The following is a 49,331-nucleotide window of genomic DNA, read 5'->3' as shown; positions in this document are numbered from 1 at the left end:
CCGCTTGGCGATACCCCAACACTAATTTTTGTTAATCGATAAATGGTGCGGGACGAGGGACTTGAACCCACACACCTCGCGGCGCCAGAACCTAAATCTGGTGCGTCTACCAATTTCGCCAGTCCCGCAAATGGTGGCTACAGCGAGATTCGAACTTGCGACCCCAACATTATGAGTGTTGTGCTCTAACCAGCTGAGCTATGTAGCCCTTTGCGTTCACCATATCGGCTAACGGAGTGCATTATGCTGATTTTAAGGCTCTCCGTCAAATACTTTTTTTTGAATTTTTTGATTTTTTGGTTTGCTTGTATAGATATTCGTCGTTTTGTCGGAAATATACCGTTTTTTGTTTATAAAATAATAGGTTATCTTTTACTATTATGCAGATTGCATCTCTTGCTTTAATTGTTTTAGTACGAATTCAATATCAGGAAACTTATCTTCCCACAATGCAAAAGCAAAAGCAGCTTGTCCAACCAACATTCCTAAACCATCTTGATATTCGATAGCACCACAATCTCTCGCATAATTGAGAAATGGAGTTTGCATATTAACGGCATATTGCATATCATAAATTTTGGCTGAAGCCATTAAAGATGTTGGTAGTTCAACATATTTTCCCTGTAAGCCTAAAGAAGTGGCATTAATGATTAGATCAAACTGCTGTTCGGTAAGCTCCTCTAAGCAAGCGGTCTGAATTTTGCCAAATTTTGCAAATTTTTCCGCTAAAATGACCGCTTTATCTATAGTACGGTTATAAATCGTAATCTCTAGCCCAGACTTAAGTAACGGAAGCAATACGCCTTTGGTTGCTCCTCCTGCCCCTAAAATTAAGGTCTTTTGCCCTGTTGTTAGCCAACCAAGCCGTTCTAAATCAGCCGCTAAACCTTTACCGTCGGTATTATCGGCATATAAACGACCGTCATCTAATCGTTTTAAAGTGTTACAAGCCTCTGCTAATAAGCAACTTTCACTATATTCATCAGCAACAGCAAATGCCCGTTCTTTAAAGGGAGCTGTGATATTACACCCTTTCGCCCCTGAATTAAAAAACTCCTCTAATTGTTGCTCAAAGGCAATTTCATCACCTAATTTCGCAACATATTCAATCTCTCGTTGAGCCTGCAAGCCAAAAAGTTGATGAATACGAGGTGATTTACTTTGTGCAATTGGATTGCCCCAAACAGCATATTTGTTCATTATCTATCCTTGTCTAAAAATCTGTTGCGTGAAAATATCTCGAATTTCAGAAGGATTTTCTCTGCCTAAAGTTTCTGCATTTAATGCAGGAAAATCGTCTCCAAATTGAATTCGTACTTCCTCTGAATTTCTGCAAGGCGACTCGCCTGTTAAATTGGCACTGGTTGAAGTAAGAGCAAAACCGGTTGCCTCGCAGAGTGCTGCTACAGCAGGTACTTTGCATAAACGCACGGCAATAGAATCAAATCTGCCTGTGAGGTAACTCGGCACACTATTTTTTACAGGCACAATCCAAGTAATAGCTTGCTCACCAATTTGGTTTAGCTGGTGCCAAGCCTGCTCTGTCATTCTGTTGTCATCAATATAAGGAAGAAGATATTTTAAATCGGAAGCCAGTAAAATTAAGCCTTTCTCTTCAGGGCGTTGCTTTAATGCGAGTAATTTCCTCACTGCTTTTCCACTTTGCGGATTGCAACCTAAGCCAAAAACCGCTTCGGTTGGATAAGCCACAACTTCTTCTTGCTTTAATTGATTAACTATTTCTAAAAAATTATTCATTCGCTTTTACTTCAGTTTGGTGTTGGCAGCTTTTGTTAGCACAGATACTGTATTGTCTACCCTTCACTTTTTTGATGGTAGCAAGTTCGCAACCACATCTTTCACACTGTTGCTTCATCGGTCGAGTTGCTAAGGTAAATTTACAATCAGGGAAGCCTGCACAGCCATAAAATGTTTTTCCCGACCGTCCTTTCCTAGCAACCAGTTTATGTTGCTTGCATTCAGGGCAATCAAATTCTTCTTCTACCTCAGCTTCTTCGTGAACAATAAAATGGCATTCAGGATAGTTACTGCAACCAATAAAAATGCCATAGCTGCCTTGCTTTAATTGGAGATGATGTCCGCACTCAGGGCAACATTCTTCCAACGCTTTAATAATATGATTTTCTTGGTGCAATGGCTTGATGTAATCACACTTAGGATAAGCCGAACACCCCAAAAACAAGCCTTTCTTCCCTTGTTTAAGTTGTAAGGGAGAATGACATTTGGGGCATAATTCGACTTGTTTGGTGGATTTAAAAAGTACCATAGCATTAACTTAAATCAGCTTGAAATCAATCACAAAAAAGGAATCGTCATTCGGATAAATCTCTCGGATGACTTTTTTCAATTCAGCTAAGCTCATATTCTCTTGTTGAGCGTGTTGATCATTTAGCTCATCATATTGAATCGGAGTAACAGAAAGTACTTTGATGTTAGCAAAAAATCGATCCGTTTCGTTGGTAAAAACGGCTAATTCTTGGTTAGGGTGAAAGTAAGATTCTGATTTATCCCGAATGGTAATAGTTTTTTTACCACTTACAATATCCGCTTCAAATCGGCTAAAAAAGGTAATTTTCTCTCTATTCATATTCATCATTGTTATAATCTATACCCATTAAATGGCTAAAATGATCATTGTAAAAACCACGGCTGACCATAAACCGCCACATTTTTTGTTTGGCTTTAAGATCCCATACAAGCGGTCGTTTTTTCTCAAAAATTTGCTCGGCTAATTCAAACCAATCTACTTCTGCATTTTCGAGTTCTTGGTTAATTAGCCAATCTTTAATTCCTTTGAGCTTTAATTCTTGCTTTAGTCGGCGAGGACCTACACCTTGCATTGAGCGGTAACGAATAAAAGTTACACAAAAACGTTCATCACTTTGCCAATTATTGACTTGTGCCTTTTCTATTGCTTCATCAATTTCATCAAAATCATATTCTTTTTGCTTCAATTTTTGGCGAAGCTCTTGCTCACTGTAATCACGCTTTGAGAGTAAATATAGCAGATAATTAACCGCAGTGTATTTATTTGTTTTAGTTGTAGAAATGGTTGTCATAAGTTGAAATAAAAATGCGATTTTCACATTGAGCGAAAATCGCATAAACTTAGTTAATTATAGTTCTTCTTCATTAAACTCTTCGCTGTCATCATCTGAATTGTTGGAATCTTTAGTAGAAACCAAATTTGGATTAGCAATGAGTAAATCTCTCACATCTTTCTCAATTTTCTCTGCGATTTCAGGGTGTTCTTTTAACCATTTAATCGCATTGTTTTTACCCTGACCGATTTTTTCGCCTTCATAAGAGAACCAAGCTCCCGCTTTTTTGATAAAGCCATTTGCTTCTGCCAGAATGAGTAATTCATTAGTGCGAGCAATCCCTTCGCCATACATAATATCGAATTGAACTTCACGGAATGGCGGAGCAACTTTGTTTTTTACCACTTTTACTTTCGTTTCACTACCGATAACTTCATCACCATCTTTTACCACACCTGAACGGCGAATGTCTAAACGCACAGAAGCATAGAATTTTAACGCGTTACCACCTGTTGTAGTTTCCGGATTACCAAACATTACACCAATCTTCATACGGATTTGGTTAATGAAAATAACCAGGCAGTTTGTTGCTTTAATGTTTGCGGTTAACTTACGCAATGCTTGCGACATTAAACGAGCTTGTAAACCCATATGGGAATCACCCATATCCCCTTCAATTTCTGCTTTTGGCGTAAGTGCGGCTACAGAGTCTACAATAATTACATCCACCGCACCGGAACGTACTAGGGCATCACAAATTTCTAATGCTTGTTCACCGTTATCCGGCTGTGAAATTAATAATTCGTCTGTATCTACACCTAATTTACGGGCATAAACAGGGTCAAGTGCGTGTTCTGCATCAATAAAGGCACAAGTTTTACCTGTTTTTTGTGCCTGAGCCACAACAGATAAAGTTAAGGTTGTTTTACCTGAAGATTCCGGACCATAGATTTCAACAATACGCCCCATTGGTAAACCACCAATCCCTAATGCGGAATCTAACCCTAAAGAACCGGTTGAAACTGCTTCAATATCTAATGTTTGCGTATCGCCCAATTTCATAATTGAACCTTTACCGAACTGTTTCTCAATTTGAGCTAATGCGGCAGCAAGTGCCTTCTCTTTTTGTTCCGGTTCAACCTGTTTTACAGGTGTATTTTTTTGACTTTTCTTCTCAGCCATATTTTATCCTTTGTCAATTTTAATAAACGCTTATTGCGTAAAATAACTGTATATTATTATAGTATATACTTATCCAGTTGCAAGTGTTTTTTTAAACTTTTCGATCCAGATCACAAAAATAGATTTGTGAACAAGGTAAAGCTCTTGATTCATCAAATGGGTTAAGTGCATTAATTAACATTATTTTTTCATATTGCCCTAAATCAGCTTGAGTGATTTTCGTTAAATTCACTTTATTCTGTTCTAGTAATTGAGTTAATTGAGTGCCTTTCAACAAATAATCTTTCGGACTACACCAAACTCCATCTTTTAGAAAGAGTAAGTTACCAATGGAGCAATCACTCACATTGCCATTATTGATAATCACCACTTCTTCATTTTGCAAAATATTGAGTAAATCAAACCGCTTGCGATCGCTAAATTTTAAGTGATAATCCCAATTTTCCACCTCCACACAACGAAAACGTTCGACTTGTTTTGGCGAGTATGCAAAAAATTTTATCTCAAATTCGGAAGCATTATAATCAATTCGGCAACGTATTTTGCCTTGTTGATAAGCCTCTGGCACAACTAAAATCTGTGCCAGTGTAAACGTTGGCTCACAGTCAAAATATTTTTGCACAGCTTGTTCAAAACGCTTCTGATGATAGTCCAAATTCTGAACTTTTCCATCAATAATTGAGAGAGTTTCAAAGAGTGGAAATTGGCACATAGACTTTCTCTAAAATTTCGTTATATTCATCTTCTAACACACTTTGTGAAGTAATTCCGCCGCCGCTGCGGAATAATAATCCATTTGCAGTTTGCTCGATGTAGCGAATTGCTACCGCACTTTCTAAACTTTCGCCATCGAAATAGCCAAAAATGCCCGTGTAGTAACCACGTTTGCCTCGTTCTGCCTGCTGAATAATGGAAACCGTTTTCTCTTTTGGAGCTCCACTAATTGAGCCAGCTGGTAATAAAGCAGCTAAAATAGATCCAATATTTTCTTGCCAATTTTCAGCTAATTCACCGCAGATCTCAGAACTTGTCTGCAAAATCGCCCCGCGATGGGTGTGTACCTTCTCCGCATAACGATATTTTGTAACCTCAATATTTTTAGCAACTAAGGCGAGATCGTTTCGGATCAAATCTACAATAGTATTATGTTCGGTAAACTCTTTTTCAGAAGCCATTAATTTCTGCTCAGCATTTTCTTCGCTCGCATTAATCGTGCCTTTCATCGGGTAAGAAAAAATGCGGTTCTGCTCAATTCGCACAAAGCATTCGGGCGAAAAGCAGACAAATTGATCTTGCAGATAACATTTATATTTTGCCTTACTACTTGCAAAAATCTCCGCTAATGAATAATTGGTTTCAATGGCTGTTGGATAGCTTAAATTCAGCAAATAGCTATTACCGGCTTGAATTTCTTTCTTCACCAATTCAAAACCAGCTTGATATTCAGCAAAAGTAATTGGATTTGCTGAAAATTCAAAAGATTTAGCCACTTTTTCAAAGGTTTTTTCTGCATTCGATTTGCAAAAAAACTCAAAAAAAAGACCGCTTGTATGAGCCTCTTCGAGCGGAAAAATAAGCGGCTTTTCCTGCTCAAAATCAATTAAAAAGAAAAAAGGACGTTTGGCTCGCCCATATTGATTGGCTTTGTCTATAAAATCTTGCATAAAACTGAAATGCTTAATATTGGAAAGCTCTGTTATAATGCAAAGTAATAGTTTTGAAAAGCATTTTTTGAAAAAGGTTTTACCGATGAACACATCACTTAATATTGATGAAATTTGGATTTATATCGCTCTTGCAATTTGCGTGATAATGGGGATTTATCTGTTTTTCTTGAAATCACGTTATCAGCGAGATGCTTATGAATTAAGCCAAGATCTCGATATAATCACCACAAAATTCGAGCAAATTCAACAAAAGTATGAGGTTTTAGCCCAAGAAAAACATCAGCTGGAACAGTGGGCGGTGCAACAACAAACGAAATATGAAGCCGTAAGCGAACGCTTGAGTGAACGAGATGCTCAGCTACAACGTTTTCAACAAAAAATCGAGCTTGCTGAGCAGCAAGAAAATCAGCTGGAACGGTATATTAATGAGTTGAAAGAAAGAATAGGTTCTTCACACGCTAAAGCCGAGAGCTTGGAAGAACAGTTGCAATTTAGCCAGAGTTCCCTTTCGCAAAAAGAGCGAGAAAATCAATCGCTTTTTAGCCGCTTAAATGAGGTGCAAAATGAACTGACAGAACTACGCACTACGCTTTCAGAAAAACAGGCGAATTTTGAGCAGCAGCAACGCAATTTTGTGGAAGTAAAACAACAGCTTAATATGGAATTCCAACATTTGGCTCAACAAATTTTGGAAGAGAAAAGTAAACGTTTTAGCGAAACCAATCAAAGTTCACTTGAGGCGTTGCTCAAACCGTTTAAAGAGCAAATTGAAGGCTTTCAAAAACGGGTGAATGAGGTGCATAGCGAATCGCTTAAAGGCTCGGCGAATTTAGAGGCGGAAATTAAGCGGGTGCTGCAAATTGGTGTATCAATGTCGGAAGAGGCACAAAACCTCGCCACCGCATTAAAAGGCAACAATAAAATTGCCGGCAACTGGGGAGAAGTGCAGTTAGAAAGTGCATTGCAATCGGCTGGCTTATTGGCGGGCGAGCATTATCAGGCACAAGAGAGTTTTCGAGATGAAGAAGGGCGACGCTTCGCCCCCGATTTTGTCGTACATCTGCCCGACCAAAAACATCTGATTATTGACAGCAAAGTGTCGTTAGTGGCGTACGATCAAGCGGTCAGATCCGAAGAAAATTTTGCAATTTCCCAAGCGTTAGACGAACATTGCCGTTCATTGAGAAATCATATCGAGGGACTTTCCAAGAAAAATTATAGTGCCCTGTTAGGGGTGAAAAGCCCTGATTTTGTACTGATGTTTGTGCCGATTGAGCCGGCATATATTGAGGCGATGAAACACGATCCGCAGCTCTTTAATTTTGGCTACGAACGCAACGTGATTTTAGTTTCTTACACCACGCTAATGCCGATTTTACGCACCGTGGCGAACTTATGGCGAATTGAACGTGGTAACACAGAGGCACGAGAAATCAGCGAAAAAGCCGGTGAAATTTATAACCAAGTATGTGCCGTGGCGGATCGTTTAGCCAAATTAGGCAATACGCTGAACACCGCAAATAATCAATATAATCAAACCGTTACCTCACTCGTTGGGCGACAAGGCTTAATCGGTAAAGTGGAACGTTTTCAACATCTTTCCAGCAAAGCCAGCCAAATAATGCCGCAGGTGGAATTGCTGGAAAATGAGGCAGACACGATAAAATTGGAAATGGTGTCTAGGGAATTATTGGAAGAATAGTCAAATCTCCCCTAACCCCTCTTTGTCTAAAGAGGGGTGATCCATCATCTAGTAAATTACCTTCATCTGACTATTTAGTGATAGAAGAAAGATGGATTAAATATTTATGGCGATCTAGTCCCCCTATTTAGACAAAGAGGGGCTAGGGGAGATTTGAAAAATTACATAAAACAACAAAATGAATAAAAAATTACTTATCATCGACAACCACGACTCTTTCACATTCAACTTGGTAGATTTACTTCGCAAAATTAAAGTGCCTGCCAAAGTGGTATTAGTGGAAGAGCTCAACTTAGACGAAGTGGAACAATTCAGCCATATTTTGATTTCCCCCGGTCCTGATGTGCCGAGGGCTTACCCACAAACCTTTGCGATGTTGGAACACTATCATCAAAGCAAATCTATTTTGGGTGTGTGCTTAGGGCATCAAACAATTTGCGAATTTTTTGGTGGCACTTTGTATAATTTGAAAGATGTCCGCCACGGTCAGCAACGCACGTTAAGCCAAATTCAGCCTAGCCCAATTTTTAATGGTTTGCCGAATACCTTTCAAGTGGGCTTGTACCACTCTTGGGGCATTTTGCAAAATTCTTTGGAAAATACACCGCTTGTTGCAAGTGCTGTTTGCGACCAAAACGTGTTAATGGCATTTAAACACCAAAATTTACCGATTTACGGCGTGCAATTTCATCCTGAATCCTTTATTACCGAATATGGACTTCAAATTTTACAAAATTGGCTCGATATCTAGTCTTAGAGCAAGCTTTTTAACCGAAAATCCGCTATAATCTGTCAGTTATTTACCTCCTTTTTAAATTTCCTTTTTTTAATTTATAGAGGCGAAACATTTTTCGCCCTAATACTCAAGAGATAGTTTAAATGAAAGACTCCATCATTAATAAATTAGAAAGTTTAAGTGAACGCCACGAAGAGTTACAGGCGTTATTGGGCGATGCCTCTGTCATCTCCGACCAAGACAAATTCCGTGCGTATTCCAAAGAATATTCCCAATTAGAAGAAGTGGTTGGCACGTTTAACCGCTGGAAAAAGCTCAACAGCGACATTGAAGATGCTCAATTACTGCTTGATGATCCAGATATGAAAGATATGGCAGCGGAAGAAATTGCTGAAAACAAAGCTGAAATTGAGAACCTTGAACAACATTTACAAATTTTATTGCTGCCGAAAGATCCGAACGATGAATACAACGCCTTCTTAGAAATCCGTGCCGGCACAGGTGGCGATGAAGCAGGGATTTTCGCCGGCGATTTATACCGTATGTACAGTCGCTATGCTGAAAGTAAACGTTGGAGAATTGAAGAAATGTCGGCAAACGAAAGCGAACAAGGCGGATATAAAGAAATCATCGTTAAAATCAGCGGCGAAGGCGTGTACGGACAACTGAAATTTGAATCAGGCGGTCATCGTGTACAACGTGTGCCGAAAACTGAATCACAAGGGCGTATTCACACCTCAGCCTGTACGGTTGCGGTAATGCCGGAACTGCCGGAAAGCGAAATGCCGGAAATTAATCCGTCTGATTTACGTATTGATACCTACCGTTCATCAGGTGCAGGCGGTCAGCACGTTAATACCACCGACTCTGCGGTGCGTATTACCCACATTCCAACCGGCATTGTGGTGGAGTGTCAAGACGAGCGTTCACAACACAAAAACAAAGCTAAAGCGATGGCTGTGCTTGCCTCTCGTATCGTGCAAGTGGAACAAGAACGCCAAGCGGCAGAACAAGCTGATACACGCCGTAACTTACTCGGATCAGGCGACCGTTCGGATAAAATCCGTACCTACAACTACCCACAAGGGCGTGTAACCGACCACCGTATCAACTTGACGGTTTACCGCTTAGATGAAGTGATGAACGGTAAAATTGATGAATTAATTCAGCCGATTATTACCGAATACCAAGCGGATCAGTTAGCGGCGTTGTCGGATCAAAATTAAATTACAAGCGGTCAGATTTTGCATAATTTTTGTAAAATTTGACCGCTTGTGAACTAAAGAAAGAGGAATTTCAATATGAAAAAAATATTATTAGCCATAGCAACTACTCTACTTGCTGCTTGTAACAGCTTTATTAACTCAAGTCCTGCGGTAAAAAACGAAGTTATTACACCAACTACCGAGCATTTTGTTGGAGAGTGGGAGTGTGCGATGAATGGTGTTGCAGCAACAACCAATAAAGTGAAATTAGCCAAAGATGGCAAAGCAAACTATCTTGGAAATGTAACGCTCCCTGCTGAAAACCCAATCTTTAACTATGCTCTTGAGCGTTCAGGCAGCTGGAAATTTGCAGATAACGCCTTAACTTATAACTTTACCCAGAGCAAAGTTTCTCGTGCTCACGCTGATGAAGTACAAGCAAATTTACAAGCAAACCAAGAGTTACAAAGTTTAGATCAACAATATTTTGATGCATTAAACCAACAAACAAAAAAAGCAGGAAAAACCAAAGTAAGCCTTGCCGTAAGTAACTTTACAACCAAAGCATTTAGCATCGAACAGAAAGTTGCTGAAACTGTACGTTCGGGGAATTGTGTAAGGGTTTTATAATTTACATTGAGAATAGATCGATTTTTTAGCATATATTAATATGGAACCTAACTTCTCTTATCAATGGCAATTTGGCATAAAACCTAATACCTTAGCCAATCTCGTGGTTGCGGGTAGAAAGACTGCAACTTGTTCTGGTTATTGCTTTTATGCGTTAGAAAATCAACCGCTTCCACAAAAAGGTGAAAAACACATTGTATTAGACAGCCAAAATCAAGCTGTTGTGTGTATTCAGCTAAGGGAAGTCTTCATTGAACGCTTTAATGAAATCACAGAAGAGTTTGCCCTTGCCGAAGGAGAAGGCGACTATCAATCTTGGAAAATTGCCCACCGCGATTTTTTTGAAGGGGAACTTGACAAGGAGATTGATGAACACTTTGAAGTAGTTTGTGAACGGTTTTATGCAGTAAATATTTTCCCCAAAACTTACGCAGAATGGCTCACCTTTGCTGAACAAACATTGCTTGAAAATGCCGAAAACAACCCTTTTTTAGATGCCAAATTCGATGCAAATTTGCTCCTACAAGCGGTTACAAAACGCACAAAATCAGCAATTTTTGCGTTTAGCGAAACAATCTTAACCGAAAATGAGCTAAAACAACTTGCCGAATACTTAGCAAGACGTGCAAACGGTGAACCGATGGCGTATATTTTAGGCGAGAAAGAGTTTTGGTCGTTGCCGTTAAAGGTTTCAACCGCAACGTTAATTCCCCGCCCTGATACAGAACGGTTAGTTGAGCTGGCATTAGATTTTGCTCACAAGCGGTTAAAAAATCAAAAAAATTTGCAAATTTTGGATTTAGGCACCGGTACTGGGGCAATTGCATTGGCAATGGCGAGTGAGTTAGGCGATAAAGCTGATATTATCGGGGTGGATTTTCAGCCTGAGGCGGTCAAACTTGCGGAAGAAAATCGCCAAAATCTTGGCTTTGATAATGTCCGATTTTTACAGAGTGATTGGTTTAAATCACTTGAAAATCAGCAGTTTGACTTGATTTTATCCAACCCGCCCTATATTGATGCAGAAGATGAAAATTTAACCGTAGGCGATGTACGTTTTGAACCTTTAACCGCTTTAGTTGCCGATCACAATGGGTTGAGCGATTTGCAAAAAATTATTGAAAATGCACCGCTTTACTTAAAGCCTCAAGGTACATTAATGCTGGAGCACGGCTGGCAGCAAGGCGAGCAGGTAAGAAATTTATTTGATCCAAATTTGTGGGAAAACATCACAACCGTTGAAGATTACGGTGGTAATGATAGAGTTACCCAAGCAATCCTAAAGTAAAGGCAGGAAATGGACGATATTATTGAAGAATTATTGAAAGAGTTGGCAGAGCCGAAAATTAAGATAAGCGATACCGAGTTGAAAAAGTTTCTCTATCGTGAAATCTTACGGCTTACCACGCTAATTGACGATACGGTAAATGAGCAACAAGTATTTGGGCAGATGTCTGCATTAACTAAAAAAGCTCGCTACAACGTCAATGGTGAAGGCGATGAAGAACGAATTAATCAACTGATCCATTTAGTTTATAAAGAATGGGGATTTCATTGCTACTATGAAGACTATTTCCACACGGAAAATTTATTGCTGAATCAAGTCATCAAAAAACGTCGTGGAATGCCGGTTTCATTAGGAGCGGTGGTGCTTTATTTAGCCTCTGTGCTAGATTTACCGCTTTACCCTGTAAACTTCCCAACTCAATTAGTCTTAAGAGCGGAAATGAAACAGCCGAATGGGGCAATCAAAGTCCGCTTTATTAACCCGTGGAATGGCGAATTTATCAGCATTGAAATGCTCAATAAATGGCTGGAAGGTGAAATAGGCTTCGGTATGGAAGTTACTCCTGTTCTTCTAAGAAGAGCCGAGCCACAAGAACTCCTTGAGCGGATTGAAACAGTGTTTAAAATGGCTCTTACCCGTGAAGGGAAATATGAGGAAACATTGCGTTTAATTGAGTACCGCTTAGCAATGAGCCCTGAAGATCCGTATGAAATTCGTGATCGTGGAATGGTATTAGCAAGTATGGATTGTTACCAAGCTGCTTTGGAAGATATCAATTATTTCATCGACCAATGTCCTGAAGACCCTTCCGCTGAAATTCTAAAAATGGAAGTCAAAGGCTTAGAGCAAAAAAGCCAAGGAAGTGTGGTACATTAAAATGAAATTAACTGAACAAGAACGTGAATTCCGTATAAGAACAGTGCAAGCAGCGGTTGATAATAATCGGCTTGAAGGATTAAATATTGATAATGAAACAATGACTTTATTCAATGCTTGGATCGATAATCAAATAAGTTTTGATGAAGTAAAGCGGAGCATATATGAAATATGCGGAATTCGACCTCTACACGGATAAAAATGGTGTATTACGTAATAAACTTGGGGCTAAGTCTGACGAAGAATTAGGTACATTAGAAAGTCGATTGGTCGCAATGAATACGCTTAGTTTAAGGATAAATCCTGTAAAAGGTAATTTTGACTTAGTTCACTTACAAAAAATACACCATCGGCTATTTTCTGAAATTTATGAATGGGCTGGTGAACTGCGTGAAATTGGGATCACAAAAGGTAAAACCGTTTTTGCGGCTCCAAATCGCATTCAACCTGAATTTCATAAACTACATCAAAGACTGATAAGGGAAGAGTTTGAAAAGTATAACAAAGCTACTTTTGCCAAGAAATTAGCTTATTATCTCGGTGAAATAAACATTCTACACCCATTTAGAGAAGGAAATGGACGTAGCCAGCGAGAATTCATTATTCAATTAGCGTTAAAATTTAGTTATCGCCTACATTTTCAAAATGTAACCCCACAAGAAATGATTGATGCCTCAGAGTGTTCAGCTCTTTATGTGGATAATATATTATTTGAACAAATTATTTTTGACAGATTAGAATTTATAAACAAGGAAACCCTATGACAGATAAAATCGTAAAAATTGGTAACATTGAAGTAGCGAACAACAAGCCATTTACCCTATTTGGTGGTATGAACGTGCTGGAAAGCCGTGATATGGCACTTAAAGTGTGTGAGCAGTATGTCGAAGTAACCCAAAAATTAAACGTCCCTTATGTATTTAAAGCCTCATTCGATAAAGCAAACCGTTCGTCAATCCACTCTTATCGTGGACCGGGTATGGAAGAGGGGTTAAAAATTTTCCAAGAGCTAAAACAGACTTTTGGGGTGAATATCATCACTGATGTCCACGAAATTTATCAGTGCAAGCCTGTAGCGGAAGTAGTGGATGTAATTCAACTTCCTGCATTCTTAGCCCGACAAACCGATTTAGTGGAAGCAATGGCTCGTACCGGTGCCGTGATTAATGTGAAAAAACCACAATTTTTAAGCCCGGGGCAAATGGGTAATATCGTGGAAAAAATTGCTGAATGCGGTAATGAAAACGTGATTCTTTGCGATCGTGGCACTAACTTTGGTTACGATAATCTAATTGTGGATATGCTTGGCTTCGGTATTATGAAAAAAGTGTCGAAAGGTTGCCCTGTGATTTTTGATGTAACCCATTCTTTACAATGTCGCGATCCGTTCGGTGCGGCTTCAGGCGGTCGTCGTGATCAGGTAACCGAACTTGCTCGTTCAGGAATGGCGATTGGTTTAGCAGGGCTTTTCTTGGAAGCACATCCGGATCCAAACTCTGCAAAATGTGATGGTCCGTCAGCATTGCCGCTTTCTAAATTAGAAGCCTTTGTTTCACAAATGAAAGCGATTGATGATTTAGTGAAATCCTTTGCTGAAATCGATACTTCAAATTAACACCGTAGGGGCAAATTACAGTTTGCCCCTATAATTCACATTCCTACTCTGCGATTCTCCATTAATAAGGAAGAAGCTATGCTCAATATTGTTTTTCTTGACCGTACAGGTATTCCTGCCACTCACGAAATCCCTCGTCCTCACTTTGCTCACACTTGGACAGAATATGATTCCACCACAGCCGAGCAAACCTTTGAGCGAGTGAAAGATGCCGATATTATTGTTACCAGCAAAGTGTTACTACAGCGAGAGTTATTGGCTAAATTACCCAAGTTAAAATTAATTGCGATCACGGCAACAGGTACAAATAATGTAGATTTAGAGGCAGCGAAAGCGTTTGGCATTGCCGTTAAGAATGTAACAGGCTATTCAACCGTTACTGTGCCAGAACACGTGATTGGTATGATCTATTCCCTTAAACATCGCTTAACCGATTATTACCGTGATTTGATTACTTCAGACCGCTGGGCAACTTGTGGACAATTCTGCTATGTCGATTATCCAATTCAGGATATTCAAGGCTCAACCTTAGGGATTTTCGGCAAAGGGAATATCGGTGCGGAAGTCGCTCGCCTTGCACAAGCGGTCGGAATGAAGGTGATTTTTGCAGAACATCAAGGAGCAACGGAAATTCGTGAAGGCTATACCGCTTTTGAAGAGGTATTTAAACAGGCGGATATTATTTCCCTACATTGCCCTTTAACCGATAAAACGAAAAATTTGATTAACGCTGAAACTTTAGCCTTAATGAAACCAACGGCTTATATTATCAACACAGGACGAGGTCCGTTAATTGATGAACAGGCACTTTTGAACGCTCTTGAGCAAGGTAAAATTGCAGGTGCAGCACTTGATGTATTGGTAAAAGAGCCGCCAGAGAAAGATAATCCGCTAATACTTGCAGCAAGACGTTTACCGAATTTACTGATTACGCCCCACGTTGCGTGGGCGAGTGATTCAGCAGTTGCTACACTTGTGAATAAAGTAACGCAAAATATGGAAGAATTTGTGGCAACAGGTAAGTAGCAAGCGGTCATTTTTTCAAGAAAATTTGCAAATTTCATAACAAACGCTTGCATTTGAACCTTGACTTTGCCAACGGCTACGAAGAAGCGAACGTAGAGAATAAAAGCGACCGCTTGTATCTATTATTTTTAGAAGAAACAGATGAATTTAACCCCTTTTTTTATTGCTTTTCGTTATTTTAGATCGAAAAGTGCAGACCGTTTCGGGCGGCTTGTAACCAACCTTGCCAGTCTTGGTATTGTGCTAGGTGTGATGGCGTTGGTCATTGTGCTATCGATTATGAACGGATTGGAAAATATGCAGAAAAATAATCTGCTTTCTACCTTACCACACGCCATTATTACGCCACAGGAAGGATATTTTTCCAAACAAGAAAAACTCACTTTACCTGCATTTGCCACGCAAAGTGTGGTGATTAACCGTGCGAACGTGGTCATTCAAAGCTCGGAAGGCATTAATGCCGGGCAACTGATTGGTGTTGAAAATGCTACAGACGATCCTCTATTAGTTGATCAAAATGTGCCTCAATTATTGCCAACTGGTGAATTTAAGGTGCTAGTTGGCTCTCGTTTGGCTAATAAACTTAATTTAAACGTGGGTGATAAATTGCGGTTAATGATTACCGAAAACAGCCAATACACCCCAATGGGACGTGTACCGGTACAGCGTTTATTTGAAATTTCAGGCATTTACCACTCTAACCGTGAAGCGAGCGAATTTACGCTATTTGCCAATTTAGCTGATGTCGGCAGATTACTGAGAATTACCGAAGATCAAGTACAAGGCGTACGTTTGTATCTGCAAGATCCCTTCCAAGTTACCGAACTTGGCAACCATTTTGATGCAGAACGTTACAAAATCAGCGATTGGCGTGAACAAAAAGGCGAATTTTTCCAAGCGGTAAAAATGGAAAAAAATATGATGGGCTTGTTGATTAGTTTGATTATTGTGGTTGCTATTTCAAACATTGTTACCTCATTGAGCCTAATGGTGGTAGATAAACAGGGCGAGATTGCAATTTTGCAAACACAAGGCTTAACTAAAAAACAAGTAATGCAGATTTTTGTGTTTCAAGGGGCGATTGTGGGCGTGATTGGCTCAATTATCGGTGGTTTGCTAGGGGTGCTGGTAGTGTCTAATTTGGATCAGATTATTCTCTTACTCAACCCGACAATTCATTTACCAACCTTGATTTCAGGTACACAAATTGCGGTGATTGTAGGCATTTCGATTTTACTTTCGCTACTTTGCACCATTTACCCGGCATATCGAGCCGCAAAAATTGAGCCGGCTCAGGCATTAAGATACGAATAAATAACGGAAATAAAATGACAGAATTACTTCGCTGTGAAAATATCAGCAAATTTTATGATGAAGGTGAACAAAAAGTTCAAGTGCTAAAAGATGTTTCGTTTTCGATGAATGAAGGTGAGTTAGTGGCGATTGTCGGTAGCTCCGGCTCAGGTAAAAGTACCTTATTGCATACGCTTGGTGGGCTAGATCAACCCAGTTCAGGCGAAGTGTGGCTGCGTGGACAGTCGTTACAACATTTAAGCTCTGATAAATTAGCCTTATTGCGTAACCAAAACTTGGGATTTGTTTATCAGTTTCATCACTTAATGGCAGATTTTTCCGCTCTTGAAAACGTGATGATGCCAATGTTAATTGGCAAGCAGAATAAAACCGAAGCGGCAAATCGAGCGGAAAAAATGCTACAAGCGGTCGGATTAGCTCATCGCATTACACATCGTCCGTCAGCACTTTCAGGCGGTGAACGCCAACGTGTGGCGATTGCTCGAGCGTTGGTAAACAACCCTGCTTTAGTGCTTGCTGATGAGCCAACCGGCAACCTCGACCAAAAAACGACCGAAAGCATTTTTGAGCTGATTCAGCAGCTCAACCAAGAGCAAAACATTGCCTTTTTATTGGTTACGCACGATTTAAACCTTGCGAATAAACTTTCACGCAACCTTGTAATGCGAGATGGGGTACTAAGCGAGGGAAGCTTATGAGTACACCCTTTTTTATTAGCTGGCGTTACCAAAGGGGCAAACAGAAAAACCGGCTGGTTTCGCTGATTTCTTGGTTTTCAAGTATCGGTATTGCACTCGGTGTAGCGGTGTTGATTATCGGGCTAAGTGCGATGAACGGTTTTGAGCGTGAGCTGAATAACCGTGTACTTTCAGTTGTGCCACACGCAGAGCTGGTTTCGTTTCGAGGTAATCAAGCCCAACCCATTGCAGATAGCCAAAAACTAGAAGCATTGGTAAAAAAATCGGAAAATATCACCGCTAGCTCCCCTTTTGTGAGCTTCACTGCCTTAATTGAAAACGGTTCACAGCTTAAAATTGCACAGGTGCGAGGGGTAGATCCACACAAGCAAGATCAGGTAAGCAAACTCAGCCAATTTATTCCGGCGGAACAATGGCAAGCTTTTACTGCTCAGTTTAAAGCTGATGAAGATGGCTTAATTCTCGGAACAGGCATTGCAAAAGCCCTCGAAGTGGAAGCTGGCGATGAGGTAACATTACTGATTCCCCAACCGACGGAAGACGGCAAATTAGCTCAACCTCTGCGTTTTAATATGCCTGTTACGGGTGTATTACGTTTAGATGGTCAGTTAGATCATAGCTATGCGTTAATTCCGCTCAATAAAGCCCAAGAGCTGATGGAATATCAGCCAAATCAAGTTTCAGGTATTGAAATGAGTTTAAGCAATCCATTTACGGTGCAAAGTCTTGCTATGCCCCAGCTTAATGGTTATCCGCAGCCACTTTATTTAAATACTTGGATCGAAAAATTCGGCTATATGTATAACGATATTCAGCTGGTTCGTACGGTAATGTATATCGCAATGGTGCTCGTCATTGGTGTTGCGTGTTTCAACATTATCTCTACGCTGATTATGGCAGTAAAAGATAAGCAAGGCGATATTGCAATTATGCGAACACTTGGGGCAAATAATGGTTTTATCCGCCGTATTTTCTTATGGTATGGTTTACTTTCGGGTATGAAAGGGGCTGTATTCGGTATTATTTTAGGCGTAATTTTATCGCTAAATTTGACCGCTATCATTAAAGCAATTGAAGGCTTCTTCGGCGTAAAATTACTTTCAGACGGCGTTTATTTTGTTGATTTCCTACCGAGTGAATTACATTGGCAAGATGTCGGCTATGTACTCATTGCAACTATTGTATTAAGTTTGTTTGCCAGCCTTTACCCGGCTAATCGAGCAACGAAACTAGAACCAGCGAAAGTGTTAAGCGGACACTAAAAAGAAAACAAAAAAGTGGCTAAATAATTAGCCACTTTTTTTCGTTTATTATGGATTAAACGGGAAGAACATAGGAATAAAAATCACGCCTAAAATCCAGAAAATAATATTGAGCGGTAAGCCAATCTTGATAAAATCACTAAATTTATAGCCACCTGCCCCATAAACCATCGTATTAGTTTGATAACCAACCGGTGTCATAAAGCTGGTTGCCGCTGCAAACATTACTGCAATAATAAATGGCGAGGCATCAACACCTAAAACTTGAGCCGTTGAAATTGCAATTGGTGTTAGTAATACGGCAGTGCCGGCATTACTCATAAATTCCGTTAATACCGAAGTAAGTAGGTAAAGCACCGCAAGCACCACTAACGGACCAAAATGCCCTACTTTGCCAAGCGTATTATCTACAATAAATTGAGCAGCTCCACTATTTGCCATAGCCTCTCCAAGTGGAAGTAAACCGGCAATTACTAAAATAATTTTCCAGTCAATGGATTGGTAAGCTTCATCCGCCGTTAAACAACCCGCTAAACACATTGCAACCGCACCAACTAGAGAACTTATCGCAATAGGTACAATGCCGATTGCAGCTGTACCAACTACACCAACCATTACCCATAAGGCAAATTTGGCACGCCAAGATTCTTCTGTTTTCACTAAATCAGAAGAGAGTACGATAAAATCTTTATCTTTGCGTAAATCGTCCATATCTTCTTTTGGTAACGTTAATAACAGGATATCCCCCATTTTGAAGCTGATACCACGCAAACGCTCCCTAATGACTCGGCTACGACGCTGCAATCCTAATACTGTAGCATCTTTATTCCAACGTTGTTGCAAAATCGGAATTGTGCCCCCCACCCAACGTGAAGTTGGGGAAATCATCACTTCTGCTATCATTAAATCATCAAAATCATCTTCATCAAGATCTCGGCGACCATAAACAACGTGATGTAAGCCATATTTTTCACGTGCACCTGATAAATCTGCCGATTCTCCACGCAGTAATATAATGTCGTGTTTCTGTAATATTTGATGGCTTGGAGTAGATAAACGTTCCCCATTTCGTAGTAAACCTACAGCAAACAAACTAAATTCTTCAATTAAACCAGATTCGGCTAAACTCTTACCAATTAAAACAGAATTTTTATTTACTTTTAATTCAGAGACATATTTACCAAATCCTACCCCTTCTTCAAGTTGCAAGCGTGATTCAGGTAATAAGAAGCGACTGGTCAATAATAAATAAACCGTACCAACTAAGAAGAAAATAATCCCTAAAGGAGCAAATTCAAACATTCCGAAGCCTGAATGCCCTTGATTTTGTGCAATGGAGTTTACCAATAAATTAGTTGATGTCCCAATCAGAGTACAAACCCCAGCCATTTGGGAAGCAAAGGATAAAGGAATTAAGGATTTAGACGGTGCGAGATTAATATTTTGTGATGCCGCAATCACGATTGGAATTAATACTGCAACGACTGCTGTATTATTTACAAAAGGCGAAATTGCCGCATTTACGCCACATAATACTAATATGAATACCCAAGGCGTTTTAACTTTTGCCAGTAAGCCACCGATGCTATCTAATGCTCCACTATTCTGTAAACCTGCCGCTAACACAAACATTGCAGTAACAGTAACTGTTGCCGAATTTGAAAATCCACTTAATGCGGATTTAGTATCAATTTGCCCTAATAATACTAATGACGATAAAACTAAAACAGCTACCGCATCCATACGAATTTTTTCAGTTGCAAATAAAAACACCGCAATAAAAGTTACTGCCAGTGTTACTACAATATCCCAAGACATCCTTTTACTCCAACTTTAATATAAATAAATAAGAGCTGTAATCATAAATCAAGCTATTGTGTTTGTCTCTAAATTTTATTAACTTAAAAATAACAAAAAAGCTGATTATACAAATAATCAGCTCTCTATTTCTCATTGATTAACCACGATATTTCTGGTGTTGCTTAACTGCCTTACGAATTTGACGAATATTGGTTCGACGACGATTTGCAGTTACATCCACTTTCGTTTCAGTTTCAGGCTCTAGCCCAACCAATTCACGCAAGTAATTGACCTGCTCAAGCCCCATCTCTTCCCAGCCGCCACGCGGTAAGCCTTTATCTAATTTAATGTTACCGTAACGAATACGAATTAAACGGCTCACCTCCACCCCTTGTGATTCCCACAAGCGACGAACTTCACGGTTACGCCCTTCGGTTAAAGTTACATCAAACCATTGATTTAAGCCCGTTCCGCCAACTACTTTGATTTGCTTGAAGTTAGCCGGACCATCTTCTAACTGCACGCCTTTGCGTAAACGTTGTAACATTGCATCGTCAATATTGCCAAACACACGTACTGAATATTCACGCTCCACTTCACGGCTTGGGTGCATTAAACGGTTAGCAAGCTCGCCATCTGTAGTAAAGAGTAATAATCCCGAAGTGTTAATATCTAAACGCCCAACTGCAATCCAACGAGCCCCCGTTAAACGAGGTAAGCGATCGAACACCGTTGCTCGTCCTTCAGGATCTGAACGTGTACATAACTCCCCTTCCGGTTTGTAGTACATCAATACTCGGCAAACCTCTTTTTGAGCAGGCATTAAATTCACTAAATGCCCATCAATACGGATTTTGGTAGAAGAACTCACTTGCACACGGTCGCCCAAAGTAGCAATTTTTCCGTCTACACTCACACGCCCGCTAGCAATAATCTCTTCCAACTCTCGGCGAGACCCCTGCCCTGCTCGAGCTAAGATTTTTTGTAGCTTTTCGCCCACTACTTTGGCTTTTTTCTCTTGAGATACCGTCTCACTAGCGGTTGTTTTTTCCACTTTTTTTGCAACTCTCGCCGTTAATGGCTTAGAAGTTGGACGTTGTGGTTTTTCTGAGGTTTTACCGAATTTGCGTTCAGATTTCTCATTTAATTTCGGCTCGCCTTTTTTGAAAGATGGACGATTATCCGCGTTTTTCTCTGAGCGGAAAGTGTGGCTTGGTTTCTTTTGAAAAGTTGTCATAAAGTTCCTTTTGTCGCTTTCACAAGCGTCTGAATTTTAGTAGATCTCCCTTTATGGGAGATAGGGTAATTTTAATTAAACGGCGTTGGATCGCCCGAACCTTCTCGGATAACGACCGGAGCATCTTCGGTTAAATCAATCACAGTTGTCGGTTGTTGCCCTAAATAACCGCCGTGAATGATTAGATCGACCCTATGCTCTAATTGCATACGAATTTCATCAGGGTCAGATTCCGTCATTTCAGTATCAGGCAACATCAACGAGCAAGAAAGAATTGGCTCACCGAGTGCCGCAATTAAAGCTAACGCAATCGCATTATTCGGCACACGAATTCCCACCGTTTTACGCTTTGTCATCAATCTACGAGGCAACTCTTTGGTTGCAGGCAGAATAAAAGTATAAGGGTTTGGCGTGTTATTTTTAATTAAGCGATAGGCTTGATTATTCACTAACGCATAAATAGAAAGTTCAGATAGATCACTACAAACTAAGGTGAAATTATGATTTTCCGGCAATTTACGAATTGCGACAATTCTATCCATTGCGTGCTTATCGCCCATCGCACAACCTAAGGCATAGCCTGAATCGGTTGGATAAACAATCACACCGCCATCTTTAATAATTTCTACCGCTTGATTAATTAATCGTTGCTGTGGATTATCGGGGTGAATATAAAAAAATTGCGTAGTCATCGTCTTCACGCCTTTCGCTTGATAAAAATTGGGCTAATTATACACCAATATGCCCGAAGCTCTATAAATATCTACAATAATTGCTTGACTTATTTATTTTGTACTAGTTTAATAGTACAAAATAAATTTTCTATAGGAATTTGCAATGTCTTATTTAACTATTACCCAAACAGAGCTTCCTTACTTTTCAGATACAACCCACATTTACTATGCGTTATGTGGCGAACGTACGCATACTTTATTATTAGATTCTGCCGAAATTCAAAGCAAAAATAGTTTAAAAAGTTTATTGTTTGCCAAATCCGCTGTGCATATTTTTTGTGAAGATCAACAGGTTACTTTTCACGCCTTAACCAAAAACGGCGAAGCTGTATTGCCATTGATTGAAAAAGCGTTAAACCAACTTTCTCCAGCTCCAATTTGCAAATTTTTAAGCAAAAATGACCGCTTGCAAGCCACATTCCCAACCATCAGCAACCATTTAGATGAAGACAGTAAACTCAAAACCACTACTGTTTTTGATGGTTTACGCACTGTCAGCCGGTTGTTTGCAAATTCAGCATCGCCAATCTATTTAGGTGGTTTATTTAGCTACGACTTAGTGGCGAATTTTATTCCGATGGAAAACATCAGCCTGCAAGATGATGGTTTAAGCTGTCCTGATTACAGTTTTTATTTAGCAGAGCAGCTCGTTACAATCGATCATCAAACAGAAAAAGCAGTGTTAAATACATTTTGTTTTGAGCCAAGCGAGCAATCTCACCTCCAACAACAAGCGGTCGAATTTTCTCAAAAACTTGCAAATCTCTCTGAAACCGAGCTTTCACTAGAAATTAAAGCTGCAACAGATGAAGCAACTGCTAATATTGAAGATGAAGACTTTAAGGCGATTGTCCGAAAACTCAAACACCATATTAACATTGGTGATGTATTCCAAATTGTGCCTTCTCGCCGTTTTAGCTTGCCTTGCCCGAACACGCTTGCCAGCTATAAGCAGTTAAAAATTAACAATCCAAGCCCTTATATGTTCTATATGCAAGGAGAAAATTTCACTCTATTTGGGGCTTCTCCGGAAAGTGCGTTGAAATATTCCGAGAGTAACCGCCAGTTGGAAATTTACCCGATTGCCGGTTCTCGCCCTCGTGGATTTGACGAGTACGGAAACATCGATCCTGAGCTAGACAGCCGTTTGGAGCTGGAATTACGTCTTGATCAAAAAGAACTTGCAGAACATTTAATGTTAGTCGATCTTGCTCGAAATGATGTGGCTCGTGTGAGTGAATCCGGCACTCGCCGTGTGGTGGATTTAATGCAAATTGACCGCTATTCGCAGATTATGCACCTAGTTTCCCGTGTGATTGGCACACTTCGCTTTGATTTAGATGCCCTGCACGCTTATCAAGCCTGTATGAATATGGGGACGCTGACCGGTGCACCGAAAATTAAGGCGATGCAACTTATCTACCAAGTAGAGCAACAAAAACGCCACAGCTACGGCGGTGCGGTAGGTTATTTAACTTCAGACGGCAATTTAGACACCTGTATTGTGATCCGATCCGCCTTTGTACAAAACGGCATTGCCTATGTGCAAGCCGGCTGCGGCGAGGTGTTAGATTCCGATCCACAATTAGAAGCTGATGAAACCCGCCACAAGGCACGAGCAGTGTTAAAGGCGATAGGGCAAGTAAATGCAAAGGCGAGAGTATAAGGACGAACTATGGCAAACATTCTTTTTATTGATAACTTCGACTCTTTTACCTACAACTTAGTCGATCAATTCCGTGAGTTAGAGCATCAAGTGACGATTTTCCGCAACGATTACCCACTTGAGGATTTTTTAGCCAAAGCTCAAAACACACCAAATTGTTTGGTCGCACTTTCTCCCGGTCCGGGCAACCCGGCTGAAGCAGGCAATTTATTAGAAATTATCCGCCAATTAAAAGATAAAGTACCGATGATTGGGATTTGTTTAGGTCACCAAGCCTTAATCGAAGCCTTTGGTGGAAAAGTGGTGCATACCGGCACAGTGTTACACGGCAAAGTGTCTCGTATTGAACACGACAATCAAGCGATGTTTGAAGGCATCAATAACCCGATGCCGGTGGCTCGTTACCACTCCTTAATGGGCGATGATTTGCCTGAAGAATTTATCGTTAATGCTAAATTCGAGCATATCGTGATGGCAATTCGCCACAAAACCTTGCCGATTTGCGGATTCCAATTTCACCCTGAATCCATTTTAACGGTGGAAGGCACGAAGTTACTCAAACAATCGGTGCAATGGTTATTAGAGGGCAAAAAATGATTAGTGTATATGGCTTAAAACAGACCTTGGCTGACCGCCGAGCCAAAATTGCCGAAGTTATTTTTGACTGTTTGGAAATGAGCCTTGGTGTGCCAAAACAACGCCACGCGTTGCGTTTTGAGCTGTTAGATGTGGAAGATTTTTATCCACCTATTAACCGCAGTGCTAATTTTATTGTAATTGAAATTAACCTGATGTCTGGGAGGAGCGAGCAGATTAAAAAACGCCTGATTAAAGGTTTATTTAGCACCTTGCAGTCTAAAGTCGGAATTATGCCGATAGATGTGGAAATTACTATTAAAGAACAACCTGAACATTGCTGGGGCTTTCGGGGAATGACCGGCAATGAAGCAACCGATTTGGAATATCAGGTACACCGCTAATTTGTTGATACCTCAAGCGGTCAAATAAGGAAAATTTTATGCAAAAATTACTCGATAAATTATTCGCTAACCAAGCCTTAACCCAAGCGGAATCACACGCTTTTTTTAGCGAGGTGGTAAAAGGCAATCTGTCAAACGAGCAGTTAGCGGCAGCCTTGATTGCGTTAAAACTACGAGGCGAAACAGTGGAAGAAATTGCCGGAGCCGCCACCGCAGCGTTAGAAAATGCCAATCCGTTCCCTACCCCGGATTACCCTTTTGCCGATATTGTCGGCACAGGCGGCGATGGGCATAACACCATCAATATTTCCACCACCTCAGCATTGGTAGCAGCAACAATGGGCTACAAAATTGCCAAACACGGTAACCGCAGTGTGTCGAGCAAAACAGGCTCAAGTGATGTTTTAACACAATTAGGCATTAATGTTGGTATCAGCCCACAAACAGCACGCCTTGCCCTTGATGAAACAAACATCTGCTTTCTATTTGCCCCAACCTACCACAGTGGCTTTAAATATGCCGCACCGGTTCGCCAAGCATTGAAAACTCGTACGCTCTTTAATATTTTAGGGCCACTTATCAATCCAGCACACGCTAAACGTCAACTCCTTGGGGTTTATTCACCGGAACTGGTAAAAGTTTATGCTGAAACGGTGAAAGCTCTCGGTTGTGAACACACCATTGTCGTTCACGGAGCAGGCTTAGACGAAGTGGCGGTTCACGGTGAAACCTTAGTGGCTGAAATCCAAAACGGACAGATTGAATATTACACACTAAGCCCCGAAGATTTCGGCGTTCCACGCTACTCACTTGATGATTTAAAAGGTGGCGAGCCGGCAGAAAATGCAGAAAAAATCACCTCTATCCTAAAAGGCAAAGGCGAAGCCGCCCATATTGATGCCGTGGCGGTAAATGTAGCATTGTTGATGAAACTGTTTGGAAAGTCTGATCTTAAAGCGAATGTAGCAGAGATTAAAACTACCCTTGCCAGCGGAAAAGTATTTGAAACATTATCCAAATTATCGCAATATAACGATTAAATCTAAGCCCACAATGTGGGCTTTATCTTTTCCTTGCAGCTCTTTTCATTACAACAATGGGGAAACCGATGTTTGAACTTTATATTAACCCTCCAAAATCCTCTTGGTCACTCAGAGTATGGCTTTTGCTTAAAATGCTCGATATCCCATTTAACACAAAATTCGTTCGCTATTTGGCAGATATAAATCAACAACGCCAACAATTCCAACAATTTTCCCCCACCGCCAAAATTCCTGTACTGGTTGATCACAATCATACTGTTTGGGACAGCTTGGCTATTGTGGAGTATGTTGCCGAAAGTTACCCCCAAGTGTGGGCGGCGGATAAAATCGCTCGAGCGTGGAGCCGCAGTGCTTGTGCTGAAATGCACTCAGGTTTTACCGTTTTGCGAGAAATTTGTGATTTTCGACCGCTTGAACGGCTCGAATTAGCTCAAACTCCACCCGAATTAGTGGCAGAATTAACCCGCATTGATGAACTGTGGCAAGAAGGATTAAACCGTTTCTCTGGCAATTTTTTAGCCGGTAATGAATTTACCGCTGTTGATGCATTTTTCGCACCAATCGCATTACGCATTGAAACTTATGGCTTACATCGTTATTTCAGTGAACAAGCTCTTGCTTACCAACGCCGTTTACTCTCCTTGCTTGAATTAAATGAATGGTTAAAACACAAATGAAAAAAAGCATTTACGACACCCCAATTTTCTTTGAACGCTACCAACAACTTCGACAAAACCCGATTAGTATGAATGAGGTCGTAGAAAAGCCGACAATGTTCTCGCTACTGCCTGATTTAAAAGGCAAAAAAGTGTTGGATTTAGGTTGTGGAACTGGGGTTCATCTCGCCCATTATTTAAGTTTAGGGGCAGAAAAAGTGGTTGGATTAGATTTATCCGAATTAATGCTACAGCAAGCTGAAACCGAGCTTGCCGCACAATACCAAAAAGGAAAAGATTTCTCGCTCCACTGTTTGCCGATGGAGCGTTTAGATGAAATTCAAGAGAGCGATTTTGATGTCGTTACCAGTTCTTTTGCCTTTCACTATATTGAGGATTTTGCCTCGCTCCTTGCAAAAATTTCGGCAAAAATGACCGCTTGTGGCACGCTGATTTTCTCTCAAGAACACCCGATTGTTACGTGCTACAGAGAAGGATACCGTTGGGAAAAAAACGAAGCAAAACAACAAGTGGCTTATCGGTTAAATTATTATCGAGATGAGGGCGAGCGGGATCGCAGTTGGTTTCAGCAATCGTTTAAAACCTACCATCGCACAATGGCGACAATTTTAAATCAGCTTATTCAAAGTGGATTTAACATTCTGCAAGTGGAAGAACCGATGCTTACTGAGCAGCCTGAATGGCATAATGAATTTAAAGATTTACAACACCGTCCGCCATTGTTATTTGTAAAAGTACAAAAACAAAAATAGCAAACAGTGAGTTCTCAATGTGGTTATTTTACAATCAATTAAACATTATTTTTTAAAATTTGATTGCTCAATTTTCGTGAACCCACTATTATTTGTACTACCAGTACGGAGCGGTAGTTCAGCTGGTTAGAATACCTGCCTGTCACGCAGGGGGTCGCGGGTTCGAGTCCCGTCCGTTCCGCCAACAATTTAAGCCTCTGAGAAATCAGAGGCTTTTTTATATTTATTAACTTATTCTAACTCCCCTCTTTAGAAAAGAGGGGCAGGGGGAGATCAACTTCTGTATCTGCCCTAACCCATTCAACCTTGTGCTGGTTAAATTCGGTGAAATTTTCAGCTCATCAAACATTTCTCGTAAATTAAAATTCTCAAGTTCCTCTACAGATTTTTCGGTAAGTGCCGTTACTACAATAAATAAAATCCCCTGCATTAAACGGGCATCGCTATAGGCTTCAACCTTGCGTGGCGAGAGCTGAAACTGAAACCATAATCGGCTTTCACAACCTTCAATTTCGGGTAATTCGGCAAGCTCTTCTTCTGTTGGTTTTGGTAACTGACGGCTAAATTGAATTAACAAGCGGTATCTTTCTTCCCACGATTTGCAATTTTCAAATTTTTGGTAAATCTCTGCTAATGTCATAGTATCCTCAATAAATTTGCAAAAGATTTTAACAATCTGACCGCTTGTTGTTAATGATTTTCTGAAAATTTGCTAGAATAGAGCGATTTTCGTATTACGATAGAGGAAATGATAATGGCATTAGTTCCAATGGTGGTAGAACAGACCTCAAAAGGCGAACGTTCTTACGACATTTATTCACGCTTATTAAAAGAGCGTATTATTTTTTTAAACGGTCAAGTTGAAGACCAAATGGCAAATTTAATTGTGGCACAACTACTCTTTTTAGAAGCGGAAGATCCGGAAAAAGATATTTATTTATACATTAACTCGCCGGGTGGTGTGGTAACGGCAGGGCTTGCAATTTACGATACAATGAATTTTATTAAACCTGATGTGGCAACTCTTTGCACCGGGCAAGCGGCTTCAATGGGGGCATTTTTACTTTCCGCCGGAGCAAAAGGCAAACGCTTTGCACTTCCACACGCACGAATTATGATCCACCAACCTTTGGGTGGAGCGAGAGGTCAAGCAACTGATATTCAAATTCAAGCGGAAGAAATTTTACGTTTGAAAGAGATGCTTACTCGCAGAATGGCAGAGCATAGTGATCAGCCTTTTGAGAAAGTAGCAGCGGACACCGAGCGTGATAATTTTATGTCTGCCAAAGAAGCAGCTGAATATGGCTTAATCGACAAAGTTTTAACCTCTCGCAGTGAGGTGGCATAATGGCGTTTGAAAAAGAACCACATTGCAGTTTTTGCGGTAAAAAACGCACCGAAGTCGATCAGTTAGTAGAAGGTACTGAAGGCTATATTTGTAACGAATGTATTGAAGAATCTTACGCTCTGCTACACGGCGAAGAAGAGCCGCTAATTGATGAAAGCCAAGAAGATGAAGCGAGTTTCTTCACAAATGTCCCAACGCCGCACGAGTTACATCAACATTTAGATGATTATGTCATCGGGCAAGAACACGCCAAAAAAGTACTTTCTGTGGCAGTTTACAATCACTACAAACGTTTAAGAAGTGCGTTATCAAATTTTGATGCCACAAACGGTGTGGAATTAGGTAAAAGTAATATCTTATTAATCGGACCAACAGGAAGCGGTAAAACTTTACTGGCAGAAACGCTTGCTCGCCGTTTAAATGTGCCGTTTGCGGTTGCAGATGCAACAACCCTTACCCAAGCAGGCTATGTGGGTGAAGACGTGGAAAACGTGATTCAAAAATTATTGATGAAATGCGATTTTGAAGCAGAACAAGCGGAACGTGGCATCGTCTTTATTGATGAAATCGACAAAATCACCCGCAAATCGGAAAGTGCTTCAATTACCCGAGATGTTTCGGGTGAAGGCGTGCAACAAGCCTTATTAAAACTGCTTGAAGGTACGGTGGCTAATATCAATCCGCAAGGTGGTCGTAAGCACCCGAAAGGCGAAACTATTCCGGTGGATACTTCCAAAATCCTATTTATTTGTGGTGGGGCGTTTGCAGGTTTAGATAAAATTGTAGAATCTCGCACAAATACGCAGGGCGGTATTGGCTTTGGTGCGGCATTGAGAAAAGATAAAGATCGCCAAGATTTAACAGAATTATTCAAGCAAGTTGAGCCTGAAGATTTGGTTAAATTCGGCTTAATTCCTGAGTTAATCGGTCGTTTACCTGTAGTTACGCCACTACAAGAGTTAGACGAAGAAGCCTTAATTCAGATCTTAACCGAGCCTAAAAATGCAATTATCAAGCAATACCAAGCGTTATTCGAAATGGAAGGTGTGGAATTGCACTTCACCAAAGAAGCATTAATCGCCATTGCAGGCAAAGCCATTGCCCGTAAAACAGGGGCTCGCGGTTTACGTTCAATCGTAGAAAACTTGTTGCTTGATACAATGTACGATCTTCCAACCTTAAATGCGAAAAAGGTAACTATCGGCAAAGGTTGTGTGGAAAACGGTGATAAGCCGAAGGTGGAATAATAGTTACGAAATATTTGAAAGTTTAGAGGATTTTTAAACAAAAAATTTCAAACTATTTACAATAAGGGAAGAATGTAATGGAACCAAAATTTACCATTAACCATAAAATAGTTAATTATATTGTGGATATTTCTTCCCTTGTTGGTCGGCTATCATTAGAAAAACGGGATCTGCATTTACGGAAAGAGCAACGTATTCGTTCAATCCAATCCTCATTGGCGATTGAAAGCAACCCTTTGACTCTAGAGCAAGTTACAGGTATTTTAAACGGTAAACGTATTCTTGCTCACAAACTACTCACTCAAGATCTGATTAAAGAGTCAGGGAAATTTAGAAACAGAGAAGTTGCTGTCTATAGTGGAGAAAATATTGTCCACATTGGTGCTAAAGCTGATTTTGTCCCTAAATTAGTTCAAAACTTACTTAAATGGGCAGAAAAGAGTGAAGTCCATACATTAATCAAAAGCTGTATTGTTCATTTTGAGTTGGAAATAATCCACCCTTTTGCAGATGGAAATGGCAGAATTGGGCGTTTATGGCAAAGTTTAATTTTAAGTCAATGGGATTCACTTTTTGAATGGCTTCCTATTGAAACTATCGTATATCAGCATCAACAGCGTTACTACCAAGCACTTAATAGTAGCAATATAAAAAACGATTCTACCGATTTTATTGAGTTTATGCTTGAGGCAATCCTTACGACATTAAATGCTTATTCAATAAATAAAATGAGCGATAAAATGAGCGATAAAATAAGCGATAAAGAGCAATTGATCTTCCAAAGAATAAAAAGCTATTTATCTGAAAATGCGATGATTACCAACCAAAAAGCCGTACAGTTACTAGAATTAAGTCCAGCCACAGCAAGACGATACCTAGCAAAATTTGTGAAACTCGGTTTACTGACAGCACAAGGTGAAAATAAAAATAGAATTTATTATATTGAGTAATATCAAATGAAAATCTGGCAAACAAAATCCCTTATCACGTGGCTGCTTTCGCCGCTTTCATTGCTGTTTTGGTTGATTAGCTACGTTCGCAAGCGGTTATATTCTCTGAATATTTTGCAATCGTACCGTTCACCTGTGCCTGTGTTGGTGGTGGGTAATATTTCGGTTGGCGGTAATGGAAAAACGCCGGTGGTGGTTTGGTTAGTGGAACAATTACAACAACGCGGAGTAAAAGTGGGCGTGGTTTCTCGCGGTTATGGTGGGAAAAATAAAGTATTTCCACAGCTTGTTACACAGCAGAGTTCTGCTGAAATGGTGGGCGATGAACCGGTGTTGATTGTGCAACGCACTAATGTACCATTGGCGGTTTCCCCTAACCGTCAGCAAAGTATTGAATTATTGCTTAGCCAATTTGAGTTAGATTTAATCATCACCGATGATGGCTTGCAGCACTATGCTCTACAGCGAGATTTGGAATGGGTGGTCGTTGATGGTAAAAGACGTTTCGGCAACGGTTTTGTGTTACCTGCCGGTGGATTGCGTGAGCTGCCAAGCCGTTTAAATTCGGTAGATGCCATCATTTGCAACGGCGGAATTGCCAAGTCAAATGAACATTTAATGAGTCTAGAGCCAAGTTCAGCGGTTAATCTTCTAACTAATGAATATAGACCTTTAAGTGAATTTAGCCAACCTTGTGTCGCCATTGCAGGAATCGGGCATCCACCACGATTTTTCACTATGCTGGAAAAATTAGGTATTCCGCTTGCCAAAACGCAAGGCTTTGCCGATCATCAAGATTTTGATGCCAATCAACTGAAAACATTAGCCGACAGCCAAACTCCATTATTGATGACGGAAAAAGATGCGGTAAAATGCAAAGCATTCGCTCAAAAAAATTGGTGGTATGTGCCGGTTTCTGCAAAATTTTCGGAAAAATCGACCGCTTGTTTATTAACGCCAATTCTACAAAAACTAGGAAAAGAAAATGAATGAAAAAGTACTCAAGAACCTTGTCTGCCCTGTCTCTAATGAAAAGTTAGAATGGGATAAAGAGAACAATCTATTAATCAACCCTAAGCTCAATATTGCTTATCCGATTAAAAACGGCATTCCTGAATTGTTACCCGAAGCAGGGAAAGCTTTATAAAGATAGGGCTGATTTAAATCAGCCCTTTGTTTTATTTGAATAAGTTACCCAAAATTCCTTTAGCTGCTTGAGCTAATAAGTCATCAGCCCCCAGATTTTTTAAATCATCTACATTGCCGTTTGGAGTCAAAGTATCCACGATTTTAGGGAGTAGCTGAGCTAATAACTCACTCGCATCTGTCGCATCCACACCGGCGTCTTGAGCTGCATTTTGAATATTTTCTTGACCAAAAACATTACTGATTTGCTCGCTTGATACCGGAGCATTATCTTCATCGCTGCTAACCCAAGTGCGTAATAAATCGTCTAAGCCGCCTTCTTGGAATTTAGCGATTAAACCTTCCACACCACCTTGTGATTGCAGTAAGTTTTGAATTAATTGAATTGCGGTTGATTGGTTGTTGCCGCCCAAAACAGACGATGCCAATGAACCTAAAATATTACCTAACATAATTTCTCCTAGACAAGCGGTCGTTTTTTCTCATAATTTTGCAAAAAATCGGTGAAATTTAACCGCTTGCAATACTGATTAACGAGCTAAAATCGCTCGCACTCTTTCCAAATCCTCCGGCGTGTCCACCCCCACTTGTGGGGCTTCTTTTGCCAGTTCGATATGAATTTTTTCGCCATACCATAAAGCACGCAACTGCTCTAAGGATTCTAATTGTTCCAATGCCGTTGGCTGCCAAGCCACATACTGTTTCACAAAGCCGGCACGGTAAGCGTAAATGCCAATATGGCGTAAGTAGCCTTGTGAAGCAATAAAACTATCATCGCAATCCGGAAAGCTATCTCTGGCAAACGGAATTGAGGCACGCGAGAAATATAACGCCATACCGTTTTTATCCGCTACTGCTTTTACGGCGTTCGGATTGAATAATTCCTCTCGAGTTTCCAACTTCACACCAAGGGTTGCCATATTCACTTGGTAGGCGTCTAAATTGCGAGCCACTTGTTCCACAATCACCGGTGGCACTAACGGCTCATCGCCTTGAATATTAACGATGATGTCGTTATCCGCAATCTGCATTTTGTCGATCACTTCTGCCAAACGCTCCGTGCCGGAATTGTGCTTGTCTGATGTCATACACACTTCCGCCCCAAAGGCTTTAGCAGTGGCTTCAATTTCTGGGTGATCGGTGGCAATAATTACTCGAGTTGCCCCCGAAAGTTGGGCTTTTTCCCAAACGTGTTGGATCATCGGTTTGCCGGCAATATCCAACAACGGCTTGCGAGGCAAGCGGCTAGAGGCATAACGTGCCGGAATAATCACGGTAAAATTCATTACAGTTCCTTATGCTTCTTGAGCATCTAAAAAACGTTCCGCATCAAGGGCTGCCATACAGCCTGTTCCGGCTGAAGTGATGGCTTGGCGGTAGTTGTGATCCATCACATCGCCTGCCGCAAATACACCTTCCACAGAAGTAGCTGTGGCATTGCCTTCCAAGCCTGATTTCACTTTGATATAGCCATTTTCAAGCTCTAACTGCCCTTCAAAAATGCCGGTATTCGGTGCGTGCCCAATTGCTACGAAGAAGCCATCAACTTTGATTTCTTCGTTCAGTTCTTCTTTGGTCGATTTTAAACGTAAGCCAGTTACACCCATATTATCGCCCAACACTTCTTCGACTGTGCGGTCGGTATGAAGTATGATTTTGCCTTCTTCAATACGTTTTTGTAGGCGACCTAATAAAATTTTCTCGGCACGGAAGCTATCACGGCGGTGAACCAAATGCACTTCGCTCGCTAAATTCGCTAAATATAACGCTTCTTCAACAGCAGTGTTACCACCACCTACAACCGCAACAGGTTTATTACGATAGAAAAAGCCATCACAAGTGGCACAAGCCGAAACACCTCTGCCTTTAAATTGTTCTTCAGACGGTAAGCCTAAATATTTTGCCGATGCCCCTGTAGCAATAATTAATGCATCACAAGTAAAAGTGTTTAAATCACCTTTTAACGTGAATGGGCGTTTAGAAAGATCTACACTGTGGATATGGTCAAACACAATTTCAGTTTCAAATTTTTCGGCGTGCTTGAGCATTTTATTCATTAATTCCGTGCCGGTAGTATGCTCAAATTCACCCGGCCAGTTTTCGATTTCATCAGTAGTGGTTAATTGCCCACCTTGTTGCATCCCCGTAACTAATACAGGGTTTAAGTTAGCACGAGCGGCATACACCGCTGCGGTATAGCCAGCAGGACCTGAGCCTAAAATTAAAAGTTTTGCGTGTTTAGTTGTCATAATCAATCCTCTGAATGAAATTAGCCTCTATTTTATCTTAAATTCACATTTAACTCCATTTTCGCTTTCGCTCACATTTTTTTGATTTTGTGACAAACTTAACAGAAATATCAGCATTTTTCCTGTAGATTAGAACAACTTCACTCGCTTCTAAAAGGAGAAAACTTATGAAAAAGCTTATTAATTCAATTGAAACCGTGTTAGCTGAACAACTCTCCGGTTTCGTAAAAGCACATTCCGACTTAATATTAAATAAAGAACCTGTCTATATTTATCGCACACCACCAAGTAATCAACCGAAAGTCGCTTTAATTTCAGGCGGTGGAAGCGGACACGAGCCAATGCACGCCGGTTTTATTGGAAAAGGAATGCTTGATGGGGCTTGCCCAGGAGCAATTTTCACCTCACCAACACCAGACCAAATGTTTGAATGTGGTTTAGCACTAGATCGTGGCGAAGGCGTTTTGTTAATCATCAAAAACTACACCGGTGATGTACTAAACTTTGAAACGGCAACTGAATTATTGGCAGACAGTGGTGTTCAAGTGGCGACCGTATTGGTTGATGATGATGTGGCAGTAAAAGACAGCCTCTATACCGCCGGTCGCCGCGGTGTTGCCAATACCGTGCTAATTGAAAAATTACTTGGGGCAGCGGCAGATAAAGGCTATTCCTTAACCGAACTGGCTCAACTTGGTAACAAACTCAATAATAATGGGCATTCAATCGGCATTGCACTAGGTGCTTGTACCGTTCCTGCCGCAGGTAAGCCATCGTTTACCTTAGCAGAAAATGAAATGGAGTTTGGTGTGGGTATTCACGGCGAACCAGGCATTGAACGCCGTCCGTTTGAGAATTTAGATAAGACCGTCAAACAGATGTTTGAAACTTTAATTGCTCACGGCGATTACACTCGCACAATTCGCCACTGGGATAATCAAAATCAACAATGGAATGAAGTGGAAGAAAGTAAGCAAGCCTTACAAAAAGGAGATCGTGTTATCGCTCTTGTGAATAATCTTGGCTCAGTGCCGCTTTCAGAACTTTACGCAGTTTATGATTCCCTTGAAAAAGAGTGCCACGCTTTTGGTTTAACTATTGAACGTAGCCTTGTCGGTTCTTATTGTACCTCACTGGATATGCAAGGAATGTCAATCACCTTACTCAAAGCCGATGATGATATTCTACAATTATGGGATGCACCGGTTAATACTCCTGCATTACGCTGGGGCGAATAATCACATTGAAGGGAAAAGTATGAAAATATCAAAACAACAAATTTTAAAATGGCTTGAATTATGCCAACAAGTAATGGACGAAAAGCGTGATTATTTGACCGAGTTGGATACCGTTATCGGCGATGGAGATCACGGCTTGAATATGCAGCGTGGCTTTAGCAAAGCAACTGAAAAAGCTAAAACGGTGGAAGACAAAGACATCGGCACAATTTTGAAAACAGTCGGAATGACCTTACTTTCACAAGTTGGCGGTGCAAGCGGTCCACTTTACGGTACATTTTTCATTAAAGCTGCTCAAAGCACAAATGCAAAAGAAGCTCTCAGCTTTTCAGATTTGCTACTCTGTTTAGAGCAAGGGGTTGAAGGCATTGTGCAACGAGGGAAAGCAGAAATTGGCGACAAAACAATGTGCGATCTGTGGTTGCCTTTGCTGGAAGAGCTAAAAAAAGCGGATACCTCTCAATCGATTGGCTCAATTTTGTTACAAGCGGTCGAAAAAGCAGAACATTTTGCAAATCAAACGATTCCACTTATTGCTAAAAAAGGGCGAGCCAGTTATTTGGGAGAACGAAGTGCAGGGCATCAAGATCCGGGAGCAACATCGAGTTATTACATTTTTAAAGCCTTGACAGATGCAGTGCAATAAGGAGCTACAATGGTTAATTTAGTAATTGTTTCCCATAGTGCAAAACTGGCTGAAGGAGTTGCAGAAATTCTTTCACAAATGGCTCAAGGTGGTTGTCAGATTGCTGTTGCAGGGGGAATTGACGATGCGGAGAATCCGATCGGCACTGACGCCGTTAAAATTATGCAGGCGATTGAATCGGTCTTTACACCTGATGGTGTGATTGTTTTTGTCGATTTAGGCAGTGCAGTATTAAGTACCCAAACCGCCATTGATTTACTCGAACCGGAAATTGCCGAAAAAGTGGTTATCAGCTACGCACCTTTAGTGGAGGGAGCTTTTGCTGCGGTGGTAGCAGCATCAGCCGGTGATAGCTTAGAGTTAATTTTAAAAGAAGCCAATGAAGCCGCTCAACTTAAACAAGAGCAGGCTGAATAATCTAAATTCACAAACAAAAATGCCGTAATCAATTACGGCATTTTCATTTCATTAATATAACAGAGAATAAAGCTGTCTTCTGAATTTAGGCACAATAGGATCTGTTCCAAGTGCTGATAATATAGCTAAAAATTGGTTTTTCAGCTCGCCGTTTGATACATTCAAATCTGACTTCAACCAATCAAATAAGAGCGTTAGAGCTTCTTCATTTTTGTGAGCTTGGTGTAATTGATTAGCTAGTTTAATCGCAATTTCAGGTGTTTTGCTTTGAGCATAATCGGCTTGCAACTGTTGCAACTCGGGGGATTCACTCGCCTGCTCTAATAACTCGATTTGAGCCTGCAAACCGTGCCAGCGGCTGTCTCTGTCTTGAATTGGAATAGCTTTTAAGATTTCACGAGCCGGCTCAACATTTCTCATTGCGATATAAGTTTCAGCATAGAGCAAAGCAAAATCGCTGTTTTTCTTGTCCGTCATTTCCCAAGCTGCTTTTAATAGAGGCAATGCTTCATCGTAACGTTGATCTTGTAGAAGCTCTAAGGCTTGGTGAAATTTAAGATCTTCCTCTTTCGGCAGAATGTTAGCAAGCCGAATTCGCAACTCTTGCTCACTTACCGCACCTTGAATAGCATCAATCGGCTGACCGTTCGAGAAGAGATAAAGCGTTGGAATTTGTTGAATGCGAAACTGTGCGGCTAATGTCTGCTGTTCATCGCAGTTAATCGTTGCCAACAAAAATTGCTGTGGATTTTCATCCGCAATACGGCGGAGTAAGGCATCCATTTCTAGCGAGGCAACCTCACGGGGAGAAATAAAATGGAACACTGTAGGTATTTGCCCGGCGGCACTCCACACTTCACTAAAATTTTGTTCGTTTACATTTACCAAATAGTCCATAAAAACCTTCTTTAAGCTAAAAATTACATTTTATATTGTAGAATTAATAAGAGGTTTCAATAGGTAGCCCGTTTCTTTCCCACGCTTCAAAACCACCTTTTACGCTGTAAACGTTTTCAAATCCCTGCTCAATCAAAAATTGAGCGGTACTTTGGCTACTCACCCCGTGATAACAAATGACAACAACAGGATCATCATAATCAACTTCATCTAAAAATTTGCCGTAGCTTTGGTTAGTTAAATGAAAAGCATCTTGTGGGTGGCTATAAACATAGCGGCGAGCATCACGCACATCGGCAAGTACCGCACCGTCGTTTTCAATCATCTCCCACGCTTGCTGGGGAGTAATTTCTTTAAATGTAATATCAGTCATAATTTATCCTCAAAAATGGCGAAACTATACCACAAAATAGCGAAGGTATCGGCGATTATTTCAAGTTGAAAAATTGATGTTTGTCTTATATAATTGCGAACTATTTTCAAATGCAAGATTTATCCATTTTTTATTTGAGGTTTTATATGAATCAACTTTTTCATTTTTTAGAACGTTATACAGACTTCGTTATTTTAGGATTACTAGGCTTATTAAGCGTTATTTGCGTGTGGAAAGCAATTGAACGTATTATGTTCTATTCAAAAATGGATATTTCCAAATATAGCACTTTGGAAGAATTAGAAATCGACTTAACCCACAACCTAACTACCCTTTCTACTATTGGCTCAAATGCACCTTATATCGGGCTATTAGGCACAGTTATTGGTATTCTTCTCACCTTCTACAACTTAGGACAATCAGGTGGCGATATTGATGCTGCCGCTATTATGGTAAATCTTTCCTTAGCATTAAAAGCAACTGCCGCAGGTATTTTAGTAGCGATTATTGCAATGGTGTTCTATAACGGTTTTGGTCGTAAAGTAGAAGAAAACAAGTTGAAATGGTTAGCTCTACAGGCTAAAAATCATCAAGCGGTCTAATTTCCTCTATTTTTTGCAAATTAAGAAGGCATAAAGATGAAAAAATTTGATGAAATCAACATCATCCCATTTATTGATATTATGTTGGTATTGTTGGCTATCGTGTTAGTTACAGCCTCTTTTATCTCACAAGGTAAAATTCAAGTGAATGTACCAAAAGCGACAACAACACAGCCAATGCAAGCAGATGAACTTGCGAAACTTTTAACTATTACTGAAAACAATGAATTTTTCTTTAATGACAAACCTATCACAAAAGAGCAGCTTGTGGCAGAGGTTTCAACTTGGGATAAAAGCCAAAAAGTTTCGCTTAAAGTCGATGGTGCAGTTGCTTTTGAAAAATTTGTGGAATTAACTGATGTTTTATCTGCAAATGAGATCAAAAATGTGGCAATTATTACTAAAAAAGAAACCGTTGCTACACCAGCTGCTAATACGCCAGCTTCGCCTAATCAAGCACCAATAACGCCTTAATAGGATAAGAGAGATGAAAAAACACCATTCTCGAATCGGATTAATTGCCTCACTAGCCATTCACGGTGCATTGATTGGTGGTAGCTTTGCTTTACTTAATGAGCAAAAAATCGAAAAAGCGGCAGAGCAAAATTCGCTTTCAATGGAAATGGTTGCTGCTTTATTAGAGCAACCACAGGTGGCAGTTTCGCCTGATCCTATTGAAGAAGTAAAGGAAGCTGCTCCACCCGAACCAGAGCCTCAACCCGAGCCAAAACCTGAACCTGAAGCTATTCCTGATCCAACACTAAAACCGAAAAAAGAAGAACCGAAAAAGGAAAAGCCAAAGGAAGAAAAACGTAAAGAACGTCCAAAAGAGAAAAAAGAAAAACCAAAAGAAGAAAAACGTAAAGAGAAGCCAAAAGAGCCAGAAAAGCCTCAGCAAAAACCGATCAAAGCATTAGAGCGAGGTCCTGAAGTAAAACAAGGTATTGTTGCAAAAGCCATTCCAAATGCTGTACAAGGCGAAAAAATGGTTTCAGGCGTTGTAGGCGGACAAAAAGGTGGCTCATTGAATTCAACCTCTACGACAGGGAGTAACGTAACAGGGGGCAATGCAAGCGAACTTTCAGCCTATAAAACCGCATTACAGCGTGCGTTACAACGCAAGGCAAATAATTCATACCCTCAGCGTGAAAAGATGATGCGGAAAACAGGCACGGTAACCATTAAATTTACCATTACCTCATCCGGTGCAATTTCAAATGTTTCTGTAGTAAATTCATCGGGTAACAGTAATTTGGATAATGCAGCGGTAAAAAGTGCACAGGCAGTGAGTATGCCACCGCCACCGGCAGGTTTCCCACCTTCAGTTACCGTACCAATTAGATTCTCTCTTGAATAAAAAAACACCCTCAGAAGCAATCGCTTTTGAGGGTGTTCATCTTTAAAACTATAATTAGTCTTGTGTTTCGCCTAGTAAAGCCAACTCTCGAGCTTTAATTTGGTTTTTCAGAATATCCACTAAATCTGAAACGAGGTAAGTGCCTAAGTCTGCACCTTTGCGGGTACGTACAGATACTTTGCCTTCAGCGATCTCTTTATCACCGCAAACAAGCATATAAGGCACACGGCGTAAGGTGTGTTCACGCACTTTGAAACCAACTTTTTCATTACGAAGATCAGCTTTCACACGAATCCCTGCATCGCTTAAGGTTTTCACTACTTGTTGTACATAATCTGCTTGGCTGTCAGTAATGTTCATTACCACTGCTTGCACAGGGGCTAACCAAGTTGGGAAGAAACCTGCGTATTCTTCAGTAATGATACCGATGAAACGCTCGATTGAGCCAAGAATTGCACGATGAATCATTACCGGTGTGCGACGGCCGTTATCTTCCGCCACATAAGAAGCTTCTAAACGACCCGGTAGAGCGAAGTCTAATTGCACTGTACCACATTGCCATTCACGTCCTAAGCAGTCACGTAATGCAAACTCAATTTTCGGGCCGTAGAATGCCCCTTCGCCTTCTTGAATTTGGTATTCCAAGCCGTTATTACGCAACGCATTCGCTAAGCCTTCTTCCGCTCTGTCCCACATTGCATCGTCACCGATACGGTTTTCCGGACGGGTTGAAAGTTTAACTGCAATGTTAGTAAAACCAAATGTGCTGTAAATATCGTACACCATTTTGATACAGCTTGTTACTTCAGACTCAATTTGTTCTTCAGTACAGAAAATATGGGCATCATCTTGGGTAAAACCACGCACACGCATTAATCCGTGTAAAGAACCGGACGGCTCGTTACGGTGGCAAGAACCAAATTCTGCCATACGAATTGGTAAATCACGGTAAGATTTCAAACCTTGATTAAAGATTTGAACGTGCCCCGGGCAGTTCATCGGCTTAATCGCATATTCACGGTTTTCAGATTGCGTGGTGAACATTAAATCAGCATAGTTTTGCCAGTGCCCTGTTTTCTCCCAAAGTACACGGTCCATCATAAATGGGCCTTTTACTTCTTGGTAATCGTACTCTTTTAATTTGGTACGCACGAAAGTTTCTAATTCACGGAAAATCGTCCAGCCGTCATTGTGCCAGAACACCATACCCGGTGCTTCTTCTTGCATATGGTATAAATCTAACGCTTTACCAATACGGCGATGGTCGCGTTTTGCCGCTTCTTCTAAACGAGTTAAATATTCCGCTAATTGTTTTTTATCCGCCCAAGCTGTACCGTAAATACGTTGCAACATTTTGTTTTTGCTATCGCCACGCCAGTAAGCACCCGCCACTTTTTGCAGTTTGAAGTGTTGGCAGAAACGCATATTCGGTACGTGCGGGCCACGGCACATATCGGTATATTCTTCGTGATGATATAACGCAGGGGTTGCGGTACGTTCGATGTTTTCATCTAAGATTGCCATTTTGTACGGCTCACCACGTTTTTCAAACGTATCACGGGCTTCTTGCCACGTTACCGGGCGTTTTACCACATCGTAGTTGGTTTTCGCTAATTCCAACATACGTTTTTCAATTGCATCTAAATCTTCTTGAGTTAAAGAACGATCTAAATCCACATCATAGTAGAAACCATTTTCGATGGTCGGACCGATAGCCATTTTCACATCGGGGAATAATTGTTTGATTGCGTGCCCTAATAAGTGAGCCGTTGAGTGGCGAATGATCTCTAAACCATCTTCATCTTTTGCGGTAATGATTTCAAGAGTGCTGTCTTGGCTGATAATGTCGCACGCATCACGGCGTTCGCCGTTTACACGACCGGCAATGGTTGCTTTCGCTAAACCTGCACCGATTGATTGGGCAACTTCCATTACGGAAACCGGGTTGTCAAATGAACGTTGTGAACCGTCCGGTAAAGTAATAATTGGCATAATAAATCCTTACAGTGGTAATCCATACGAGAGATTACTTGTTGAGTTTGAGAATGAAAAAACCGCTTACAAGCGGTCTTTTTTGATTAAAATTTTGCAATTTGCTTATTATTTCCCTTACAAGTGGGGAATAAAAGCACAATAATTCTAGCATAAAACAAAGGAAAATTAAACCTTACTGTTTTCGCTATTCGTTAGACTATCCTGAGATTTTTCTTCATCCAGCTCAATATTTTCGTTTTCTGTTTGCTGCTCTTCTTCAAATGTTTCAAGCTGAGCTTGGTATTCTTGCACCACCTCTTCATCAAATGGAATAAGCTCTTCCTCCACTAATTCAATTTCTTCAATTGGGCTTGCAGTGGCAATAGGGGTAGCATATTGCATTTCCGCACGCTCCGCTTTCGGAACAGGTTTAGTTCTGACAGCACAAATGAATAAAATAAGTGAAAACAGACCAAAGAGTGCATAAAAACCGTACTCAGCAGACAGGCTCATCGCAAAACCGATAAGCGGTGGAGCAACCAATGCCCCTAAACCATAGCAAAATAGCAAGCCTCTGCTAACTTCAACGGTGTTCATATTATTTGGCAATTCATCGTTAGCTCGGGCGATACTCAACGCATATAAACTAAATAGGCTACAGCCAAATAAAAAGGCAATGATGTATTGTATCCAAGCGGTCAAATTTTCTTGAAAAATTGCAAATAGCCCAATAAGTGCAGTAAGAGTACCGACCACCGCACAAGCTAAAATAGCGTTACGTCTGCCAATGCGGTTTGAGAGCATCGCCATCGGCATTTGGCTGATAAAACCGCCGATCATCGAGATCATCAAATAAAGCGAAATTTCGCTTAGTGAAAAGCTAAATTTCAGCAGAAATACCGACACCATTGTGAAAAAGCCATTGACCAACATTCCGCTAATAAAACTGGTAGCTAAGGCTAATGGCGAAATCGAAAATAGTTTAGGAATGCTAATACGTTCACGAGCTGGAATATCGGGTTGAACCATTTTAGTTAAAGCGATGGGGATCATCGACATCACTACTAAAATGGTCGATAAGGTAAAAATGTTTCGGCTGCTAAGCTCTAAACTTAATAAACTCACCCCCAAAATAAAGGCTAGGTAGAAAATAATATTATAAGTAGCAAGCACTTTGCCTCTGGTATCAATATTCGTTTTTTCGCTTAACCAACTTTCCACTAAAAGCAACAAACTATAATGACAGAAGCCCAAAATGATACGTAACACGCCCCAGATCCATAAATTATCCACCATCATATGACTAAGGGCAGCAATAGCAAAAACGGCACAAAATACACTAAATGAGCGGATATGCCCGACACTCGAAACAATACGGTGAGCAAAAATGGTGCTTAATGCAGCTCCAATAAAGAAAGCCGCATTGAGTAAACCGATGATAATATCCGTTACCCCCATTTCGGCAAGTTTAATTCCTGCTGAGTTTAGAAATAAACCATAGCCGAAAAACAGAAAAAAGATACCTGAATAAAGGGAGTAAAATTTAGTGCTATTCAATGAATTCTCCTTAATCGGTTTACTATTATTAAAAACATTGTACCGACTTAATCACTTTTAAGCAAAAATAGGATAATCAGTTGAATAGAAAAGGCTTTGCATTAAGCAAAGCCTTAGAAAGATTAGAGTTTAGAGAAGAATTTGTAGCTTGGGCTAACTAAGATGCTTGCGAGAAGAGCCTTAAGCACGCCACCTAAAATAAATGGATATAAACCGGCTTGTAATACTGTGCCTTCCGGTACAAAGAAATAAAGTTGTGCTAAGCCGAATGCAAAAGTAATCACACTAGCAATCAATGCAACAAATAAACTCTTCCAAAAAGAATTTAATACGCCTTTATCACTATAATAGCCTAAGAAATAGGCAGTTGGGATATAACCTAATAAGTAGCCCCCTGTCGGACCAAAGAAATGATGGAAACCTGAAGCACCACCGGCAAAAACTGGTAATCCAATAGCCCCTTCAAAGAGATAAAGTAATACTGCTGCCGTTGCCGCTTTACGCCCCATTGCAAAACCAACAACCGTTAAAGCAAGTGTTTGTCCTGTAATTGGCACTGGGTACATAGGCACAGAAATTTGAGCAAAAATAGCAAGTAAGGTTGCACCGATGAAGGTTTTCAACCAAAATGTTGTTGTACTATTGGCTTCTAGCCAACGTTTAGTTTGAGTTAATTGAGTGGTGAACATACTTTTCTCCTTAAATATAGTAAAAATGTTCGCAACGAATTATATAAGAATATATCTTTTAGGGTAAACGTAAATTGTGTATGGTAAAACCAGTTTATATTTATTGTGATGAAGGCAGCAGTGAAATTGGGGTTCAGTCATTGCTATTAGCGGTAGAACAATACTTACAGCACCCGGCTTGCCTGATTAATGCTGAACAAATTATTCAAGGCAAATTATCTGATGGCTGTTTATTGATAATGCCCGGTGGTGCAGATTTGCCTTACTGCAAAAAATTAAATGGAGAAGGCAACCGCAAAATTCGTCATTTTGTTGAACAAGGCGGAGCTTATCTCGGTATCTGTGCCGGAGCTTATTATGGTTGTGCTGAATTGGATTTTATAGGACTTGACTATACTGTAAAAGGTAGCCGAGAACTTTCGTTATTTAATGGTGTTGCGAAAGGTAGCCTACCTAAGTTTACTAATGGAAAGCTCTACGATGAAGGGGTCGAGAGTAAAGCGATGATCGAGATAACACTTGCAGAAGGTGAAAAAACGATGTTTTATTATCACGGCGGTTGCTGCTTTGAGCCAACACCTAAAGCAGTTTACCGCCCATTGGCTTACTATCCAGATGGATCATTCACGATGGTAGAAGGATATTTAGGGCAGGGATATTATCTGCTCTCCGGAGTGCATTTTGAATTACAAGCGGTCATTTATCAGCAAAAATTTGTAAATTGCTGTGAAGATCGTGAAATAAAAGCAAAAGAAGAAACAATTTGTGCCTATTTTGATAAAAATTATGGCTTGCAGATTTGGCAACACCTAAAAAGAAGATTAAATCAAGTGTGAGAAAATAATCTCTCACTATTCTGCCAAATGGTTTCAGCGATAATTTGGGGTTGCTCATTTCGCAATTCACATAAGCTATTAAAACTCATAATAAGCCGTTCCGGTCGATTAGGCTGCCCTTGAAAACCGAAAACAGGCATATCAGGAGAATCAGTTTCCAACAATAAACTTTCTAGCGGTAATTTTCGGACTGCTTCACGGGTTTTGTTCGCTCGTTGATAAGTAATTGTGCCGCCCACGCCAATTTTATAGCCGAGATCAACAAAACGTTTTGCTTGTTCATAACTCCCTGCAAATCCGTGAATCACGCCGGTTTGAGAAAGTTGTGCTTTTTTTAAAAACACAAATAACTGATCGTGGCTTTTACGTGAATGAAGATTAACCGGCAAATTGAATTTTTTAGCAAGGGCAAGCTGTGCCTCTAAAAACTCACACTGTTTTTTCCATAGTTCAGGAGAAGAAACTTCGATCACGGCTTTTTCTAAGCCTATTTCACCAATTGCAGTACAGAGTGGCACTTTTTGACTTAATCGATTTTCTAATAAATCTAAATCAGAAAGTTGATGTTGTTGAATATAGAGTGGATGTAAACCTAAACCATAAACAATATTTTTCGGCTTTTCATTAGCACAAGCGGTTACTTTTTCAAAATTTTTTGCAAAAACAGAAACCACTAATATTTTTTCCACTTGATATTTTTGAGCATTTTCCACCAGCGTAGAAATGCTTAAATTAAGGCTTTCTGAAAGGTAATCAAGATGAGTGTGAGTATCAAAAAATCGCATAGACAAAGTTGTACAGCTAATAAAAATGGGGACTTATTGTCCCCATTTTTGCATTTTTAATCAAGTTTAGCTGGTAGCTAACTCATCTTCATCACGCACATTATATGGCTTAAGTAATGTGAAGAAGCAGATGATACATACTACTGTAATCGCTAAACCGATGTACACTGATAATTGGTAATCTAAACCAAAGCCGATTTTATTATAAGCTAAATAAGTTGCACACACGGTTGTGATGAACCACGCCGGGATTGAACATACCCAGTGGAATTTGTTGTAGCGATATAAGTAACCTGCGGCTGTCCATAACATTACCATTGCTGTCATTTGGTTTGCCCAAGTGAAGTAACGCCATAATACGCTGAAGTCTAATTTCGATACAATAAAGCCAAGAACAAACAGTGGAATTGCAATGTATAAACGTTTTGCAAATGAACGTTGTTCTAGGTTAAAGATTTCCGCTAATTGTAAACGTGCAGCACGGAATGCGGTATCACCTGAAGTAATTGGTAATACCACCACACCTAATACCGCGAAGATACCGCCGATAAAGCCTAAGAAGTGTAATGAGCTATCATATACTACTTTAGACGGTGAACCTGCTGCGATGGCATCTTGTAATGCTTGTGGGCTTTCATAGAATGCAAGACCTACCATACACCATACTAATGCAATTACACCTTCAGTAATCATCGCACCGTAGAAAATGAAGCGACCTTCGCTTTCATTTTGTGCACAACGTGCCATTAATGGTGTTTGTGTTGCGTGGAAGCCTGATAATGCACCGCAAGAAATCGTTAAGAATAGTAATGGCCAAATTGGAACATCACCTTTCACTTGGAAGTTTTGAGTGAATTTTTCCCACGTTAAACCTTGACCATCAGCATTTACCGTACGGAAGAAGTCAATTGGATCTGTCGCACTTAAATGAGCACTCACTAAACCATACACCATACCCACAGACATAAAGAGCAATAATGCACCGAAGAACGGATAGATACGACCAATGATTTTATCTACAGGCAATAAGGTAGCTAAAATATAGTAACCGAAGATAATTAGTGTCCAAACTGAGATAACGGTTGCTTTATCCATTCCCCAGACAGTAATACCGCCTGCTGCAACAGCTTCTTTTACCGCTTCAACATCACCTAATTCCATTGCACCTTGGGTTGCACCTGCAACATCCATTGTAATGGTTGCTAATAATTGAGCCGGGCTTGCAACGAACACCACACCTACTAATAAAAGCAGAACTAATGCCATTACGTTAATAAATAATTTAACCGGACGACCTAAAAACTTACCTGCAAGGTTTGGCATTGTTGCACCACCATTACGGATACTTAACATACCACAGAAATAGTCGTGTACTGCACCGGCAAAGATACAGCCGATAACAATCCATAACATTGCAACCGGTCCGTATAACGCACCTAAAATCGGACCAAAGATAGGACCCGTGCCGGCAATATTTAATAATTGAATAAGCCAAATTTTCGTTTTCGACATTGGCATATAGTCCACACCATCTCTCATTGAGTTAGCCGGTGTTAATTTATTTGGATTAATCACGAAGATTTTTTCGATGATTTTTCCATAGGTAAAATAGCCAAGAATAAGTATGGCTACGCAGAAAAAGAACCACAACATAATAGAAATCCTATAATCTATAAATGAATGAAGAAAGATTTTTAGTATAAATACTAAAAAGTCGTGTCATTGTAAGTAGGAGTATGAGTAAAGTAAAATAAATTGTGAGATTTATGTGAAATATTTTGCCAGAAATGTGAACTATGTCAAAAATCCCCTGCCTAAAGGGGATTTTTTATATGATTAAGAATAGAATTTTTGAATTTTTGCTTCAATTCCCTTCGCATCTAACTCAAGTTCGGCATAAGCTTCAGGTTGAGTAGATTGAGGCACGAAGAAATCAGGAATACCAAGCATTATAAGCGGTTTAATTTTGCCGATATTTTGCAAATATTCATTTACAAAACTCCCTGCTCCGCCTTGAATAGCATTTTCTTCAAGGGTAACGAAAAGTTCGTGTGAATCCGCCATTTTTTGGAGTAAATCTTCATCAAGCGGCTTAACAAAACGCATATCAACAAGCGTATAATCGTGTTTTTCTGCCACAATTTTTGCTTCATCTAATAATGCCCCGAAGTTTAAAATTGCGACTTTTTTGCCTTCACGGATTACCTTCGCTTTACCCACTTCTAATGCTTGCATTGGTTGCAACGCTACACCTTTTGCATTCCCTCTAGGGTAACGAATAGCGGTTGGCGTATTCATTGTATAAGCGGTATAAAGCATTTGACGCATTTCATTTTCATCGCTTGGTGCCATAATTGTCATATTTGGAATACAACGCATAAAGCTTAAATCAAATGCACCTTGATGGGTTTGACCATCTGCTCCCACAATTCCGGCTCGGTCAATGGCAAAAATGACAGGCAAGTTTTGAATTGCCACATCGTGAATAAGCTGATCGTAAGCTCGTTGTAAGAAACTCGAATAAATAGCAACAACAGGTTTATAACCTGCAATTGCTAAGCCTGCACCAAAGGTAACAGCGTGTTGTTCGGCAATTGCCACATCAAAATACTGTTCCGGAAAACGTTTGGAAAACTCCACCATCCCTGAACCTTCACGCATTGCTGGAGTAATGCCGATAATTTTCGAATCACGCTCTGCCATCTCACATAGCCAATCACCAAAAATATTGGAATAGGTTGGCGGAGCTTTTGATTTAGGCAACTCATTAATTGTTAGATCAAATTTAGGTACACCGTGATAGCCGATAGGATCATTTTCCGCAGGACTATAACCTTTCCCTTTCTTAGTGCGAACGTGTAAAAATTGCGGTCCTTTCAACTCACGCATATTGCTTAAAGTTTTCACCAATTCATCAATATTATGACCATCAATCGGACCAATGTAATTAAAGCCTAATTCTTCAAATAGAGTACTTTCTGGCGAAAAAATAACGCCTTTCATATGCTCTTCACTTTTCTTCATAAAGTTTTTGATGGTCGGCACTTTATCAAGAATTTTTTTGCTTCCATCACGCACAGAAGTGTAAAGCGAGCCAGAGAAGATGCGGGCAAGATGATTATTTAATGCCCCCACATTTTCTGAAATCGACATTTCGTTATCGTTTAAAATCACCAGCATATCAGTATGCAATGCACCTGCGTGATTTAACGCTTCAAACGCCATACCTGCGGTAATTGCTCCATCACCAATCACACAAACGGTTTTACGTCCGGCATCTTCTTTTTCAGCTGCAACCGCAATACCTAAGCCGGCACTAATGGAAGTAGAAGAATGCCCAACACTTAATACATCATAAGGGCTTTCTTCACGCCAAGGAAAGGGATGAATGCCATCTTTTTGGCGAATGGTGTGCATTTGCTCACGGCGACCTGTTAAGATTTTATGTGGGTAAGCCTGATGTCCTACGTCCCAAATCAGTTGATCAAATGGGGTTTGATAAACATAATGCAATGCAACCGTAAGCTCCACCACACCTAAACCGGAGGCTAAATGACCACTTGTTCGGCTCACAGACTCCAGTAAATAGGCTCGCAATTCATCAACCACCTCTTGCAGTTTGTCTGTCGGAAGCAAACGCAAGTCTTCAGGAGAGTTGATTTCATTTAACAGAGGATACTTCTTTTCCATCATATTTATTCCCACAATTTATTCGCAAAATGAGCAAATGATATTGTTATAAAATTAAGCTTTTAATTCTTCAGTTAAAGTTGGCTGAATACTGTTTAAAATTTCTTTTACGACACGACCATTACCAACCACTAAGTTGCCCGATTTTAAGTAATCTGTTCCGCCGACAAAGTTAGTT

General features: G+C 40.3%; 54 protein-coding genes, 3 tRNA genes and 1 pseudogene (1 of these 58 only partly in view). 32 read left to right on the top strand and 26 right to left on the bottom strand.

Annotated features, from left to right (window positions below; translation table 11 throughout):
- Window positions 1–43: 43 nt before the first annotated feature.
- The 10 genes from V6W77_RS01760 to V6W77_RS01715 all read right to left on the bottom strand — a co-directional run bounded on the left by V6W77_RS01760 (window position 44) and on the right by V6W77_RS01715 (window position 5,908).
- Window positions 44–128: transfer RNA gene (locus V6W77_RS01760), tRNA-Leu, on the bottom strand.
- Window positions 129–131: 3 nt separating this feature from the next.
- Window positions 132–208 (bottom strand) — tRNA-Met (locus V6W77_RS01755).
- Between the two features lie 170 nt (window positions 209–378).
- On the bottom strand, window positions 379–1,200 hold the full coding sequence (gene aroE, locus V6W77_RS01750) for a shikimate dehydrogenase (RefSeq protein ID WP_334253602.1): 822 nt from the start codon (window positions 1,198–1,200) through the stop codon (window positions 379–381).
- Window positions 1,201–1,203: 3 nt separating this feature from the next.
- Entirely contained in the window at window positions 1,204–1,758 is a 555-nt protein-coding gene (gene tsaC, locus V6W77_RS01745) for an L-threonylcarbamoyladenylate synthase type 1 TsaC (protein WP_334253601.1), read from the bottom strand.
- Window positions 1,751–2,287 carry a DNA topoisomerase family protein gene (locus tag V6W77_RS01740; protein ID WP_334253600.1) on the bottom strand — a complete coding sequence of 179 codons (537 nt, stop codon included), beginning with the start codon at window positions 2,285–2,287 and terminating at the stop codon, window positions 1,751–1,753. Before V6W77_RS01740 ends, tsaC begins: the two co-directional genes overlap by 8 nt.
- Before the next feature lie 9 nt (window positions 2,288–2,296).
- Window positions 2,297–2,608 (bottom strand): N(4)-acetylcytidine aminohydrolase, encoded by a 312-nt coding sequence (gene yqfB, locus V6W77_RS01735; protein WP_025236433.1) that lies wholly within the window; start codon window positions 2,606–2,608, stop codon window positions 2,297–2,299.
- Window positions 2,601–3,080 (bottom strand): recombination regulator RecX, encoded by a 480-nt coding sequence (gene recX, locus V6W77_RS01730; protein ID WP_334253599.1) that lies wholly within the window; start codon window positions 3,078–3,080, stop codon window positions 2,601–2,603. The genes yqfB and recX overlap by 8 nt, the downstream gene beginning before the upstream one ends.
- A 57-nt stretch (window positions 3,081–3,137) precedes the next feature.
- Window positions 3,138–4,244 (bottom strand): recombinase RecA, encoded by a 1,107-nt coding sequence (recA, locus tag V6W77_RS01725; protein WP_025236435.1) that lies wholly within the window; start codon window positions 4,242–4,244, stop codon window positions 3,138–3,140.
- 91 nt (window positions 4,245–4,335) lie between these two features.
- Entirely contained in the window at window positions 4,336–4,956 is a 621-nt protein-coding gene (locus V6W77_RS01720) for an aminotransferase class IV family protein (RefSeq protein ID WP_334228912.1), read from the bottom strand.
- Complete coding sequence (locus tag V6W77_RS01715; RefSeq protein WP_334253598.1) at window positions 4,934–5,908, bottom strand: aminodeoxychorismate synthase component I; 975 nt, start codon at window positions 5,906–5,908, stop codon at window positions 4,934–4,936. Before V6W77_RS01715 ends, V6W77_RS01720 begins: the two co-directional genes overlap by 23 nt.
- Window positions 5,909–5,993: 85 nt before the next feature.
- Here V6W77_RS01715 and V6W77_RS01710 point away from each other — a divergent pair, with 85 nt between their 5' ends.
- The 13 genes from V6W77_RS01710 (at window position 5,994) to lolE (ending at window position 18,263) form a co-directional block, all read left to right on the top strand.
- A complete protein-coding gene (locus tag V6W77_RS01710) occupies window positions 5,994–7,613 on the top strand; it encodes a DNA recombination protein RmuC (protein WP_334253597.1) in 1,620 nt (539 codons plus the stop codon).
- A gap of 178 nt (window positions 7,614–7,791) precedes the next feature.
- On the top strand, window positions 7,792–8,364 hold the full coding sequence (locus V6W77_RS01705; RefSeq protein ID WP_334253596.1) for an anthranilate synthase component II: 573 nt from the start codon (window positions 7,792–7,794) through the stop codon (window positions 8,362–8,364).
- A gap of 128 nt (window positions 8,365–8,492) precedes the next feature.
- Window positions 8,493–9,575, top strand: a complete 1,083-nt coding sequence (prfA, locus tag V6W77_RS01700) for a peptide chain release factor 1 (RefSeq protein ID WP_334248533.1) — start codon at window positions 8,493–8,495, stop codon at window positions 9,573–9,575.
- Between the two features lie 75 nt (window positions 9,576–9,650).
- Window positions 9,651–10,184 (top strand): hypothetical protein, encoded by a 534-nt coding sequence (locus V6W77_RS01695; RefSeq protein ID WP_334253595.1) that lies wholly within the window; start codon window positions 9,651–9,653, stop codon window positions 10,182–10,184.
- 40 nt (window positions 10,185–10,224) lie between these two features.
- Entirely contained in the window at window positions 10,225–11,472 is a 1,248-nt protein-coding gene (gene prmC, locus V6W77_RS01685; RefSeq protein WP_428981764.1) for a peptide chain release factor N(5)-glutamine methyltransferase, read from the top strand.
- A gap of 9 nt (window positions 11,473–11,481) precedes the next feature.
- The gene (locus tag V6W77_RS01680) at window positions 11,482–12,348 is read left to right on the top strand and encodes a SirB1 family protein (RefSeq protein ID WP_334253594.1); all 867 of its coding nucleotides are present in this window, start codon (window positions 11,482–11,484) and stop codon (window positions 12,346–12,348) included.
- Window position 12,349: 1 nt separating this feature from the next.
- Window positions 12,350–12,547, top strand: a complete 198-nt coding sequence (locus V6W77_RS01675; RefSeq protein WP_334248530.1) for an antitoxin VbhA family protein — start codon at window positions 12,350–12,352, stop codon at window positions 12,545–12,547.
- A complete protein-coding gene (locus V6W77_RS01670; RefSeq protein WP_334253593.1) occupies window positions 12,513–13,112 on the top strand; it encodes a Fic/DOC family protein in 600 nt (199 codons plus the stop codon). Before V6W77_RS01675 ends, V6W77_RS01670 begins: the two co-directional genes overlap by 35 nt.
- Window positions 13,109–13,963, top strand: a complete 855-nt coding sequence (kdsA, locus tag V6W77_RS01665; RefSeq protein ID WP_025236444.1) for a 3-deoxy-8-phosphooctulonate synthase — start codon at window positions 13,109–13,111, stop codon at window positions 13,961–13,963. The genes V6W77_RS01670 and kdsA overlap by 4 nt, the downstream gene beginning before the upstream one ends.
- A 78-nt stretch (window positions 13,964–14,041) precedes the next feature.
- Entirely contained in the window at window positions 14,042–14,989 is a 948-nt protein-coding gene (locus V6W77_RS01660; RefSeq protein ID WP_334253592.1) for a 2-hydroxyacid dehydrogenase, read from the top strand.
- Window positions 14,990–15,130: 141 nt separating this feature from the next.
- Window positions 15,131–16,303: a lipoprotein-releasing ABC transporter permease subunit gene (locus V6W77_RS01655; RefSeq protein WP_334253591.1), complete on the top strand. Its 1,173-nt coding sequence runs from the start codon at window positions 15,131–15,133 to the stop codon at window positions 16,301–16,303.
- A 14-nt stretch (window positions 16,304–16,317) separates the two neighbouring features.
- Window positions 16,318–17,001, top strand: a complete 684-nt coding sequence (gene lolD, locus V6W77_RS01650) for a lipoprotein-releasing ABC transporter ATP-binding protein LolD (RefSeq protein WP_334228906.1) — start codon at window positions 16,318–16,320, stop codon at window positions 16,999–17,001.
- Window positions 16,998–18,263, top strand: a complete 1,266-nt coding sequence (gene lolE / locus V6W77_RS01645) for a lipoprotein-releasing ABC transporter permease subunit LolE (RefSeq protein WP_334253590.1) — start codon at window positions 16,998–17,000, stop codon at window positions 18,261–18,263. Before lolD ends, lolE begins: the two co-directional genes overlap by 4 nt.
- Window positions 18,264–18,311: 48 nt before the next feature.
- Here lolE and V6W77_RS01640 read toward each other — a convergent pair whose 3' ends face one another.
- The 3 genes from V6W77_RS01640 to V6W77_RS01630 form a co-directional block, all read right to left on the bottom strand.
- Complete coding sequence (locus tag V6W77_RS01640; protein WP_334228904.1) at window positions 18,312–20,081, bottom strand: SLC13 family permease; 1,770 nt, start codon at window positions 20,079–20,081, stop codon at window positions 18,312–18,314.
- A gap of 139 nt (window positions 20,082–20,220) precedes the next feature.
- A complete protein-coding gene (gene rluB / locus V6W77_RS01635) occupies window positions 20,221–21,300 on the bottom strand; it encodes a 23S rRNA pseudouridine(2605) synthase RluB (RefSeq protein WP_334253589.1) in 1,080 nt (359 codons plus the stop codon).
- 71 nt (window positions 21,301–21,371) lie between these two features.
- Window positions 21,372–21,992, bottom strand: coding sequence for an L-threonylcarbamoyladenylate synthase (locus V6W77_RS01630; RefSeq protein ID WP_025236451.1), 621 nt, complete (start codon window positions 21,990–21,992; stop codon window positions 21,372–21,374).
- Between the two features lie 145 nt (window positions 21,993–22,137).
- Between V6W77_RS01630 and V6W77_RS01625 the strand changes: the two genes are divergently transcribed.
- From V6W77_RS01625 to V6W77_RS01595, 7 genes are all read left to right on the top strand, one after another.
- Window positions 22,138–23,700, top strand: coding sequence for an anthranilate synthase component 1 (locus V6W77_RS01625; protein ID WP_334253588.1), 1,563 nt, complete (start codon window positions 22,138–22,140; stop codon window positions 23,698–23,700).
- 9 nt (window positions 23,701–23,709) lie between these two features.
- The gene (locus tag V6W77_RS01620) at window positions 23,710–24,297 is read left to right on the top strand and encodes an aminodeoxychorismate/anthranilate synthase component II (protein WP_334253587.1); all 588 of its coding nucleotides are present in this window, start codon (window positions 23,710–23,712) and stop codon (window positions 24,295–24,297) included.
- Window positions 24,294–24,680 carry a tautomerase family protein gene (locus tag V6W77_RS01615; protein ID WP_334253586.1) on the top strand — a complete coding sequence of 129 codons (387 nt, stop codon included), beginning with the start codon at window positions 24,294–24,296 and terminating at the stop codon, window positions 24,678–24,680. Before V6W77_RS01620 ends, V6W77_RS01615 begins: the two co-directional genes overlap by 4 nt.
- A 38-nt stretch (window positions 24,681–24,718) precedes the next feature.
- Window positions 24,719–25,720, top strand: coding sequence for an anthranilate phosphoribosyltransferase (trpD, locus tag V6W77_RS01610; RefSeq protein ID WP_334253585.1), 1,002 nt, complete (start codon window positions 24,719–24,721; stop codon window positions 25,718–25,720).
- A gap of 68 nt (window positions 25,721–25,788) precedes the next feature.
- Window positions 25,789–26,400, top strand: a complete 612-nt coding sequence (locus V6W77_RS01605; RefSeq protein WP_334253584.1) for a glutathione S-transferase — start codon at window positions 25,789–25,791, stop codon at window positions 26,398–26,400.
- On the top strand, window positions 26,397–27,152 hold the full coding sequence (locus V6W77_RS01600) for a class I SAM-dependent DNA methyltransferase (RefSeq protein WP_334253583.1): 756 nt from the start codon (window positions 26,397–26,399) through the stop codon (window positions 27,150–27,152). Before V6W77_RS01605 ends, V6W77_RS01600 begins: the two co-directional genes overlap by 4 nt.
- A gap of 107 nt (window positions 27,153–27,259) precedes the next feature.
- Window positions 27,260–27,336: transfer RNA gene (locus V6W77_RS01595), tRNA-Asp, on the top strand.
- 42 nt (window positions 27,337–27,378) lie between these two features.
- Here V6W77_RS01595 and V6W77_RS01590 read toward each other — a convergent pair.
- Window positions 27,379–27,792, bottom strand: coding sequence for a SufE family protein (locus V6W77_RS01590; RefSeq protein ID WP_334253582.1), 414 nt, complete (start codon window positions 27,790–27,792; stop codon window positions 27,379–27,381).
- A gap of 114 nt (window positions 27,793–27,906) precedes the next feature.
- Between V6W77_RS01590 and clpP the strand changes: the two genes are divergently transcribed.
- From clpP to V6W77_RS01565, 5 genes are all read left to right on the top strand, one after another.
- Entirely contained in the window at window positions 27,907–28,500 is a 594-nt protein-coding gene (gene clpP, locus V6W77_RS01585) for an ATP-dependent Clp endopeptidase proteolytic subunit ClpP (protein ID WP_188156747.1), read from the top strand.
- On the top strand, window positions 28,500–29,747 hold the full coding sequence (clpX, locus tag V6W77_RS01580) for an ATP-dependent protease ATP-binding subunit ClpX (protein ID WP_025236459.1): 1,248 nt from the start codon (window positions 28,500–28,502) through the stop codon (window positions 29,745–29,747). Before clpP ends, clpX begins: the two co-directional genes overlap by 1 nt.
- Before the next feature lie 77 nt (window positions 29,748–29,824).
- Window positions 29,825–30,697 carry a Fic family protein gene (locus V6W77_RS01575; RefSeq protein WP_334237111.1) on the top strand — a complete coding sequence of 291 codons (873 nt, stop codon included), beginning with the start codon at window positions 29,825–29,827 and terminating at the stop codon, window positions 30,695–30,697.
- Between the two features lie 6 nt (window positions 30,698–30,703).
- On the top strand, window positions 30,704–31,690 hold the full coding sequence (lpxK, locus tag V6W77_RS01570) for a tetraacyldisaccharide 4'-kinase (protein ID WP_334253581.1): 987 nt from the start codon (window positions 30,704–30,706) through the stop codon (window positions 31,688–31,690).
- Window positions 31,683–31,844 carry a Trm112 family protein gene (locus V6W77_RS01565; protein ID WP_283386233.1) on the top strand — a complete coding sequence of 54 codons (162 nt, stop codon included), beginning with the start codon at window positions 31,683–31,685 and terminating at the stop codon, window positions 31,842–31,844. Before lpxK ends, V6W77_RS01565 begins: the two co-directional genes overlap by 8 nt.
- A 31-nt stretch (window positions 31,845–31,875) precedes the next feature.
- Here the strand turns inward: V6W77_RS01565 and V6W77_RS01560 are convergent.
- From V6W77_RS01560 to trxB, 3 genes and pseudogenes are all read right to left on the bottom strand, one after another.
- Window positions 31,876–32,307: pseudogene (locus V6W77_RS01560) on the bottom strand (YidB family protein); the annotation flags it as partial.
- Between the two features lie 66 nt (window positions 32,308–32,373).
- The gene (gene kdsB, locus V6W77_RS01555; RefSeq protein ID WP_334253579.1) at window positions 32,374–33,129 is read right to left on the bottom strand and encodes a 3-deoxy-manno-octulosonate cytidylyltransferase; all 756 of its coding nucleotides are present in this window, start codon (window positions 33,127–33,129) and stop codon (window positions 32,374–32,376) included.
- A 9-nt stretch (window positions 33,130–33,138) separates the two neighbouring features.
- Window positions 33,139–34,092 (bottom strand): thioredoxin-disulfide reductase, encoded by a 954-nt coding sequence (trxB, locus tag V6W77_RS01550; RefSeq protein WP_334253578.1) that lies wholly within the window; start codon window positions 34,090–34,092, stop codon window positions 33,139–33,141.
- A gap of 167 nt (window positions 34,093–34,259) precedes the next feature.
- Here trxB and dhaK point away from each other — a divergent pair, with 167 nt between their 5' ends.
- From dhaK to dhaM, 3 genes are read left to right on the top strand one after another with little or no spacing between them, the layout of a single operon-like run.
- On the top strand, window positions 34,260–35,330 hold the full coding sequence (gene dhaK, locus V6W77_RS01545) for a dihydroxyacetone kinase subunit DhaK (RefSeq protein ID WP_334253577.1): 1,071 nt from the start codon (window positions 34,260–34,262) through the stop codon (window positions 35,328–35,330).
- A gap of 19 nt (window positions 35,331–35,349) precedes the next feature.
- Entirely contained in the window at window positions 35,350–35,976 is a 627-nt protein-coding gene (gene dhaL / locus V6W77_RS01540; protein ID WP_334253576.1) for a dihydroxyacetone kinase subunit DhaL, read from the top strand.
- Between the two features lie 9 nt (window positions 35,977–35,985).
- On the top strand, window positions 35,986–36,393 hold the full coding sequence (gene dhaM / locus V6W77_RS01535; protein ID WP_334253575.1) for a dihydroxyacetone kinase phosphoryl donor subunit DhaM: 408 nt from the start codon (window positions 35,986–35,988) through the stop codon (window positions 36,391–36,393).
- Between the two features lie 51 nt (window positions 36,394–36,444).
- On the opposite strand, the gene V6W77_RS01530 is transcribed toward dhaM, so the two are convergent.
- Together V6W77_RS01530 and glpE are read right to left on the bottom strand one after the other, a co-directional pair.
- The gene (locus tag V6W77_RS01530; RefSeq protein ID WP_334253574.1) at window positions 36,445–37,290 is read right to left on the bottom strand and encodes a co-chaperone YbbN; all 846 of its coding nucleotides are present in this window, start codon (window positions 37,288–37,290) and stop codon (window positions 36,445–36,447) included.
- A 43-nt stretch (window positions 37,291–37,333) separates the two neighbouring features.
- Complete coding sequence (gene glpE, locus V6W77_RS01525; protein ID WP_025236470.1) at window positions 37,334–37,663, bottom strand: thiosulfate sulfurtransferase GlpE; 330 nt, start codon at window positions 37,661–37,663, stop codon at window positions 37,334–37,336.
- 146 nt (window positions 37,664–37,809) lie between these two features.
- On the opposite strand from glpE, the gene exbB reads away from it, so the two are divergent.
- Genes exbB through V6W77_RS01510 form a run of 3 tightly spaced genes read left to right on the top strand, consistent with a single transcriptional unit; the run spans window position 37,810 to window position 39,622 of the window.
- The gene (gene exbB / locus V6W77_RS01520; RefSeq protein ID WP_283386241.1) at window positions 37,810–38,265 is read left to right on the top strand and encodes a TonB-system energizer ExbB; all 456 of its coding nucleotides are present in this window, start codon (window positions 37,810–37,812) and stop codon (window positions 38,263–38,265) included.
- Window positions 38,266–38,301: 36 nt separating this feature from the next.
- Window positions 38,302–38,739, top strand: a complete 438-nt coding sequence (gene exbD / locus V6W77_RS01515; protein WP_025236472.1) for a TonB system transport protein ExbD — start codon at window positions 38,302–38,304, stop codon at window positions 38,737–38,739.
- Between the two features lie 13 nt (window positions 38,740–38,752).
- Window positions 38,753–39,622 carry a TonB family protein gene (locus V6W77_RS01510; RefSeq protein ID WP_334253573.1) on the top strand — a complete coding sequence of 290 codons (870 nt, stop codon included), beginning with the start codon at window positions 38,753–38,755 and terminating at the stop codon, window positions 39,620–39,622.
- Between the two features lie 54 nt (window positions 39,623–39,676).
- On the opposite strand, the gene thrS is transcribed toward V6W77_RS01510, so the two are convergent.
- The 3 genes from thrS to V6W77_RS01495 all read right to left on the bottom strand — a co-directional run bounded on the left by thrS (window position 39,677) and on the right by V6W77_RS01495 (window position 43,842).
- On the bottom strand, window positions 39,677–41,614 hold the full coding sequence (thrS, locus tag V6W77_RS01505) for a threonine--tRNA ligase (RefSeq protein ID WP_334253572.1): 1,938 nt from the start codon (window positions 41,612–41,614) through the stop codon (window positions 39,677–39,679).
- Between the two features lie 168 nt (window positions 41,615–41,782).
- Window positions 41,783–43,153 carry an MFS transporter gene (locus V6W77_RS01500; RefSeq protein ID WP_334253571.1) on the bottom strand — a complete coding sequence of 457 codons (1,371 nt, stop codon included), beginning with the start codon at window positions 43,151–43,153 and terminating at the stop codon, window positions 41,783–41,785.
- Window positions 43,154–43,275: 122 nt separating this feature from the next.
- Window positions 43,276–43,842 carry a biotin transporter BioY gene (locus V6W77_RS01495; protein WP_025236476.1) on the bottom strand — a complete coding sequence of 189 codons (567 nt, stop codon included), beginning with the start codon at window positions 43,840–43,842 and terminating at the stop codon, window positions 43,276–43,278.
- A gap of 80 nt (window positions 43,843–43,922) precedes the next feature.
- On the opposite strand from V6W77_RS01495, the gene V6W77_RS01490 reads away from it, so the two are divergent.
- A complete protein-coding gene (locus V6W77_RS01490; protein ID WP_334253570.1) occupies window positions 43,923–44,678 on the top strand; it encodes a BPL-N domain-containing protein in 756 nt (251 codons plus the stop codon).
- On the opposite strand, the gene V6W77_RS01485 is transcribed toward V6W77_RS01490, so the two are convergent.
- The 4 genes from V6W77_RS01485 to suhB form a co-directional block, all read right to left on the bottom strand.
- On the bottom strand, window positions 44,669–45,463 hold the full coding sequence (locus tag V6W77_RS01485) for a TatD family hydrolase (RefSeq protein WP_334253569.1): 795 nt from the start codon (window positions 45,461–45,463) through the stop codon (window positions 44,669–44,671). The two genes, V6W77_RS01490 and V6W77_RS01485, sit on opposite strands and share 10 nt — an antisense overlap.
- A gap of 66 nt (window positions 45,464–45,529) precedes the next feature.
- The gene (locus V6W77_RS01480) at window positions 45,530–47,116 is read right to left on the bottom strand and encodes a carbon starvation CstA family protein (protein WP_334253568.1); all 1,587 of its coding nucleotides are present in this window, start codon (window positions 47,114–47,116) and stop codon (window positions 45,530–45,532) included.
- A gap of 183 nt (window positions 47,117–47,299) precedes the next feature.
- Window positions 47,300–49,153 (bottom strand): 1-deoxy-D-xylulose-5-phosphate synthase, encoded by a 1,854-nt coding sequence (gene dxs, locus V6W77_RS01475; RefSeq protein WP_334253608.1) that lies wholly within the window; start codon window positions 49,151–49,153, stop codon window positions 47,300–47,302.
- Window positions 49,154–49,207: 54 nt separating this feature from the next.
- A protein-coding gene (gene suhB, locus V6W77_RS01470) for an inositol-1-monophosphatase (RefSeq protein WP_283386248.1) crosses the window boundary here: on the bottom strand, window positions 49,208–49,331 show its end. The gene runs 689 nt beyond the window's last position; the window shows 124 of its 813 coding nt (coding positions 690–813); its start codon lies beyond the right edge, outside the window — the gene reads right to left on this strand; the stop codon is at window positions 49,208–49,210.

Origin of the sequence: Mannheimia indoligenes, assembly GCF_036880405.1 — a bacterium.
GTDB lineage: Bacteria > Pseudomonadota > Gammaproteobacteria > Enterobacterales > Pasteurellaceae > Mannheimia > Mannheimia indoligenes.
The sequence above is the reverse complement of the archived record's forward strand: the minus strand, read 5'-3'. Positions and strand labels throughout refer to the sequence as shown.

Excerpts from the sequence above, each read along its gene's own strand:
- aroE (WP_334253602.1), bottom strand. The coding sequence starts at position 1,200 with ATGAACAAATATGCTGTTTGGGGCAATCCAATTGCACAAAGTAAATCA.
- V6W77_RS01670 (WP_334253593.1), top strand. The coding sequence starts at position 12,513 with ATGAAATATGCGGAATTCGACCTCTACACGGATAAAAATGGTGTATTA.
- V6W77_RS01495 (WP_025236476.1), bottom strand. The coding sequence starts at position 43,842 with ATGTTCACCACTCAATTAACTCAAACTAAACGTTGGCTAGAAGCCAAT.
- V6W77_RS01530 (WP_334253574.1), bottom strand. The coding sequence starts at position 37,290 with ATGGACTATTTGGTAAATGTAAACGAACAAAATTTTAGTGAAGTGTGG.
- V6W77_RS01490 (WP_334253570.1), top strand. The coding sequence starts at position 43,923 with ATGGTAAAACCAGTTTATATTTATTGTGATGAAGGCAGCAGTGAAATT.
- V6W77_RS01620 (WP_334253587.1), top strand. The coding sequence starts at position 23,710 with ATGGCAAACATTCTTTTTATTGATAACTTCGACTCTTTTACCTACAAC.
- prfA (WP_334248533.1), top strand. The coding sequence starts at position 8,493 with ATGAAAGACTCCATCATTAATAAATTAGAAAGTTTAAGTGAACGCCAC.
- exbB (WP_283386241.1), top strand. The coding sequence starts at position 37,810 with ATGAATCAACTTTTTCATTTTTTAGAACGTTATACAGACTTCGTTATT.
- trpD (WP_334253585.1), top strand. The coding sequence starts at position 24,719 with ATGCAAAAATTACTCGATAAATTATTCGCTAACCAAGCCTTAACCCAA.
- thrS (WP_334253572.1), bottom strand. The coding sequence starts at position 41,614 with ATGCCAATTATTACTTTACCGGACGGTTCACAACGTTCATTTGACAAC.
- recA (WP_025236435.1), bottom strand. The coding sequence starts at position 4,244 with ATGGCTGAGAAGAAAAGTCAAAAAAATACACCTGTAAAACAGGTTGAA.
- V6W77_RS01695 (WP_334253595.1), top strand. The coding sequence starts at position 9,651 with ATGAAAAAAATATTATTAGCCATAGCAACTACTCTACTTGCTGCTTGT.
- dhaM (WP_334253575.1), top strand. The coding sequence starts at position 35,986 with ATGGTTAATTTAGTAATTGTTTCCCATAGTGCAAAACTGGCTGAAGGA.
- V6W77_RS01510 (WP_334253573.1), top strand. The coding sequence starts at position 38,753 with ATGAAAAAACACCATTCTCGAATCGGATTAATTGCCTCACTAGCCATT.
- V6W77_RS01660 (WP_334253592.1), top strand. The coding sequence starts at position 14,042 with ATGCTCAATATTGTTTTTCTTGACCGTACAGGTATTCCTGCCACTCAC.
- recX (WP_334253599.1), bottom strand. The coding sequence starts at position 3,080 with ATGACAACCATTTCTACAACTAAAACAAATAAATACACTGCGGTTAAT.
- tsaC (WP_334253601.1), bottom strand. The coding sequence starts at position 1,758 with ATGAATAATTTTTTAGAAATAGTTAATCAATTAAAGCAAGAAGAAGTT.
- V6W77_RS01630 (WP_025236451.1), bottom strand. The coding sequence starts at position 21,992 with ATGACTACGCAATTTTTTTATATTCACCCCGATAATCCACAGCAACGA.
- trxB (WP_334253578.1), bottom strand. The coding sequence starts at position 34,092 with ATGACAACTAAACACGCAAAACTTTTAATTTTAGGCTCAGGTCCTGCT.
- glpE (WP_025236470.1), bottom strand. The coding sequence starts at position 37,663 with ATGACTGATATTACATTTAAAGAAATTACTCCCCAGCAAGCGTGGGAG.
- kdsB (WP_334253579.1), bottom strand. The coding sequence starts at position 33,129 with ATGAATTTTACCGTGATTATTCCGGCACGTTATGCCTCTAGCCGCTTG.
- dhaK (WP_334253577.1), top strand. The coding sequence starts at position 34,260 with ATGAAAAAGCTTATTAATTCAATTGAAACCGTGTTAGCTGAACAACTC.
- rluB (WP_334253589.1), bottom strand. The coding sequence starts at position 21,300 with ATGACAACTTTTCAAAAGAAACCAAGCCACACTTTCCGCTCAGAGAAA.
- lolD (WP_334228906.1), top strand. The coding sequence starts at position 16,318 with ATGACAGAATTACTTCGCTGTGAAAATATCAGCAAATTTTATGATGAA.
- yqfB (WP_025236433.1), bottom strand. The coding sequence starts at position 2,608 with ATGAATAGAGAGAAAATTACCTTTTTTAGCCGATTTGAAGCGGATATT.
- V6W77_RS01480 (WP_334253568.1), bottom strand. The coding sequence starts at position 47,116 with ATGTTGTGGTTCTTTTTCTGCGTAGCCATACTTATTCTTGGCTATTTT.
- V6W77_RS01600 (WP_334253583.1), top strand. The coding sequence starts at position 26,397 with ATGAAAAAAAGCATTTACGACACCCCAATTTTCTTTGAACGCTACCAA.
- V6W77_RS01590 (WP_334253582.1), bottom strand. The coding sequence starts at position 27,792 with ATGACATTAGCAGAGATTTACCAAAAATTTGAAAATTGCAAATCGTGG.
- kdsA (WP_025236444.1), top strand. The coding sequence starts at position 13,109 with ATGACAGATAAAATCGTAAAAATTGGTAACATTGAAGTAGCGAACAAC.
- V6W77_RS01740 (WP_334253600.1), bottom strand. The coding sequence starts at position 2,287 with ATGGTACTTTTTAAATCCACCAAACAAGTCGAATTATGCCCCAAATGT.
- V6W77_RS01575 (WP_334237111.1), top strand. The coding sequence starts at position 29,825 with ATGGAACCAAAATTTACCATTAACCATAAAATAGTTAATTATATTGTG.
- V6W77_RS01640 (WP_334228904.1), bottom strand. The coding sequence starts at position 20,081 with ATGTCTTGGGATATTGTAGTAACACTGGCAGTAACTTTTATTGCGGTG.
- V6W77_RS01615 (WP_334253586.1), top strand. The coding sequence starts at position 24,294 with ATGATTAGTGTATATGGCTTAAAACAGACCTTGGCTGACCGCCGAGCC.
- clpX (WP_025236459.1), top strand. The coding sequence starts at position 28,500 with ATGGCGTTTGAAAAAGAACCACATTGCAGTTTTTGCGGTAAAAAACGC.
- V6W77_RS01680 (WP_334253594.1), top strand. The coding sequence starts at position 11,482 with ATGGACGATATTATTGAAGAATTATTGAAAGAGTTGGCAGAGCCGAAA.
- V6W77_RS01675 (WP_334248530.1), top strand. The coding sequence starts at position 12,350 with ATGAAATTAACTGAACAAGAACGTGAATTCCGTATAAGAACAGTGCAA.
- exbD (WP_025236472.1), top strand. The coding sequence starts at position 38,302 with ATGAAAAAATTTGATGAAATCAACATCATCCCATTTATTGATATTATG.
- dhaL (WP_334253576.1), top strand. The coding sequence starts at position 35,350 with ATGAAAATATCAAAACAACAAATTTTAAAATGGCTTGAATTATGCCAA.
- lolE (WP_334253590.1), top strand. The coding sequence starts at position 16,998 with ATGAGTACACCCTTTTTTATTAGCTGGCGTTACCAAAGGGGCAAACAG.
- V6W77_RS01605 (WP_334253584.1), top strand. The coding sequence starts at position 25,789 with ATGTTTGAACTTTATATTAACCCTCCAAAATCCTCTTGGTCACTCAGA.
- clpP (WP_188156747.1), top strand. The coding sequence starts at position 27,907 with ATGGCATTAGTTCCAATGGTGGTAGAACAGACCTCAAAAGGCGAACGT.
- dxs (WP_334253608.1), bottom strand. The coding sequence starts at position 49,153 with ATGGAAAAGAAGTATCCTCTGTTAAATGAAATCAACTCTCCTGAAGAC.
- V6W77_RS01720 (WP_334228912.1), bottom strand. The coding sequence starts at position 4,956 with ATGTGCCAATTTCCACTCTTTGAAACTCTCTCAATTATTGATGGAAAA.
- V6W77_RS01715 (WP_334253598.1), bottom strand. The coding sequence starts at position 5,908 with ATGCAAGATTTTATAGACAAAGCCAATCAATATGGGCGAGCCAAACGT.
- lpxK (WP_334253581.1), top strand. The coding sequence starts at position 30,704 with ATGAAAATCTGGCAAACAAAATCCCTTATCACGTGGCTGCTTTCGCCG.
- V6W77_RS01705 (WP_334253596.1), top strand. The coding sequence starts at position 7,792 with ATGAATAAAAAATTACTTATCATCGACAACCACGACTCTTTCACATTC.
- V6W77_RS01485 (WP_334253569.1), bottom strand. The coding sequence starts at position 45,463 with ATGCGATTTTTTGATACTCACACTCATCTTGATTACCTTTCAGAAAGC.
- V6W77_RS01655 (WP_334253591.1), top strand. The coding sequence starts at position 15,131 with ATGAATTTAACCCCTTTTTTTATTGCTTTTCGTTATTTTAGATCGAAA.
- prmC (WP_428981764.1), top strand. The coding sequence starts at position 10,225 with ATGGAACCTAACTTCTCTTATCAATGGCAATTTGGCATAAAACCTAAT.
- V6W77_RS01710 (WP_334253597.1), top strand. The coding sequence starts at position 5,994 with ATGAACACATCACTTAATATTGATGAAATTTGGATTTATATCGCTCTT.
- V6W77_RS01625 (WP_334253588.1), top strand. The coding sequence starts at position 22,138 with ATGTCTTATTTAACTATTACCCAAACAGAGCTTCCTTACTTTTCAGAT.
- V6W77_RS01565 (WP_283386233.1), top strand. The coding sequence starts at position 31,683 with ATGAATGAAAAAGTACTCAAGAACCTTGTCTGCCCTGTCTCTAATGAA.